Source organism: Pantoea sp. Fr-CA_6, from assembly GCF_024520895.1.
Taxonomy (GTDB): Bacteria; Pseudomonadota; Gammaproteobacteria; order Enterobacterales; family Enterobacteriaceae; genus Pantoea; species Pantoea agglomerans.
Genome location: NZ_JALNPO010000013.1, coordinates 1 through 57,671, shown reverse-complemented (window position 1 = coordinate 57,671; position 57,671 = coordinate 1). Strand labels below are relative to the sequence as shown.

General features: G+C 51.3%; 57 protein-coding genes (1 of these 57 running past the window's edge). 28 read left to right on the top strand and 29 right to left on the bottom strand.

Annotation, left to right across the window (positions count from 1 at the left end; translation table 11 throughout):
* A protein-coding gene (locus NR201_RS19110) for a glycosyltransferase family 2 protein (protein WP_163799710.1) crosses the window boundary here: on the top strand, positions 1-413 show its 3' portion. The gene continues 364 nt to the left of window position 1, outside the view; the window shows 413 of its 777 coding nt (coding positions 365-777); its start codon lies beyond the left edge, outside the window; it ends in the stop codon at positions 411-413.
* Positions 410-889: a pantetheine-phosphate adenylyltransferase gene (gene coaD / locus NR201_RS19105; protein WP_010258279.1), complete on the top strand. Its 480-nt coding sequence runs from the start codon at positions 410-412 to the stop codon at positions 887-889. Before NR201_RS19110 ends, coaD begins: the two co-directional genes overlap by 4 nt.
* Here coaD and mutM read toward each other — a convergent pair.
* The 4 genes from mutM to radC form a co-directional block, all read right to left on the bottom strand.
* On the bottom strand, positions 886-1,695 hold the full coding sequence (gene mutM, locus NR201_RS19100; RefSeq protein ID WP_010672095.1) for a bifunctional DNA-formamidopyrimidine glycosylase/DNA-(apurinic or apyrimidinic site) lyase: 810 nt from the start codon (positions 1,693-1,695) through the stop codon (positions 886-888). The genes coaD and mutM overlap by 4 nt on opposite strands.
* 69 nt (positions 1,696-1,764) lie before the next feature.
* Positions 1,765-1,932, bottom strand: coding sequence for a 50S ribosomal protein L33 (rpmG, locus tag NR201_RS19095; RefSeq protein WP_003024094.1), 168 nt, complete (start codon positions 1,930-1,932; stop codon positions 1,765-1,767).
* A 19-nt stretch (positions 1,933-1,951) separates the two neighbouring features.
* A complete protein-coding gene (gene rpmB, locus NR201_RS19090; protein ID WP_006121249.1) occupies positions 1,952-2,188 on the bottom strand; it encodes a 50S ribosomal protein L28 in 237 nt (78 codons plus the stop codon).
* A 241-nt stretch (positions 2,189-2,429) separates the two neighbouring features.
* A complete protein-coding gene (gene radC, locus NR201_RS19085; RefSeq protein WP_010258361.1) occupies positions 2,430-3,086 on the bottom strand; it encodes a DNA repair protein RadC in 657 nt (218 codons plus the stop codon).
* A gap of 180 nt (positions 3,087-3,266) precedes the next feature.
* On the opposite strand from radC, the gene coaBC reads away from it, so the two are divergent.
* From coaBC to slmA, 3 genes are all read left to right on the top strand, one after another.
* Positions 3,267-4,487 (top strand): bifunctional phosphopantothenoylcysteine decarboxylase/phosphopantothenate--cysteine ligase CoaBC, encoded by a 1,221-nt coding sequence (gene coaBC, locus NR201_RS19080; RefSeq protein ID WP_029519510.1) that lies wholly within the window; start codon positions 3,267-3,269, stop codon positions 4,485-4,487.
* Positions 4,465-4,923, top strand: coding sequence for a dUTP diphosphatase (gene dut / locus NR201_RS19075; protein WP_022624903.1), 459 nt, complete (start codon positions 4,465-4,467; stop codon positions 4,921-4,923). Before coaBC ends, dut begins: the two co-directional genes overlap by 23 nt.
* Before the next feature lie 120 nt (positions 4,924-5,043).
* Positions 5,044-5,640 (top strand): nucleoid occlusion factor SlmA, encoded by a 597-nt coding sequence (gene slmA / locus NR201_RS19070; protein ID WP_010258372.1) that lies wholly within the window; start codon positions 5,044-5,046, stop codon positions 5,638-5,640.
* Between the two features lie 35 nt (positions 5,641-5,675).
* Here the strand turns inward: slmA and pyrE are convergent, their stop codons facing one another.
* Positions 5,676-6,317: an orotate phosphoribosyltransferase gene (gene pyrE, locus NR201_RS19065; protein WP_256850074.1), complete on the bottom strand. Its 642-nt coding sequence runs from the start codon at positions 6,315-6,317 to the stop codon at positions 5,676-5,678.
* 49 nt (positions 6,318-6,366) lie between these two features.
* The gene (gene rph, locus NR201_RS19060) at positions 6,367-7,083 is read right to left on the bottom strand and encodes a ribonuclease PH (RefSeq protein ID WP_010258378.1); all 717 of its coding nucleotides are present in this window, start codon (positions 7,081-7,083) and stop codon (positions 6,367-6,369) included.
* Between the two features lie 150 nt (positions 7,084-7,233).
* On the opposite strand from rph, the gene NR201_RS19055 reads away from it, so the two are divergent.
* A complete protein-coding gene (locus NR201_RS19055) occupies positions 7,234-8,418 on the top strand; it encodes a NupC/NupG family nucleoside CNT transporter (RefSeq protein ID WP_010672098.1) in 1,185 nt (394 codons plus the stop codon).
* A 38-nt stretch (positions 8,419-8,456) separates the two neighbouring features.
* Here the strand turns inward: NR201_RS19055 and NR201_RS19050 are convergent, their stop codons facing one another.
* Positions 8,457-8,882: a DUF3574 domain-containing protein gene (locus NR201_RS19050; RefSeq protein WP_010672099.1), complete on the bottom strand. Its 426-nt coding sequence runs from the start codon at positions 8,880-8,882 to the stop codon at positions 8,457-8,459.
* A gap of 156 nt (positions 8,883-9,038) precedes the next feature.
* Between NR201_RS19050 and NR201_RS19045 the strand changes: the two genes are divergently transcribed.
* Together NR201_RS19045 and NR201_RS19040 are read left to right on the top strand one after the other, a co-directional pair.
* Positions 9,039-9,902 carry a YicC/YloC family endoribonuclease gene (locus tag NR201_RS19045; RefSeq protein ID WP_010258384.1) on the top strand — a complete coding sequence of 288 codons (864 nt, stop codon included), beginning with the start codon at positions 9,039-9,041 and terminating at the stop codon, positions 9,900-9,902.
* Positions 9,903-10,117: 215 nt separating this feature from the next.
* Positions 10,118-11,238 (top strand): IS3 family transposase gene (locus tag NR201_RS19040; protein ID WP_256850073.1). Its coding sequence is split into 2 segments (ribosomal slippage): positions 10,118-10,376 and positions 10,376-11,238, totalling 1,122 coding nucleotides; the frame shifts between segments, so codons are not numbered across the junction.
* Between the two features lie 35 nt (positions 11,239-11,273).
* On the opposite strand, the gene NR201_RS19035 is transcribed toward NR201_RS19040, so the two are convergent.
* Together NR201_RS19035 and NR201_RS19030 are read right to left on the bottom strand one after the other, a co-directional pair.
* Positions 11,274-12,347 carry a hypothetical protein gene (locus NR201_RS19035; RefSeq protein WP_187515577.1) on the bottom strand — a complete coding sequence of 358 codons (1,074 nt, stop codon included), beginning with the start codon at positions 12,345-12,347 and terminating at the stop codon, positions 11,274-11,276.
* Positions 12,348-12,393: 46 nt separating this feature from the next.
* Positions 12,394-12,876, bottom strand: a complete 483-nt coding sequence (locus NR201_RS19030; RefSeq protein WP_061901924.1) for a type VI secretion system tube protein Hcp — start codon at positions 12,874-12,876, stop codon at positions 12,394-12,396.
* An 82-nt stretch (positions 12,877-12,958) separates the two neighbouring features.
* Between NR201_RS19030 and NR201_RS19025 the strand changes: the two genes are divergently transcribed.
* Positions 12,959-13,750, top strand: a complete 792-nt coding sequence (locus NR201_RS19025; RefSeq protein WP_061901923.1) for a DUF4225 domain-containing protein — start codon at positions 12,959-12,961, stop codon at positions 13,748-13,750.
* Here the strand turns inward: NR201_RS19025 and NR201_RS19020 are convergent.
* From NR201_RS19020 to NR201_RS18985, 8 genes are all read right to left on the bottom strand, one after another.
* Entirely contained in the window at positions 13,738-14,055 is a 318-nt protein-coding gene (locus tag NR201_RS19020) for a hypothetical protein (RefSeq protein ID WP_161487092.1), read from the bottom strand. The two genes, NR201_RS19025 and NR201_RS19020, sit on opposite strands and share 13 nt — an antisense overlap.
* Positions 14,056-14,257: 202 nt before the next feature.
* Positions 14,258-14,590 (bottom strand): hypothetical protein, encoded by a 333-nt coding sequence (locus NR201_RS19015; protein ID WP_061901921.1) that lies wholly within the window; start codon positions 14,588-14,590, stop codon positions 14,258-14,260.
* Between the two features lie 28 nt (positions 14,591-14,618).
* A complete protein-coding gene (locus NR201_RS19010) occupies positions 14,619-14,957 on the bottom strand; it encodes a DUF4755 domain-containing protein (RefSeq protein ID WP_187515578.1) in 339 nt (112 codons plus the stop codon).
* An 840-nt stretch (positions 14,958-15,797) separates the two neighbouring features.
* Positions 15,798-16,712 (bottom strand): relaxase/mobilization nuclease domain-containing protein, encoded by a 915-nt coding sequence (locus NR201_RS19005; RefSeq protein ID WP_222939267.1) that lies wholly within the window; start codon positions 16,710-16,712, stop codon positions 15,798-15,800.
* Between the two features lie 20 nt (positions 16,713-16,732).
* Positions 16,733-17,050 (bottom strand): hypothetical protein, encoded by a 318-nt coding sequence (locus tag NR201_RS19000; protein WP_061901917.1) that lies wholly within the window; start codon positions 17,048-17,050, stop codon positions 16,733-16,735.
* A 160-nt stretch (positions 17,051-17,210) separates the two neighbouring features.
* Positions 17,211-18,818, bottom strand: a complete 1,608-nt coding sequence (locus tag NR201_RS18995; RefSeq protein ID WP_061901916.1) for a TIGR04141 family sporadically distributed protein — start codon at positions 18,816-18,818, stop codon at positions 17,211-17,213.
* Positions 18,819-18,952: 134 nt separating this feature from the next.
* Positions 18,953-19,576: a retron Ec48 family effector membrane protein gene (locus NR201_RS18990; protein ID WP_256850080.1), complete on the bottom strand. Its 624-nt coding sequence runs from the start codon at positions 19,574-19,576 to the stop codon at positions 18,953-18,955.
* A 35-nt stretch (positions 19,577-19,611) separates the two neighbouring features.
* Positions 19,612-20,784: a reverse transcriptase family protein gene (locus NR201_RS18985; RefSeq protein WP_222939268.1), complete on the bottom strand. Its 1,173-nt coding sequence runs from the start codon at positions 20,782-20,784 to the stop codon at positions 19,612-19,614.
* 904 nt (positions 20,785-21,688) lie between these two features.
* Between NR201_RS18985 and lpxP the strand changes: the two genes are divergently transcribed.
* From lpxP to NR201_RS18955, 6 genes are all read left to right on the top strand, one after another.
* Positions 21,689-22,612 (top strand): kdo(2)-lipid IV(A) palmitoleoyltransferase, encoded by a 924-nt coding sequence (gene lpxP / locus NR201_RS18980; RefSeq protein ID WP_022624898.1) that lies wholly within the window; start codon positions 21,689-21,691, stop codon positions 22,610-22,612.
* A 234-nt stretch (positions 22,613-22,846) separates the two neighbouring features.
* Positions 22,847-23,989, top strand: a complete 1,143-nt coding sequence (locus NR201_RS18975; protein ID WP_256850079.1) for an alanine racemase — start codon at positions 22,847-22,849, stop codon at positions 23,987-23,989.
* Between the two features lie 136 nt (positions 23,990-24,125).
* On the top strand, positions 24,126-24,521 hold the full coding sequence (locus NR201_RS18970; protein ID WP_187492200.1) for a polyketide cyclase: 396 nt from the start codon (positions 24,126-24,128) through the stop codon (positions 24,519-24,521).
* Positions 24,522-24,955: 434 nt separating this feature from the next.
* Positions 24,956-25,156 carry a hypothetical protein gene (locus NR201_RS18965; protein WP_256850072.1) on the top strand — a complete coding sequence of 67 codons (201 nt, stop codon included), beginning with the start codon at positions 24,956-24,958 and terminating at the stop codon, positions 25,154-25,156.
* 146 nt (positions 25,157-25,302) lie between these two features.
* Positions 25,303-25,947, top strand: a complete 645-nt coding sequence (locus tag NR201_RS18960; protein ID WP_010258395.1) for an oligosaccharide flippase family protein — start codon at positions 25,303-25,305, stop codon at positions 25,945-25,947.
* Positions 25,948-26,380: 433 nt separating this feature from the next.
* Positions 26,381-26,998: a trimeric intracellular cation channel family protein gene (locus NR201_RS18955; protein ID WP_010258398.1), complete on the top strand. Its 618-nt coding sequence runs from the start codon at positions 26,381-26,383 to the stop codon at positions 26,996-26,998.
* Here the strand turns inward: NR201_RS18955 and ligB are convergent.
* Complete coding sequence (gene ligB / locus NR201_RS18950; RefSeq protein WP_256850071.1) at positions 26,936-28,687, bottom strand: NAD-dependent DNA ligase LigB; 1,752 nt, start codon at positions 28,685-28,687, stop codon at positions 26,936-26,938. The genes NR201_RS18955 and ligB overlap by 63 nt on opposite strands.
* Positions 28,688-28,926: 239 nt before the next feature.
* Here ligB and gmk point away from each other — a divergent pair, with 239 nt between their 5' ends.
* The 7 genes from gmk to NR201_RS18915 all read left to right on the top strand — a co-directional run bounded on the left by gmk (position 28,927) and on the right by NR201_RS18915 (position 38,061).
* On the top strand, positions 28,927-29,550 hold the full coding sequence (gene gmk, locus NR201_RS18945) for a guanylate kinase (RefSeq protein WP_010258405.1): 624 nt from the start codon (positions 28,927-28,929) through the stop codon (positions 29,548-29,550).
* 54 nt (positions 29,551-29,604) lie between these two features.
* The gene (gene rpoZ, locus NR201_RS18940; protein WP_003851346.1) at positions 29,605-29,880 is read left to right on the top strand and encodes a DNA-directed RNA polymerase subunit omega; all 276 of its coding nucleotides are present in this window, start codon (positions 29,605-29,607) and stop codon (positions 29,878-29,880) included.
* 20 nt (positions 29,881-29,900) lie between these two features.
* Positions 29,901-32,009, top strand: coding sequence for a bifunctional GTP diphosphokinase/guanosine-3',5'-bis pyrophosphate 3'-pyrophosphohydrolase (spoT, locus tag NR201_RS18935; RefSeq protein ID WP_010258411.1), 2,109 nt, complete (start codon positions 29,901-29,903; stop codon positions 32,007-32,009).
* 2 nt (positions 32,010-32,011) lie between these two features.
* The gene (gene trmH / locus NR201_RS18930) at positions 32,012-32,710 is read left to right on the top strand and encodes a tRNA (guanosine(18)-2'-O)-methyltransferase TrmH (RefSeq protein WP_010258414.1); all 699 of its coding nucleotides are present in this window, start codon (positions 32,012-32,014) and stop codon (positions 32,708-32,710) included.
* Entirely contained in the window at positions 32,707-34,785 is a 2,079-nt protein-coding gene (gene recG, locus NR201_RS18925; RefSeq protein WP_010258417.1) for an ATP-dependent DNA helicase RecG, read from the top strand. Before trmH ends, recG begins: the two co-directional genes overlap by 4 nt.
* Positions 34,786-34,889: 104 nt before the next feature.
* A complete protein-coding gene (locus NR201_RS18920) occupies positions 34,890-36,263 on the top strand; it encodes an NCS2 family protein (RefSeq protein WP_033786501.1) in 1,374 nt (457 codons plus the stop codon).
* Positions 36,264-36,381: 118 nt separating this feature from the next.
* Positions 36,382-38,061: an AsmA family protein gene (locus tag NR201_RS18915; protein ID WP_256850070.1), complete on the top strand. Its 1,680-nt coding sequence runs from the start codon at positions 36,382-36,384 to the stop codon at positions 38,059-38,061.
* A gap of 34 nt (positions 38,062-38,095) precedes the next feature.
* On the opposite strand, the gene fabY is transcribed toward NR201_RS18915, so the two are convergent.
* From fabY to typA, 5 genes are all read right to left on the bottom strand, one after another.
* Positions 38,096-39,043 (bottom strand): fatty acid biosynthesis protein FabY, encoded by a 948-nt coding sequence (gene fabY, locus NR201_RS18910; protein ID WP_010258423.1) that lies wholly within the window; start codon positions 39,041-39,043, stop codon positions 38,096-38,098.
* A gap of 56 nt (positions 39,044-39,099) precedes the next feature.
* Positions 39,100-39,537 (bottom strand): D-aminoacyl-tRNA deacylase, encoded by a 438-nt coding sequence (gene dtd / locus NR201_RS18905; RefSeq protein WP_010258426.1) that lies wholly within the window; start codon positions 39,535-39,537, stop codon positions 39,100-39,102.
* Entirely contained in the window at positions 39,534-40,403 is an 870-nt protein-coding gene (locus tag NR201_RS18900; RefSeq protein ID WP_256850069.1) for a virulence factor BrkB family protein, read from the bottom strand. Before NR201_RS18900 ends, dtd begins: the two co-directional genes overlap by 4 nt.
* A 3-nt stretch (positions 40,404-40,406) precedes the next feature.
* Positions 40,407-41,003, bottom strand: coding sequence for a glucose-1-phosphatase (gene yihX, locus NR201_RS18895; protein WP_010258428.1), 597 nt, complete (start codon positions 41,001-41,003; stop codon positions 40,407-40,409).
* 209 nt (positions 41,004-41,212) lie between these two features.
* Positions 41,213-43,036: a ribosome-dependent GTPase TypA gene (gene typA / locus NR201_RS18890; protein ID WP_010258429.1), complete on the bottom strand. Its 1,824-nt coding sequence runs from the start codon at positions 43,034-43,036 to the stop codon at positions 41,213-41,215.
* Between the two features lie 438 nt (positions 43,037-43,474).
* Here typA and glnA point away from each other — a divergent pair, with 438 nt between their 5' ends.
* From glnA to glnG, 3 genes are all read left to right on the top strand, one after another.
* Positions 43,475-44,884, top strand: a complete 1,410-nt coding sequence (glnA, locus tag NR201_RS18885; protein ID WP_010258434.1) for a glutamate--ammonia ligase — start codon at positions 43,475-43,477, stop codon at positions 44,882-44,884.
* Positions 44,885-45,023: 139 nt separating this feature from the next.
* Positions 45,024-46,073 carry a nitrogen regulation protein NR(II) gene (gene glnL, locus NR201_RS18880; protein ID WP_008926971.1) on the top strand — a complete coding sequence of 350 codons (1,050 nt, stop codon included), beginning with the start codon at positions 45,024-45,026 and terminating at the stop codon, positions 46,071-46,073.
* Between the two features lie 7 nt (positions 46,074-46,080).
* Entirely contained in the window at positions 46,081-47,490 is a 1,410-nt protein-coding gene (gene glnG / locus NR201_RS18875; RefSeq protein ID WP_010258440.1) for a nitrogen regulation protein NR(I), read from the top strand.
* Positions 47,491-47,531: 41 nt separating this feature from the next.
* On the opposite strand, the gene hemN is transcribed toward glnG, so the two are convergent.
* A complete protein-coding gene (gene hemN, locus NR201_RS18870) occupies positions 47,532-48,905 on the bottom strand; it encodes an oxygen-independent coproporphyrinogen III oxidase (protein WP_256850068.1) in 1,374 nt (457 codons plus the stop codon).
* Positions 48,906-49,138: 233 nt separating this feature from the next.
* Entirely contained in the window at positions 49,139-49,663 is a 525-nt protein-coding gene (yihI, locus tag NR201_RS18865; protein ID WP_010258445.1) for a Der GTPase-activating protein YihI, read from the bottom strand.
* 551 nt (positions 49,664-50,214) lie between these two features.
* Between yihI and yihA the strand changes: the two genes are divergently transcribed.
* Positions 50,215-50,850, top strand: coding sequence for a ribosome biogenesis GTP-binding protein YihA/YsxC (gene yihA / locus NR201_RS18860; protein ID WP_010258448.1), 636 nt, complete (start codon positions 50,215-50,217; stop codon positions 50,848-50,850).
* A gap of 417 nt (positions 50,851-51,267) precedes the next feature.
* Here the strand turns inward: yihA and polA are convergent, their stop codons facing one another.
* The 4 genes from polA to NR201_RS18840 all read right to left on the bottom strand — a co-directional run bounded on the left by polA (position 51,268) and on the right by NR201_RS18840 (position 56,396).
* Positions 51,268-54,054 carry a DNA polymerase I gene (gene polA, locus NR201_RS18855; protein WP_033773173.1) on the bottom strand — a complete coding sequence of 929 codons (2,787 nt, stop codon included), beginning with the start codon at positions 54,052-54,054 and terminating at the stop codon, positions 51,268-51,270.
* A 378-nt stretch (positions 54,055-54,432) separates the two neighbouring features.
* On the bottom strand, positions 54,433-55,062 hold the full coding sequence (gene dsbA / locus NR201_RS18850; RefSeq protein WP_010672112.1) for a thiol:disulfide interchange protein DsbA: 630 nt from the start codon (positions 55,060-55,062) through the stop codon (positions 54,433-54,435).
* A gap of 26 nt (positions 55,063-55,088) precedes the next feature.
* The gene (locus NR201_RS18845) at positions 55,089-56,075 is read right to left on the bottom strand and encodes a serine/threonine protein kinase (RefSeq protein WP_182501014.1); all 987 of its coding nucleotides are present in this window, start codon (positions 56,073-56,075) and stop codon (positions 55,089-55,091) included.
* A 45-nt stretch (positions 56,076-56,120) separates the two neighbouring features.
* Positions 56,121-56,396 carry a YihD family protein gene (locus NR201_RS18840; RefSeq protein WP_003850728.1) on the bottom strand — a complete coding sequence of 92 codons (276 nt, stop codon included), beginning with the start codon at positions 56,394-56,396 and terminating at the stop codon, positions 56,121-56,123.
* Positions 56,397-56,440: 44 nt separating this feature from the next.
* Between NR201_RS18840 and mobA the strand changes: the two genes are divergently transcribed.
* Both mobA and mobB read left to right on the top strand, forming a co-directional pair.
* The gene (gene mobA / locus NR201_RS18835; protein ID WP_256850067.1) at positions 56,441-57,007 is read left to right on the top strand and encodes a molybdenum cofactor guanylyltransferase MobA; all 567 of its coding nucleotides are present in this window, start codon (positions 56,441-56,443) and stop codon (positions 57,005-57,007) included.
* A gap of 1 nt (position 57,008) precedes the next feature.
* Entirely contained in the window at positions 57,009-57,515 is a 507-nt protein-coding gene (gene mobB / locus NR201_RS18830) for a molybdopterin-guanine dinucleotide biosynthesis protein MobB (RefSeq protein WP_033759293.1), read from the top strand.
* Positions 57,516-57,671: the final 156 nt, after the last annotated feature.

Below are 57,671 nucleotides of genomic sequence, written 5' to 3'. Positions count from 1 at the left end.
TTATGCGCCATAGCGGCTGGTATCCTGACCGCGTCATGCGACTCTACCCACGCACCTTCCGCTACAATGACAATCTGGTGCATGAATCACTGCAGAGTGACGGCGCGCCAGTGGTGGCATTACCCGGCGATCTGCAGCATCTGACCTGCCGCGATTTAATCGCCTTTCAGCGCAAGCAGCTGGCTTATGCCGAAGCCTGGGCTACGGAACGCCATCGGCGCGGTAAGCGTTGCAGCCTGTTTTCTCTGTTCAGCCATACGCTGGGCGCGTTTATGAAAACCCTGCTGCTGCGTGCCGGTTTTCTCGACGGAAAGCAGGGCTGGATTCTGGCGGTGGTCAATGCGCAATATACCTTCAATAAATATTCAGCCCTCTGGGCGCTGAATCATGCTTCGGCAAAAGGGCGAGTATGATCACGAAAGCCATCTATCCCGGAACGTTCGATCCTGTGACGCTCGGCCATCTCGACATCGTGACGCGAGCAGCGCAGATGTTTGATCAGGTCATTCTGGCCGTTGCCGCCAGCCCCAGCAAAAAACCAATGTTCAGCCTGGATGAGCGCGTGGCGCTGGCTGGTGAAGTGATAGCCCATCTGCCCAACGTTGAGGTGGTCGGATTCAGCGACCTGATGGCGAATTTCGCCCGTGACCAGCAGGCGAATGTGCTGGTTCGTGGCTTGCGTGCGGTGTCAGACTTTGAATATGAAATGCAGCTGGCGCAGATGAATCGTCACCTGCTGCCAACGCTGGAGAGTGTTTTCCTGATGCCGTCTGAAGGCTTCTCGTTTATCTCATCTTCGCTGGTCAAAGAGGTGGCGCGTCACGGCGGCGATGTGACCGCCTTCCTGCCCGCACCGGTGCATCAGGCATTGCTGGCTAAACTGGCTTAATGCTGGCAGTTCGGGCACCAGTAGGTGCTGCGCTGCCCGTGTCTGCCGCTGACAATCGGCGTACCGCATGCCCTGCAGGGTTCGCCTGCCCGCCCATAAACCTGTAACTGCTGTGCAAAATAGCCGGGTTTACCGTCGGTCTGTAAGAAGTCACGCAGTGTGGTTCCGCCCTGCTCAATGGAGCGTAACAGCACCGCTTTGATGGTATTGACCAGCAGTTCCGCTTCGGCCTGCGACAGACTGCCGGCAGCACGATCGGGAATGATCCCGGCGGTAAACAGTGACTCGCTGGCGTAAATGTTGCCCACGCCCACCACCACTTTGTTATCCATCAGCCACTGCTTGATGAGCGTCCGCTTGCCGCGTGACTTCTCAAACAGGTAAGCGCCGTCAAACTCCTCGCTAAGCGGCTCCGGCCCGAGATGTGCCAGCACGCTGCTGCCCGCCAGATCGCTGCTCCAGAGCCAGGCACCAAAGCGGCGCGGGTCGGTGTAGCGCAGCACTTTGCCGTTGCTCATGACCAGATCAACATGGTCATGCTTCGCCGCTGGCAGCTCTTCTGACAGCACGCGCAGGCTACCGGACATGCCAAGGTGGATAATGATCCAGCCATGCGGCAGCTCCAGCAGCAGATATTTCGCCCGGCGCTGCACACTGAGCACCGGCTGATCGCTCAGCGCCAGGATCTCCTGCGAAACAGGCCAGCGCAAACGTGAATTACGCACCACGGCGTGAAGGATGGTTTCACCGACCAAATGCGGTTCGATACCGCGACGGCTGGTTTCAACCTCTGGCAACTCTGGCATACCCTCTCCTCAGCGTTTTACACAAACAAAAAACCCGGCCGGAGCCGGGTTTTTAGCAGAACACTAAAATTACTTAATTTTAGCTTCTTTGTAGAGCACATGCTGACGTACAACCGGATCGAACTTTTTCAGTTCCAGCTTCTCTGGTTTAGTACGTTTGTTCTTCGTGGTGGTATAGAAGTGACCTGTACCAGCAGAGGAAACCAGCTTGATCTTCTCACGAATACCTTTAGCCATGATTCAGTTCCTTAGTACCTTAGTACTTCTCACCACGGGCACGCATATCGGCTAACACCGTATCAATGCCCTTTTTATCAATAATACGCATACCTTTAACAGATACACGCAGAGTAACGAAGCGCTTCTCGCTCTCAACCCAAAAACGGTGTGAGTGCAGGTTCGGAAGGAAACGGCGTTTCGTCGCGTTCATTGCGTGGGAACGGTTGTTACCCGTCACCGGACGCTTTCCAGTTACCTGGCAGACTCGTGACATGTCAATATCTCCAAAAATCAAATCAGCTCGAGCTTTAAAAATTAGGTTTGGGCCGCCTCGTCAGGCTTGCAGCCCGCCAGGCGAATTCCATGGAACCCGCTAAGCTGGCCTAACCGCCAAACCCGAGATTCTCAAAGGTGGCGTAGTATACGCCGCTCAGCCCAAGTGCTCAAGTCCCGAACAGATAAAGATCCCGAATGATCGGGCAAAAAGCCGCCACCTGGCGTGAAATTTCCCCCTGTCAGAGCCATCCCCGCTCGGCAAAGGAGACATATTCGCCATGACCAATCACCAGATGATCGAGCAGACGGATGTCGAGTAGCTGGCAGGCTTCGCTGACTTTATGGGTCACTTCACGGTCTGCACGGCTCGGCTCCGCCATGCCCGACGGGTGATTATGCGCCAGTATCAGAGCGGCAGCATTGAGCTTCAGCGCTTCCCGGACGATCTCGCGGGGGTGAACTTCCACGCTGTTAATGGAACCAGAGAACATATTTTGTGCCCGCAGCACCCGATGCTGATTATCCAGAAACAGTGCCATGAAGATCTCTCGCTCCTGATGGGCTAACAGACTTTGCAGATACTGGCGCGTAATTTGTGGATTTTCCATTGCGCTTTCGCGGGCCAGCTTACTGGCGAAAAAACGCTTCGCCAGTTCGGCAATCGCATGAAGTTGTGCCAGCTTGGCATCGCCGACCCCTTTGATTTCACCGAATGCCGCTTTGTCTGACGTCATGAGCTGATAAAGCGAGCCAAAACCGTCCAGCATCTGTCCGGCCAGCTCCAGGACGTTCTGTCCAGGCGATCCGGTACGGAGAAAAATGGCCAGTAGTTCGGTATCGCTGAGGGCATGCGCACCCAGCTTCCGGAGTTTTTCCCGTGGTCCCTTTATTTTCATGTCCGCTCTCCCTGAGATGAGCCTCAGCATGGCCCATCATGAAGAGTGCAGCTATCAGTGAAGCTGCAATCTACGAGACGGCTCGCAAACGCAGTCAGTGAAAAGGCGCATCCACGCTTTTGTGATAAAGTCCGTGCATTCGCCGCCGCGAGCGGCAGAGAGCTTAGTGAGGCCAACATCATGATGGGATTAGCCGGCAAAAAAATTCTTCTTGGCGTGAGCGGCGGTATTGCTGCTTATAAAGCACCTGAGCTGGTGCGCCGCCTGCGCGATCGCGGTGCTGATGTCCGCGTGATGATGACAGAGGGGGCGAAAGCATTTATTACTCCGCTCAGCCTGCAGGCTGTCTCCGGCTATCCGGTATTTGACGATCTGCTTGATCCGGCAGCGGAGGCAGCGATGGGTCATATTGAACTGGCAAAATGGGCCGACCTTATTGTGCTGGCACCGGCCACTGCTGACCTGATTGCCCGTATTACTGCCGGTATGGCAAACGATCTGGTGACGACCGCCGTGTTAGCGACGGCCTCACCCGTGGCAGTGGTGCCCGCTATGAATCAGCAGATGTATCGTGCGGCGGTGACCCAGCATAACCTGCAGAGCCTGCAGGCGCGTGGCGTGCTGATTTGGGGACCGGACAGCGGCAGCCAGGCCTGCGGCGATGTCGGGCCGGGCCGGATGCTCGACCCGCTGGTGATTGTTGACCATGCGGTGCAGTGGGCTACGCCCGTCAACGATCTGCAACATCTCAACATTATGATTACCGCCGGTCCTACCCGTGAGGCGCTGGACCCGGTGCGCTACATCACTAACCACAGCTCCGGCAAAATGGGCTTTGCTATTGCCGCCGCCGCCGCCAGACGCGGTGCACAGGTCACGCTGGTCAGCGGCCCGGTCAACCTGTCTGCGCCAGCGGGTGTGCGGCGAATTGATGTGACCAGCGCGCTGGAGATGCAGGCCGCCGTCATGAGTGAGATAGATAAACAACATATTTTCATTGCAAGCGCAGCCGTGGCAGACTACCGGGCAGCCGATATTGCGGCCGATAAAATCAAGAAACAGGGCGGCGATGATAACGTCACGCTGAACCTGGTAAAGAATCCCGATATTGTTGCCGGCGTCGCTGCACTTCAGGAAAACCGGCCATTCGTCGTTGGATTTGCTGCTGAAACACAGAATGTGGAAGAATACGCCCGGCAAAAACGGGTGCGCAAGAATCTGGATCTGATCTGCGCTAACGACGTCGCTAAAGCCGGACAGGGGTTTAATAGCGACACCAATGCTCTTCACCTTTTTTGGCAGGATGGAGAAAAACGCTTACCGCTCAGCGATAAGTCTCTCCTTGGCCAACAATTAATAGACGAGATTGTCAGCCGTTATGATGAAAAAAATAGACGTTAAAATCCTGGATCCGCGCGTCGGCAAAGAGTTTCCACTGCCGACCTACGCGACTTCAGGTTCCGCTGGGTTAGATTTACGCGCCTGCATTGATGATGTTCTCGACATCGCACCAGGCACCACAACGCTGGTTCCGACCGGCCTGGCAATTCATATTGCCGACCCCGATCTGGCCGCTGTGATCCTGCCGCGCTCAGGCCTTGGCCATAAACATGGCATCGTGCTGGGCAACCTGGTGGGTCTGATTGACTCCGACTATCAGGGACAGCTGATGGTCTCGGTCTGGAATCGCGGCCAGGAAAGCTTCTCGCTGCAGCCCGGCGATCGCATGGCACAACTGGTCTTTGTACCGGTGGTGCAGGCGGAATTTAACCTGGTCGAAGATTTCGACGCCAGCCTGCGCGGCGAAGGCGGCTTCGGCCACTCCGGTCGCCAGTAACCCGCATTACCGACTTTCACTTACGCCCGTTATTTTTTCCTCATCGCCACAGGACGCGTTCCTGTGGCAGATGCGTAGGTGTTGCCTGTTTTTAGGTGAATTTCAGGGGTCTTTAAGGTCATGGCAGAAAAAAAAGTCGCGAAGCGGAATCGTCGCGAAGAGATTTTGCAGGCGCTGGCGCAGATGCTGGAGTCGGGTGATGGCAGCCAGCGCATTACCACAGCCAAACTGGCAGCCACGGTGGGCGTTTCCGAAGCGGCGCTGTATCGTCACTTCCCGAGTAAGACACGAATGTTCGATAGCCTGATTGAGTTTATCGAAGACAGTCTGATTACCCGCATCAATCTGATCCTCAAGGATGAAAAAGAGACCATGACGCGTCTGCGTCTGATCGTGCAACTGATTCTGGGATTTGGTGAGCGTAATCCGGGACTGACGCGCATTCTGACCGGCCATGCATTGATGTTTGAGCAGGACCGACTGCAGGGACGCATCAATCAGCTGTTTGAGCGGATTGAAGTGCAGCTGCGACAGGTGATGCGGGAACGGAAAATGCGCGAGGGCGAAGCCTTTCAGGCTGATGAGGCGCTGCTGGCAAGTCAGTTGCTGGCTTTCTGTGAGGGTTTACTGTCACGGTATGTTCGTTCTGAATTTCGTTTCAGTCCTACCGCAGACTTTGAGGCTCGCTGGCCGCTGATTGCCGCCCAGCTGGCGTAAAGCGTAAAAGAAGGCGGGCATTGCGCCCGCCTCTGTTAAATCCCGTACGCTTTCTGATAGGCACGTACCTGGGCCAGATGATCGGCCATCTCAGGCTTCTCTTCCAGCCAGGCAATCAGGTCTGCCAGCGTTATAATCGCGGTCACTTTGCAGCCGTAATCATGTTCCACTTCCTGAATCGCCGACATTTCTCCGCGTCCACGCTCCTGACGATCAAGCGAGACCAGCACGCCTGCCAGAGTGGCGTTGTGCGCACCGATAATATCCATCGACTCACGAATCGCGGTGCCTGCGGTGATCACATCGTCCACCAGCATCACTTTGCCCTGCAGCGGACTGCCAACCAGCAGGCCACCTTCGCCGTGATCTTTCGCTTCTTTACGGTTAAAGCAGTAAGGCACATCGCGGTCATGATGATCCGCCAGCGCCACCGCCGTGGTGGTGGCAATCGGAATGCCTTTATAGGCCGGGCCGAACAGCAGATCAAAATCAACAGCGCCATCCACCAGCGCCTGCGCGTAGAAGCGTCCCAGCAGCGCTAAATCCCGTCCGCTGTTAAACAGACCAGCATTAAAGAAATAGGGGCTTTTACGCCCGGACTTCAAAGTGAACTCACCGAACTTCAGCACCTGCTTGTTCAGGGCAAATTCAATAAACTGACGCTGCCAGGCTTTCATTTCTCACTCCTCAAATAAAGAAAAGGCGACTCTGAGGTCGCCTGTTACATCAATTTTCCAGCGCTGCTTTCTGCGCCTGAATTAATTCCTCAATTCCGCCGCGTGCCAGCGCCAGTAGCGTCAGCAACTCTTCATGGCTGAACGGTTCGCCTTCGGCAGTGCCCTGCACCTCGATCATGCGGCCATCTTCCAGCATCACGACGTTCATATCGGTTTCTGCGGCTGAGTCTTCAACATACTCCAGATCGCACAGCGCTTCGCCTTTGACGATGCCCACTGAAATCGCCGCGACCATGCCCTTCATCGGGTTCGCTTTCAGTTTGCCGCTGGCCACCAGCTTGTTCAGCGCATCAGCCAGCGCCACACAGGCTCCGGTGATTGATGCGGTGCGAGTGCCGCCATCGGCCTGGATCACGTCACAGTCGAGCGTAATAGTAAATTCACCCAGCGCTTTAAGATCAACCGCGGCGCGCAGTGAACGGGCGATCAGACGCTGAATCTCCAGCGTACGGCCGCCCTGCTTGCCTTTTGCGGCTTCACGCGCCATACGGCTGTGGGTCGAACGCGGCAGCATGCCATATTCGGCCGTTACCCAACCCTGGCCCTGGCCTTTGAGGAAACGCGGAACCCCTTCGTCTACCGAGGCAGTGCAAAGCACTTTCGTTTCGCCGAATTCCACCAGAACGGAACCCTCTGCGTGTTTGGTGTAATTGCGGGTCAATGTGACTGGACGCACCTGTTGTGCGCTACGGCCTGCTGGACGCATGGGTATTCTCCGGCTTGCTAATGATTGGCTGCGCATTATACGGACTTCCTTGTCCGCTGTCTCTTGCGCTGGTCTGACGCAGGCATCAGATGAAATTCCCCGCCAGCTGTGGCTAAATGCGCGTTCCTTTCTCTCTGATAAAAAAGACATATGGCCGCCATTCTTCATTTCCTGCTGGCGCTGGTGGTGATTTTTGCCCTTGCGCTGCTGGTCAGTCATGACCGTAAACAGATTCGTCTGCGCTTTATTGTTCAACTGATTGTGGTGGAAGCCGCGCTGGGTTGGTTCTTCCTTCACTCTGCCGGGGGTCTGGCGCTGGTCGGTTCGTTCGCCGGTTTCTTTGAAACGCTGCTGGGTTTTGCCGCACAAGGCACGGAGTTCGTGTTTGGCGGAATGAGCAAACAGGGGCTGGCATTTATCTTCCTTGGCGTGCTCTGCCCGATTGTCTTTATTTCGGCACTGATCGGCATATTGCAGCACTGGCGCATCCTGCCGCTGCTGATCCGTATTTTCGGGACGCTGCTGTCGAAGATTAACGGCATGGGCAAGCTGGAGTCGTTCAACGCCGTCAGCACGCTGATTCTTGGGCAGTCGGAAAACTTCATCGCTTATAAAGGGATTCTGGGTGATATCCCGCCGCGCCGGCTCTACACCATGGCGGCGACCGCGATGTCTACCGTTTCGCTGTCGATTGTCGGTGCGTATATGTCGATGATCGAACCGAAATATGTGGTTGCGGCACTGCTGCTTAACATGTTCAGCACCTTTATTATCCTGTCGATCATCAACCCGATGAAAAGCCAGGATGAGCAGCCTATCGCGCTGGATAAACTGCATGAAGAGCAGAGCTTCTTTGAGATGCTGGGTGAGTACATCCTGGCAGGCTTCAAAGTCGCGATGATTATTCTGGCCATGCTGATTGGCTTTATTGCCCTGATTGCTGCCGTCAACGCGCTGTTTGCGGCGGTGTTCGGCTACAGCTTCCAGCAACTGCTCGGCTACCTGTTCTATCCTCTGGCCTGGCTGATTGGCATTCCCAAAGCCGATGCCCTGCAGGCGGCCAGCATCATGGCAACCAAACTGGTGGCGAATGAGTTTGTGGCGATGATTGAACTGCAGAAAGTCGCGGCGGGCATGAGTGCGCGTGGACTGGGTATTCTGTCGGTGTTCCTGGTCTCGTTCGCTAACTTTGCCTCTATCGGCATTGTGGCAGGCGCAATAAAAGGCCTGAATGAGAAACAGGGAAATGTGGTTTCCCGTTTTGGCTGGAAGCTGGTCTATGGCTCCACGCTGGTCAGTCTGCTCTCCGCAGCCTTTGCTGGTCTGTTTATCTGATTATTCAACGGGCGGCAGTTCTGCCGCCCGCTTTCGCCTTAGAATCCGACGCAGACGGGTGCATCCACCCGCATAACCGACTCCTGACCAAACCGTTTTTTATAGAGGCTGCGTAACGCCTCAATATCAACGTTGGTGGCGGGGTCGATCCCGTGGATCAGCATCAACGCCTTACTGTTCTCCCGTGCCAGCTGACCGTTCTCGCCCAGCCATTGCCCTTTGGCATCATAGACCGACAGGCCCGCTTTAAACCGTGGCGTGACCTCATTATCCACGAAGTTCATCCAGTCGAGTGAACTCACCCTGCCGCCATCAGGCTTGCTCAGTCCAAACCACAACGTGGTCTGCATCATCATGTCGCCACCCGCACAGATGGGTTGCGGTTTAGTGGGCGGCGAGTGGCGTGCCTGGCAACCTGCCAGCAGCAGAGCCATCACAACAGGAAGGGCAATAACGCGAGACATAGATCAGTCATCCTCACAAAGGGTCAACGGCCATCATAAGTGGCTGTCGCTGAAAGCGGAAATGGTTCGTTATTTTCCTGTGCGACGCTTATGCCTGTTATGCCGTGGCTCGCCTCGCTATACTTCACCCATCTATCCGCAAATTGAGTACCGCTTATGATCCGCAGTATGACCGCTTATGCCCGCAGCGAAGCCAAAGGCGAATGGGGCAGCGCCGCCTGGGAGCTGCGTTCCGTGAACCAGCGTTATCTGGAAACCTACATCCGCCTGCCGGAACAGTTTCGTGGGCTGGAGCCGGTTATCCGCGAGCGCATTCGCCAGCGTCTGACGCGCGGTAAAATTGAGTGCAACCTTCGTTATGATGCCGATCCCAGCGCGCAGGGCGAACTGATGCTCAACGAAACGCTGGCGAAACAGCTGGTGCAGGCTGCCAACTGGGTAAAAATGCAGAGCGACGAAGGCGCAATTAATCCGCTGGATATTCTGCGCTGGCCAGGTGTGATGTCTGCGCAGGAACAGGATCTGGATGCCATCAACACCCAGTTGTTGCAGGCACTGGATGGTGCGCTTGATGACTTTATTGCGGCACGTGAAAGCGAAGGTACCGCCCTGAAAGCGATGATTGAGCAGCGTCTGGAAGGCGTCTCGCAGGAAGTCAGCAAAGTGCGCGCGCAGATGCCTGAGGTGATCAAATGGCAGCGTGAGCGGCTGGTCGCCAAACTGGAAGATGCTGAAGTCCAGCTGGAAAACAATCGCCTTGAGCAGGAACTAGTGATGATGGCGCAGCGTGTTGACGTTTCTGAAGAGCTGGATCGTCTGGATGCGCACGTTAAAGAGACTTACAACATCCTGAAAAAGAAAGAAGCAGTTGGCCGCCGTCTCGACTTTATGATGCAGGAGTTCAATCGTGAGTCGAACACGCTGGCTTCGAAGTCGATCAACGCCGAAATCACTACGTCAGCCATTGAACTGAAGGTGCTGATTGAGCAGATGCGCGAGCAGATTCAGAATATCGAGTAAAATCCTTAACCGTAAATATATTCTATAACGCCCTGAAAAACGGGCGTTTAACTCCTGAATATCTTACAAGTGTGTCCACTTGAATCCAACAGCGTCCTGCTTCCATTGGGTAGTGAATTGGGTACTAAACCTCTTTACTTCCCTTGACCTGCTCCCCGTTGATTAATACACCGCGATGTTAGTAATGTCTTCATAAGCCACATGAGGACATCCCCATGAAGAAGCGTTTTTCCGACGAACAGATCATCAGTATTCTCCGCGAGGCTGAAGCCGGAGTTTCTGCCCGGGAACTCTGCCGTAAGCACGCCATTTCCGACGCCACGTTTTATACCTGGCGTAAGAAGTATGGCGGCATGGAGGTGCCTGAGGTTAAGCGCCTGAAGTCACTTGAGGAAGAGAACGCCAGACTCAGGAAGCTGCTCGCCGAGGCCATGCTGGATAAGGAGGCGCTTCAGGTGGCTCCTGGGCGAAAGTACTGACGACAGACCAGAAGCGCGAAGTCGTGGTGTTGATGTGTGATGCGACCGGTCTGTCGCAACGTCGTGCCTGCAGACTCACAGGTTTGTCCCTGTCGACCTGCCGCTATGACGCTCAGCGTCCGGCGGCTGATGCCCATTTATCAGGGCGCATTACTGAACTGGCACTGGAGCGCAGGCGTTTTAGCTACCGCCGCATATGGCAGTTACTGCGTCGTGAAGGGCTTCTGGTTAATCACAAGCGCGTGTACCGCCTTTATCATCTGAACGGGCTGGGCGTTAAACGCAGACGTCGTCGTAAAGGGCTTGCAACAGAACGTCTGCCGCTGCTCCGCCCGGCGGCGCCCAACATGACCTGGTCGATGGATTTCTTCATGGATGCGCTGGCTACTGGTCGCAGGATCAAGTGCCTTACCTGCGTCGATGACTTCACAAAGGAATGCCTGACGGTCACTGTTGCCTTCGGGATTTCAGGCGTGCAGGTCACGCGTATTCTGGACAGCATTGCGCTGTTTCGCGGCTATCCGGCTACGATAAGAACCGATCAGGGCCCGGAGTTTACCTGCCGCGCGCTCGATCAGTGGGCCTTTGAGCATGGAGTGGAGCTGCGACTTATCCAGCCCGGCAAGCCGACACAGAACGGATTTATTGAGAGTTTTAACGGACGCTTTCGCGATGAATGCCTGAATGAACACGGGTTCAGCGACGTCAGTCATGCCAGGAAAACCATCAGCGAATGGCGTCAGGATTATAACGAATGTCGCCCGCACTCCACGCTGAATTACCAGACGCCGTCTGAATTTGCAGCGAGCTGGAGAAAGGGTAATTCTGAGAGTGAAGGATCCGACATTACTAACTGAGTTTTGTATTTAATCCTGGGGGCAGGTCATGTTAACTATCTTGGTGGAGAGAAAATAATCTTAATTTCAACTTCGTCCTCTTTAACCAGTTCTTTAGTTTCGTTATTAAAATCAAGAATCGTCATTTCTGGATCATAAATAAGAAAGATTAGCTTTTTTAGATCTTTATTTGCTTGGTAACGTTTTATGTCAATTAGAATTTGCTCAGCTAATAAACCGGGCTTGGAGTTTTTTCTGGATGTCACATGCTTCAATTCTATACCAGTGTGTATATCTTGAATAAAAAAATCTATTCTTGAGTTAGAACCTAATTTTTCAGTAGTAAAATATTCTTTACTTGTGTTGGGGAATATAATGAGTAACAAGGAGAAGAAGATATCTTGTAAATCTAATTCGTCATTAATTATTATGGATGGTCTGTTATTGTGTCTCCTAGTCATTTGAATAATGAATAAATGTAAATTTGTAAGAAGCAATACTAAACATTCTTTCTTTATAGTTGATTCTGAATTGTTCTTACTATCTTCTTCTGAATTTAAAAATCCAAACATGACATCATGATATGATCTTAATATTTCCTCTTCATAATTATATGTGTATTTGTTCTTGCTGAGTCGAATCATATAAATAAGAACACATATCAGAATCATTTCAGTGAACAGGAAAAATATCAATGTGCCCCGATTTAACCTTAAATCAAAGCTTGGTTCATACTTAAATTTTTTTACGCGTTTGTCTGATGTTGTTTTATTGTCAGTTTCATAATCCTCTGATAACTTATAATAAACGCTTAGGGTTACAGCTGGGTTTACTGGCAAGAATGCAAACATATTACCCTTAGGCTCGGTGTCACTTATCCCATTGTTAAAGTTTCTTAAGCTCATGAAGGCAGAGTCAGAATACTTCATTGCCTCTTTGTCAGTGATAGCTGTAGCAATTGTAGGGTTCGTTAAATCGTTAGGTAAGAATATACTTTGAATCAGCAATAGATAACACAGAGCATAAGTTATTATTCCAAAAACAATGCCTGTAATCCCAAAACTTGTCATTCTTCTAGATTTTAAAATAAAATTAGCAGTATCATAAAGTTCTCTACTCGCTATAGCCATTCAATTTGCATCCTAAAAATTATTAATATTAATTGAAGATGAAAAATTAATTTTCCTGATTGCTTTTAATATTCCAACCCGACTGACTTTCAGCGCCTTTACCGCCGCTTGCAGATTGCTCCCAGTACTGAGTTTTAACTTTTGAAGCCTGGAACTGATATGAGACACCGATCAAATCACGATTTGTAGTGCCATTGAAAATCACATTGGTGATAAGAACGTCTTCAAGCGTAATGCGGCAATACTCGATTTGACTCCCTCCGGCCTTACATACCGATAGCTCTACCTTACCAATATGCTTGCCGTTAGAGACATAGCGCATTATTGCTGGAGTTGCTTTGTCTATCAGGGCTTGAACCGAGAGATCGCGGTACTGAACTTTTCCAGCACCACCTCCGCCTCCAACTGACATGTTCCCTGGCTGGTTCGCGCCCCATGTGAAAGATTCAATAGCAATCCAGCCCTTATGGTTACTGTCCGGTGATTCACCTGTAATTCCATCAATTTTTAAGAAGAGATCTGTACTCATAGCTGGTCCTTTTACTTTCCCTGTGATGGGTAATCTGATTAAATAAACTTAACGATACGTATAATGACATAAAGGCACAGTCATGGACTACTGGAAACCAGACCGATTCAAGGATTACTTTCTGACTATGGCTCATGCTGAGGCAAATCAGCTGCTTAGCAATGCTAATCACCTTTCTCACATCTACCTTAAAGACGGATTTAATAGGTTACAGTTCCAGGATAACGTTAAAGCTTTCGTTAACGCTCAGCTTAACGTTATCCGTTCTGGCTCCACTGATGATCAATGCCAGGAATGCATCCAGAATCTCAAAAAGGAAAATGAGTACCTTACGATTCAGGACAGAATGCTAAGAGCAGGAACAGCTGCGGTTCATGCTTCGGTGCAGTTGGTCAAGAATGGAGATTTTTGGGGCTATGTGATCAATGGCGTTGGGGTAGTGCTAAGCGGTATGCAGGTAATAGCCGGTGTATCAGTGATTGGTGCTTCCCTTGCATCAGGGACAATCATAGGTTCTGCCTTTGGCGGAATGTTGGTTCTGCATGGACTCAACGGGTTTCAGGAGTCTGTTGAGAACCTGGTGTATGGCAAAACTGATAGTGTGGGATTACTCAAACAGGGTTATGTAGCAACAGCTGAGTTTTTAGGGTTCGATCAGAGGGTTGGGCAGTTAGCATACAGTTCAATGGACCTGGCACTGTCTCTCTATGGCATCCTGCGTCTGGTACAAAAACCTGAGGCCTGGCGGCTCTACTATTTTCTTAATACCGACTACGTTCGCGGTATTAAGGAAATGAGCAGAAAAGAGCTATTCATAGAAGTCTATAATGACGCTTCAGCCATTAAATCAATCTCTGATACTTACAAAGAGTGACCATGCTTTTTCATGAATCTGTAAGCTTTAAATGCAGGTTTTAAAGGTACGAATATATATAAAATAACGAAACCTGCTACAAGCGTGATCGAATACGAAACAAGGTTTTCTTGTGTACCACTGCGAATGGTATAAATGAGTCCTGAGAGAAGGATTGCTATTAATACCATTGCAACTATAAATCTTTTCTTTAACTGTGAAAGGAGCCAGGGATAAGGATAACCGTCTTTCTCAGCATGCTGACGTATCACAGAGACTTCTTTTGGTGTAAACCCCTCTTTTACAAGCATTTCTTCGATTTTCATTTTGTTCATAATAAGCGTCATTCATTTGTCTTACGATAGTCTGATTGTAACTCATTACCTAAGCCCTATACAAACCGGACACACATTTGAAAGCCTTCTGGTTTTTTATTTTTTTGAATGGTTCCCTGGTGCTAACACTTGCGCATAAAATATGTGCTTTGAAATTTCGTTGAAAAATGAGATTGTTAATTTTTGGATTAAATTAAGGTGATACTTTCCAGTTTCCATCACTCTTCGTAAATTTGAATTCAGCTACGGTTTGCTTTTCGCCCATGAATGGTAGTGTTATATCGGTATTCACTTTGCAGAGGTATGTACCTTTGGCCTCTGATTCCTTACATGAAACCTTCTCAGCTTTGTTCAGGGTAGTAAGCATATCTTTGCCGTTCTCACCGAAACGCTGTCTGGCTTGCTGGTTTGTATGGTCAATGTTGTCCTGCATAGCTTTCTGGATTTCGGAAGAGGAGGGTTCGCTGTCGCAACCAGCGAGCAAAACTGACAAAGACAGAACTGCAACTGTTGAAATTTTATTCATTTCTTAATCCCTTATTTGATATTGATAATTATTGTGTTGCTGTCGTTTTGTTGAGAGTTTGGTCAAAGATTTCACACCACCGCTTCAACTGCATTTCTGTATCCCGGATTCCTCGTTCATGGTGGAACCGGCCTTTACGGGGGTGAAATTTGATCTGCCACTCTGGGATTTCGATGTCTTTGACTTCAATGAAGAACCCAGAGTTCTCGAAGTTTTTAAGGCGGGTAAGATTGTTGTGACCCTTCGCTCCTGCCATTCCAACTAAATCAAAGGCTACGATTTCACCTCCATTAGCAAGGTGATATCGCCAGCCTTTGACGTCAGTGAACTTATAAGCTTTCTTGCGCTTACCAGCTTCAAGCGTCAAGCGTCAAAAGCTCACGATTCGTATCAATGATCATTTTGCTGTCATGGAACTTATGGCTCCACAGACCGTTGTCATTGACGTTCAGCAAATCGACAGTCGAGGCGTTAGCTCTTTTATGTGTGTATGACACATATGCTGTCAGGAGTAAGAAGAAGACAGGTAATGTCCACATGAACAGGAACCCTGCAGTGTCCTTGGGGTTTGAATCAGTCAGTATCCACACAATCACCAGTACAACAATCCATAACCTGATAGAACGAAAGAAAGAAGGTTTACGCACTTTCTGACCATTCAAAGCCGCTGTGTCAATTTTATATACCTTTGACGTTATTTGATTCATAACTAGCTGATTGGTAACTGCTTTTACGAAGCATTTTTTGAACTAGTTCTAAACTTAAGCAAATCACTTGTACCGATCGATGATCCTATTTTGATATGTAATGACTATCGCATTTGACTTATCGATCTGTAAAAACGATTAATTATTTTTTCAAATAAGGACTTAGGCTTGAAAATTGTGTTGAGGCAGGAGGTTATCGAAAGGGCACTGCTGTGCTTTCAGTCAGTATTTCGCTGCTGCCAGGTGGCTCAGATAACTCAGGCTCAGCTGAGCGGACTGTACGAATTATCGAAAATGAGGATTTGTGGTGGAGAAACGTCTTACCTGCCTTTTTGAGCAGGTCTGTGAAAGCGGCCAGGTAAGGAATGCTCAGCAGCCATTTCAATACCCTTGTCATGAAGAAGTCAGCACTTCTGGTTTGCTCGCTCCGCATTCGCGTAATGTTGAGGAGTGTTTGCGCTTCAGTTCCTTTTTCATGTACTTGAGAATGTGTAATTGCCTCAGCCTCTACCTCTAAAGCAGCCGGTGAGGAGATCGCAGGCTCTCTGAGTAACTGATTCACTCTTCTCATTACCTCCTATAGCTGAAGCTTTCAAAGCAAAGAGTAGAGGACTGTCACTATCGGGTTCGTAGCGAAGCTTCGCTTGCAGGTTAGCCCATGAGTATGTCTTCCCCAGTTGGGAAGCTTTAAAAGCAATTCCTCCATATTCGAATGAGAAAGCATTCATGCGACCCGTGGAGGAAATGTTGGGTATGGTCGTTATACCGTTTTCAGCAAGTGCTTCAACGAAGCCCAAGATATCATTGGCACTCGTAAGGATTTCGTCGATAGTGTTCTGTAAGAACGTCTTGGGGCTTGGCTGACCTTCGCGCTTCTCTTTCTGTTCCTCACTTCGTGATAGCCTCTTACGCTTACTGGACGGGGAAGGGCTATGTGAAGGAGAGGGATCTTTTGTTCTGGTCAGGTCATATGCCAGCTCAAGCTCCTGGATTATGCGGGTACTCACAAGGTTTTCATTCCTACCCAGATAAAGCTTTCCACCAATGAGGTCTACTCTGCTGGCAATGATATGAATGTGCTGGCCTGCATCGTCGTCATGTATGACATAGCAGCGCAGGTGCGTTTCACTGAACCCCATGCGATTCATATAGTCGTCGGCAAACATAACCCACTGCTTCACTGTGAGGGATTCACCCGGCGGCAGGCGAAGCGAGTTTTGCCACACCGGTTTCAATATGTCTGTACGAAGTGAAGCGGAAGCGCTGAACTCAGCAATCAACTCAGTTGCAGAAGCGCCCAACATGTTTCCGCCGACAACAACCGGATCGGTTTTATGGTGCGTTCCGGGTTTCAATGCGTATAGGACAGCACCTGCAAAGCTCTTACCTCGTTTGATCTTCTGTATGCCCTTCATTAGAGGGGATACTCCATAGATCAGCGGTAATCACTGATTTGTCGCTTTACGGCGAACAGTTCGGTTTTAGTAAGTGGGTTAAATGACTGGTTCGCGTTCAGGTGACTAACAATATCATTGAGCCTGTGATTTATCTCACCAAACATTTTCCATGCCGCTCTGTTGATCTCAGGAACGACAGGAGGTTGGGTCTTTAAAAGGCACATGCGAAGCCACTCGCCCTTAGCATGTTGCTTACGCTCTTGATCTAAAATATTTAGCTCTGAGTTATTAAGCCTGACGCTGACGCAGTGAATACGTAGATTTTCTGCGAGAGGAGGGTGATATATTTTATTCATAGGAACTGCTTTTCTAAATATAAGCAGAATCCTTATGCCTAATTCATTTATATCCGATAGCTGAATTATGTCAACGGTTTGGGGTTGTTCTACCTTTTGCAACCGAAGAGCAGAAAAAGCAAGGCTACTCAGCTTCGCTGAGTTAGCCCTTGCTTAAAAATTATTTCGCAGAGGCAACAGTAACCTTTAATCCACGTTGTGTAAGATTTGAATACATGTTTATCAAATTAACCTTACTGAAAAAAGGTAATCCTTTTAATAAATCACCTGGCTCACAACCGAGAACTAATAAGACAATTTCAAATTGACTGCTATTGATTTTTTTGGCCGGTATTAAGCGTTTAGCAGCACTTCCATAATGAGATTCAATTACTTCTCTTGCTGCCGCTCTAAACTCTTCATCACCTAAAATTAATTCAGAGGCAACGCTTGCCTGCGCGAAAAGATGGCTCAAACCGGATGACCCACCCTTGCGATGTTTAGCATGGATTAATACTTTGTTTTTAACATCAGCTAAATCACACAACTCAATCGAGGTCGTAGTCCTACTGCTTTTGACTAATTTTTTGTCCATCAATAAATATTTATTAGCCTTAGCTATACGCGCATTATAATCTCCTTCTGATTCTAGACTTACAATGTTCGTTTTTGCATCTGTAGTTCTTATTAAATCAGGGAAACTCTCTGTATGTGTTTTTATATTTCTTAATTCTTTTTCAACGTACTCAGCGAAAGTTTTTTCTATTTCAAACCATTGACCCAAAAACAACATATAGCTATTTTTTCTTATGGTCGCTTCGAAATTAAAACATTTATACATTGAATAGCTATCAATTTCGGCACCCTGGTTATTGAATGCGTACAACCTGTCCCTTTTAATTTTATCGATATCAAGATTTGAATAATCGACAGCGTTAAAGTAAACAGACTTATCTATATTATATGATTTTATCCCTTTAGCCCTTGTATAACTGAAATATTCAATATCCTTATCAGTCATCACTTCTGGCACAACAATGTTAATTTCTTTATATTTTCTATTTTTAACTTTCTTTACCAAAACTTCATCTAATTCATCAATTGTACTTTGCTTCTTTACTTTTTTTAAGTTATCAACCCAAGAGAATTTTTCCAAGTATTCCTTACCATCATAGTAACTTAAACACTCTTCAAGATAAGTTACTAATTCTTCAGGCTCAAGTTCTATCTTTACTTGTAATGAGTTATCACCTCCACAAATCTTTTTAAAAGAAACTTCATTTAACGGGGATCCTGTAACCGATCTTAAAATATCCTTTGATATATCTACTCCAAACATTGAAATTTCGGTATCTAAAGAGGCTTGAGTTTTTTTCTGCACTGGCGAATCGTCGATTGTAAATGTATCAACACTTCTTAGAGAATCAGGCTTTAGCATATTTAAGGCTGACTTAATACCAAAATCCGAAACAAAGTAAGACTGCTCCAGTAGACTTCGCCCATACCCAAAAGCGATGGCAAATATTCTTGATTTATATTTAATAATTAATACTGCCGAACTAGACCTTGTGATTAAGCTATCAATTTTATCTCCAGCAAACTCTTCAAAAAACTCTTTCCATTTTGGAGTATTATTTTGGACATCTTTTATAAAACACTTTCCCTTGACTCCTTTAACCCCATTCAGTGGATACTCTTTACACACTTTTGAAATGAAAAAGTTATAATCTTTGCTTGAGTACTTTTCTTCTGCTAAAAATATATTGAGTGCCATCATCTTTTTGGACATAAAAACCTCAGAAATTTATAAATGAATATTCTAATAACTTATAATCAAGTTAAGGTTACGATTTATGCCCTAATGCAAAAATTAAAAGCCACAATAATATTGATAAGTAATAGTATTTCACACCATATAATAATTTATTTATTACTTATTTTAATGCAGAACCAAATTAAAACTATTTCTTTTACAGCACCACACAACAAATCAACTATCTCATCCATTCTTTCGATATCGATTTCTTCTTCGAGAGTCATCCCAAAAAACGTGGAAATAGTTATAAGATTATTTTTATAAGACTCTTTTTTTTCATCCTTTATCAAACTTAGAAGACCATAACTCCCTCTATTTTGATAAAATGACTCTATTATCTCTTTTGCTTGTAAGTTAAATCTAAGATCATTCATAAACAGAGCACTGAACAGTTTCTTTTTATCCAGCGACTCAAACAATTCCTTTTCCTTAAAAGAATTTTCTTTAATATATGAATAAAAATCCCTTTCTTTATTCATGTAGTTGTTTAATTTTGAGTTAACCAATGAAAGCTTGAAATTATATAAACCTATAAAAAAAACAAATACAGGAATAAATATCAGCGATTGCTTGAGTATAGATAGTGGTGTGCCAAACAAATTTATCGCGTATTTAAAGCAAGATTCAGAAAAACAGAAAGTTAAATGATTACCAATATAAATATTAAAGAATAAAAATAGCGAGCTTAATATCATCGAGATAAATATAAAAACAGTAATAGTCAGTGTCATTATTGATAAAATAAGCGTGACTCTGGATTCATTTATCATTTTTTGGGGCTTATTAATTTAAGTCTTTTTTTAAACTCATTTGTTTCTTTTGGGTATAATTTTTTTAAAATACTCAATCTAAACATAACTTTAAAGTAACGATTTTTGTATCTTTCTGATTCACCTAACGAATTAAAATCTCTCGACAAATTAGAGATGACTCTATTAAGGCGAATGATTTCTTTATGGTCCGGTAAAGGATCACAGTGCCTTTTTAACATTTTTTTAAATATTGGGTAATCAGAACAATCTACTCTTTTTAATTTCGTGATCTTTCCTCTTACAGAAAAATAGAGATCATGAAAGCTTTTTTTCATTCTTTCATTATCTTTACCATACCCTGTTTTCACCACTCGGTGAACATGGTCTTTAATTTTTAATCTTTCAATTCTAGGGAACTTTGGTTTTTCCCCCTCAATACTCAAGCTATGAACTTTAAATTGTTGAGGTGAGGATGAAGATCTTGAAATGGTTTTATCTTTATTAATTGAAAGATGCTTTTGAGTTATAAATTCACCAATAAAAGATTCAACATATTTCCAGCTGCCTTCTTTAGTTGCTCGCGATACAGTGATATCGTCAATTAACCGTGTATAACGGAAACCGTTATTACGCAAATGTTGTACTTTTTTAGGTTCGCTATCAAAAAAGTATAAATTTGCTAAGTATGTGCTTGTTGGTGCACCTTGTGGGACATAACCATCAAAAGTTGTCAACTTGGTTAATATTTGTGCAACTTCTTCAGAGCATTTCAATAATTTATTGAATATTTTGTAGACGTACTCTTCCCTCATAGTAGGAAAAAAATTTTCTATATCTATCTTAATTAAGACCTTAGCCTTGCAATGCTGTTCTGCACATAGTATGTAATCACGTGGGTTTTCTTTGTCAGGAATTGAACCAAAAAGATAATCAGGGTAATTTATTTGAGTAAATATTTTTTGGTTTACTTTACGAAGTAATGATTTAAGCATTTTATTTGGCGCATACACGATTCTCTCCCCTCCATTCTTTTTCTTAATTGGAGGTTTTATATAATAAGAAGTCTCAGCACCGTTTCTGATCAAATCCTCAAACTTTTCGGTATCTTTGACACCAAGAAGATTTATTAGACTTTGAACGCTTTGAATAGGCGTAAATGTTTCTTTGAATGAGAATGAACTAGCCATATTATCCTTATTAGATAAAAGTTAGCGTCCTCACGGCCAGAAAGGGTAGTCGAATCCGAAGGAAGCAACGCAAAAGTATAAAATCCACCCAATCTTCACTAACTTTTTCCAACTGTGTACTGTACTCCGTGGTCTAGCTTTCGCATGGCTCGCCAGAGTGCACCCAGAAAGACCTTACGGTCGTCCCGAACTTAAAGGACATGCTTTTTGCTACACGCTTCCTTGTTCATCAAGTGAGTTGTTCATCCCACGCTATTTTTTTACCAGAAAGCAGATAAATCTTAAAGAAAAATTTTACAATTTACGAAACTTAATGATTTAGGTTAATTGAAAGCTTTCAGAAATCAGTATCGAGTGAAATAAAACTTAGCGGGTAGCTATATGAGTATAGATTTTAAAAATAAGTCATTTCATGAATCTAATATATTGAAATTAATGCATTATTTATATTAATCACCATTCAGATTCAGAGTATCGAGTACTTTCGACTCACCAAAGCGCTAAAGCGGCTCTGTGTTCCCCTCTCAGGCGCAGTCAGTACCTAAATGGTTAGCTCCTTACGCCAGTTGATCGCTTTTTCAGCGCGGCCAGCATCAGAATCAGGTAAAGATAAATAAATAATCATTTCCAGACTGTTCCTGAAACGGCCTCGCTTACAATTAAAGCTGCTTTCAGGCTTAGATTAAGCAGTTGAAAAATAATGATTTTATATGATTAATGTACTTTTATAGCCGGTATTAACTCCTCTCCATGAAACAGGTCAATCCTGTAGATGCCGGAGTTTCCCTTTCTTTGAAGGCACTTTTTGATAAAATGTTGGTCGAAATCAGTACAGCTGTACCGCCTTAAGACTCATGGAAGTGCTCTTTGTGCGATGCATCCCTCTATCCCATGAAGGTTGTTAATGAAAAACACCGGAAAATTTAGCAGTTCGCTGCTGCATCCGCGTTATTGGTTTACCTGGTTTGGCCTTGGCGTACTCTGGCTGCTGGTCCAGCTCCCCTATCCTGTTCTTATGCGTCTCGGTGCCGGTGCCGGCAAAATCTCTCGCCATTTCCTGCAGCGCCGCGAGCGTATTACCCGTCGTAACATCGAACTCTGCTTTCCGGGCATCAGCGAAGAAAAAACAGAACATATGATTGCCGGCAATTTCGCGTCGCTTGGGATGGCGCTGGCTGAAACCGGTATTGCCTGGTTCTGGTCTGACCGTGCGGTAAGACGTCTGTTTAAAGTGTCGGGAATGGAAAACCTGCATGCCGCGCAGAAAGAAAAGCGAGGCGTGATGCTGATTGGTGTACATTTCATGTCACTGGAGCTGGGCGGCCGCATCAGCGGACTCTGTCAGCCAATGATGGCGATGTATCGCCCACACAATAACCAGGCGATGGAGTATGTGCAGACTAAAGGCAGGATGCGCTCAAATAAAGCGATGATCGACCGTCGTGATCTACGCGGTATGGTTAATGCCCTGAAACAGGGTGAATCGGTCTGGTTTGCGCCTGACCAGGATTACGGCCCTAAAGGCAGCACCTTTGCGCCGCTGTTTGCGGTGGAAAAAGCCGCCACGACTAACGGGACTTTTGTTCTGTCGCGTCTGGCGAAGCCAGCGATGGTGCCGATTATGCTGATTCGTAATCCAGGAAATGATGGCTACCATTTGATCATCGAACCGATGCTGGAAAATTATCCTCATACGGACGAGGCTGCTGCTGCAGCTTATATGAACAAAGTGATCGAAAATCAGATCCTTCGCGCACCCGAACAGTACCTTTGGCTGCATCGTCGCTTCAAAACCCGGCCACCGGGTGAAAAGTCGCTCTACGTCTGAGTTAAGTGATAAAGCAGGCCTCGTGCCTGCTTTGTTGTTTTAATCTGCTGAACGACATCTGCTTTACGTCCACTCTCTCATCCTCGTTTGCTGTGCTCTCATACTGCCTCTGCCGTTATAGCTACCTCTACAGTTTCTGCTGTTCAGCACGCCGGTCTGCGTCCGGCAGGCTGGTATCAAAGAGATAATTAAGGAATGATGAATCCTCTTACCTCGTCAATGCCGGACAATCTTATGGATATCAACGATACACAGCAGTGGCAGCGTCCGCTGATTGATGATCGCCTTACGCCCTATATTGAAGTGGATGCAGAGCGCCTGGAGCAGAACCTGCAGCATATGCAGCGCAAAGCCAGTGCGGCAGGCGTCGCGTTGCGACCCCATATCAAAACGCATAAAAGCGTCTGGATTGCGCAGCGTCAGATCGCGTCCGGTGCACAGGGTGTTACCGTCTCTAAGCCCAGCGAAGGCATCAGCTTTATTCAGGGCGGTGTTCGTGATCTGCTATTAGCCTACCCGATTGTGCAACCGCAAAGCGTGGCTGAATTGCTGCGCCACGCCGTGCTTCATCAGGCAAAGCTCACCCTGATTGCGGACAGGCTGCAGGGCGTGGCGGCTATTGCTGATGCCTGCCAGCAGCAACCGGAATGCGACCTGGCGGTAGCGATTAAGGTTGATGTTGGATTACATCGGATAGGTGTCAATCCTGATACAGATGAAGCGGTGCTGATTGCTCAGGCGCTGCAGGACAAAGGGTTACGCTTTGCCGGATTAGTGTCACATGCTGGCCACGCTTATGGTGCCGGTAATGCCGCGGCCATTGCGGATGTCACCCGGCAGGAAACGGCATTGATGCAGCGAGTACAGGCAAAACTGCAGGCGGCTGGTTTTACCGACTGCCCTCTCTCTGTAGGTTCAACGCCTACGGCGCTGGCAGCAGAGATTGCACCCTGCATGAATGAAATCCGGCCAGGAAACTATGCACTACTGGACCTTACCGCCTGCCGTCTCGGATTAAGTCACGTCGATCAGCTGGCAATGAGCGTCATTACCCGTGTCGTGGCGGTGAACGATCATTTCGCGATTGTGGATGCCGGGTCAAAAATGCTGAGTTCGGATAAAGGGCCACACGGCACCAATGCCAGCGGCTTTGGTGTGGCAGCCGACGAAGCGGGTCAGACTTATGAAGTGACAAAATTATCTGAGGAGCACGGTTTTCTGCTTTATCAGGATCGCCGCCCTGAAGTCGGCATGCTGCTGCGTATTTTCCCTAATCACAGTTGTGCCGTGATGGCGCAGTCGGACGGCTTTGTTCTGCGGCACGCTAACGGCCATAGCGAAGATCATGTGGTTTCTGCGCGCGGCAATTTCATCTGAGTCAGTGGCAGACAGCATCATCCGTTGTCTGCCATTTGTACGAAACCCTTTCAACACCACACTTCTGCTGTTACAACGTTTTAACAAGCCTGACCACATGCTTTAATGCCTTTTTAGCTTATTCACCGGAGGTTACATGCTCTCCTCTCGCACTCTGAGCCTGACGATTCCACGTCACTGGTTAGATCTTTATGAAACCATCTGGAAGCCAGAGTTTTTCCCAAAGTGGGCTTCCGGGCTGACGCACAGTGCGTTAGAACCCGATGGCAATCGCTGGCGTGCTAAAGGCCCCCAGGGCAATGTGAAGATCCGGTTCTCGCCACATAATCCGTTTGGGGTAATGGATCACTGGATTGATAGCGGCTCGGGAAAGGAGATCTTCGTACCGATGCGCGTGATAGCAAACGAACAGGGCGCCGAGGTGATGGTAACGGTTTATCGCCAGCCATTTACTTCAGATGAGAAATTTAAGCAGGATATTGAATGGGTTAGCAACGATCTTGAGAAACTCAACCAGCTTCTTACGCAATAAATCAATGACTTAGCGCGCCTTTTTCTCTGCATTTATCACTGGCCGTTAATGAAAAAAAATAGAAAAACTTTCGACGATAAAGCATAAAGCGCTTATCTGATTACTCATCATCCTTACGCATTTATCACCAACCCTGCTTAAGCATCGCTGCCAGGAAAAATCCTGGCAAAATCCTCTGAAAGGCAGGCGACCCCCTCTGATTTCGGGCCTCCTGGTTTGCCGCACAAACAATTTCTGACTGACCCATACATTAATCATTAACAATCGTTTATTAGCAATCTGCTGGGGATTTAATATTTATCATGCATAAAGTGAAACCATTTATTTCTGCGGTCGCGTAATCAGACTTTTCTTATGGTGTTAAATTAAATAAAACAATGTATAAATCATTCCACACACAGCAATACCCATAATGATAAAGCAGGAAAAAAGTCATGGACCGCTCAACGTATCCTTTGTTATCAGAAAAAGAATGCGTTGAGATTGCCGCAAGGATGCTGGCAGGAGAATATAAAACTATAACAGGATTTATTCGTGATCTGGCGGAATTCTTATTCGCTGCAGGGAATTCCGCCATGACACGAAACAGCAATTTTACCAGGGATATCTTTTTTATCCAGGCATCATTTGATTGAACCCATAATAACATGGCAAGCCTGTAAAGCGTTTTCAGGACTTCGGCCGGAAAAATTGCACTAACTAACGGTGTTACAGCAACCTCTCCTTGCCGTTACACAACTATTTAATTCTCACAGAGTCGATGGACTCTAACGAGTATATTATGGCAATACGTGAAAGCAGTCTGAATGGCGCAAAATGGTCTCTGCTCTCTTCAATCAAAATTATTGGCATCGGCGTATTACAACTCTCGTTGCTGGCGCAGATTCTGCAGGCGAATGAGCTCAATCTGCTGGCGATCGCCGTGATAGCTTTACTGGCTATCGATACTCTGGCCGATCGGGGCTTCTCAAATACGCTGATCCGCCGCTCGATTCTCTCTATCAATGACCTCTCCACGATCTACTGGGGTAATATGTTGATGGGGGTCGCGGTGTTTGGTCTGTTATTTACTGGCAGCCACCTGCTGACCAGCCTTTTTGATCAGCCTGAACTGGCATTAATGCTGCAGATGGTCTCAGTGGTGTTTATTATCATCCCACAGGGTCAGCATTACCGTGCGATATTACAGCGCGAAAAACAATATACCCGTATCGCTTTTGCTGAAACCTCCTCGGTATTAGCCGGACTTGCCGTCACCTTATTTACCGTCTGGCTGACCCCTTCAGTATTGTGTGCGATCTGGGGTTACCTGGCGATGGCATCCATTCGTATGCTGATTTACTGCTACTACGGTCGTTCATGGTTCCAGCCGGAATACCGTTTTAGCCTGAATGCATTTTCTAAAATTCGTGCAAGAAACAAATAATAAAATAAGTCTGTATGGTGGGCTCTGAGCATCCGAAACGATGCGTTGGCGTGCTGTTAACCAGCACGCCTTTTCTTTTTATTTAGTCTGTCGCAATATTTACCTGATCGATTCTTTTCCCGCAGCATCCAGCCCTTTTTTATCTCCTGTATAAACTGGTTTTCGACCAGCGGCTATCTGGCGATCGTCGTCAGTTCACCGCCCGCCCTGGGTCGGAAAACCCCGCGCCGGAACGCGCAAACCCTCTGTACGTTGTTTCCTTTCAACTTTTTCAATCACCTGCCGCAGTCCCTTCGCAAAAAAGTCTTTCTATGATGACGCCAGCGCTGGCTGGTATAAACTGCGCTCATCCCGGACGCCGATCGCCAGAAAATCTTCGGCGCCGTCTCTCAAGCAATGCCGTAGTCTTGCCGCCGTCTTACTGGAGTCTGCTATGTTACTGACCGTTCTCTACATTATTGGTATTACTGCTGAAGCCATGACGGGTGCGCTGGCGGCGGGGCGTCGCAAAATGGATCTGTTCGGTGTCATCATTATCGCGTCCGTGACCGCCATTGGTGGCGGTTCGGTGCGCGACATCCTGCTGGGTCACTATCCGCTGGGCTGGGTGAAACATCCCGAATACATCATGATTGTTGCAGCGGCGGCGGTAGTGACCACTTTCCTGGCCCCCCTGATGACGCATCTTCGCAAAGTGTTTCTGGTGCTCGATGCGTTAGGACTGGTGGTCTTTTCTATTATCGGCGCGCAGGTTGCGCTCGATTCAGGACACGCCATGATTATTGCCGCGATAAGTGCGGTCATTACCGGCGTCTTTGGCGGCGTACTGCGTGACATGTTCTGTAATCGCATTCCGCTGGTGTTTCAGAAGGAACTCTACGCCGGTATCGCTTTCGCCTCTGGCTGGATGTATATCCTGCTGCTGAAAACCACACTGGCGCATGAAGCGGTGATTATCATTACCCTGTTGTTCGGATTCTTCGCCCGTTTACTGGCGCTGCGCTTCCGTCTTGGTTTGCCGATTTTCAACTATCCCCATCCCGAGCATTGAGGATGCGGGAATTCCCTGCTGTCTCAGAAAAGCGATCAGCGTCTGCAGGCGGGCATCATGGAACTGCGTAACCAGGCGCTTTGCCAGCGCCGCCCCGACACCCGGTAAAGCTTGCCAGTCCCTGACATCCCGCTGCGTTAAGCTCTCCCACTGCTGATCGGGCAGCGCATTGAGGGCCTTCCGCGGCAGTGAAACACCTAAGGCATCCACCCAGCGACGAAGCGGCTGCTGACGGGTGAGATTAAAACGGTGCCAGAGCTGACCCGCCCGCTCCCGAGAGAGGCCCGTTGCGGCGGCGATCTGTTCCGGTGTTAACGTCAGCCAGCCGAACAGGTGCGTCATACTGCCGGTTTCCAGTAAGTGCAGCCAGGTGCTGCGCTCAACGCCAGGAATATTCAGTACCGTTTTCTGACTGAGCCAGCGTAATTTTGCCAGTAGCTGCTTCTGGCATTCAGCGCTGAAGGTGTAACAACTCAGCGGCGTGTAGCGCGACGCGTCGGGAGGCTGAGGATAGTGCCGCTCTGCCACGCGCCAGATCACCCGCTCCAGCCGGGGAATGCCCTGGCCTGCCAGACTCAGTGTGATGACATCTCCCGCCACGATATCGCTCTCCTGCCAGCGACGCAACGATCCAACATTGACCCGCCTGACCGTCTTATCATCCAGCTGTACCGGCTGCAGATTAAGTACCGCGGCTATCTTCCCGGTTCGGCCGACTGGAAAATCGACGGAGAGCACTTCAGCGCTGACTTCCGGAGGCTGATATTTCCAGGCAACGGCCCATGTTCCCTCTCCAGGCAGCCAGTTTTTGCCCGCAGGTCGCAGGCTCTGATGAACGACGACACCGTCAGTGACAAAGGGCAGCTCAGCATGAAACCAGCGCTCCCGCCACGCTGCAACCTCCTCTTCGTCTTTAACGCTGTGGCTCCATTTTGCGGCAACGCCCAGTCCCCAGCGGCTGAGTTGCTGAAGGCGTTCCGTCATCGTGGCGGGGCCATCTGGCCAGGCCCAGATAAAAATATCGAGCGAATCCAGCAGAGGAACCCGCTGCTTGCTCATCATGGCGCCAGCGACCTGTGAGCGCGCATTCCTGCCGCCATCAACCGCCTGCTGATGACCGGTCATCGACAGAAACAGCTCACCCTGTAGCACAACCTCTTCAAGTCCGGTCTCGATCTGCAGCGGAATCGCAGGGATCCAGGCGGCTTTAGCCAGCCACTCTTCACCGCGTAATCCATCACCACGACTCAACAGTGAAACCAGTCTGCCGTGGCGATAAACCAGGGAAACGGCAATGCCATCCACTTTCGGCTGCACCCAGAGATCGTGCCGCCCCTGCATCCAGTAAGCCAGGGCCAGCTTGTCGCGCATCTTTTTTACGCCCGTGTGGGCGACCGGATGCAGGTGCTCACCCTCACCCGGCAGTTGCGGTACGTAAGCGGGCTGCGGAGGGTTAAAGCAGTGCTGCCAGTGATTCAGTCGCTGCTGCAGACTGTCATAATCTGCATCAGCCACCGGACTCTGCCCCTGACGATAGTAAGCATCATCCCAATGCTGCAGCTGCTGTTGCAGACGACGGATCTCTTCTGTCGCCCGGGTGGGAGTCCAGACCGGACAAAGGGCGCTATGCGCAGGCCATAGGACGATCCACAGAGCAGCCGCAAACAGCGGCCAGCCGTATCCTTTCATGATCTCTCTCCTGACGTTTTGCAGCATTCAATACCGGTGCTTCAGCGTCAGCCAGAGGTGATGTTCAGCTATGGAAGGAATGCCGTCGCAATCAGGGGATAATTACAGTCGTCCGACAGAGATTTGCGCGAAGATGCGCAAAAGTTGGGTGTTGCCGCTGCGCAAACGCTGCGTGGCGGCGGGAAGCTGTGTATACTGTGCAGGAAATCGACTCCGCTTTTAATCAATTCAAGAAAACCATGGCTCAAGGCACGCTCTATATTGTTTCTGCTCCCAGCGGCGCAGGTAAATCCAGCCTGATTCAGGCGCTGTTAAAGACCCAGCCGTTGTATGATACGCAGGTCTCTGTTTCGCACACGACGCGCGGTATGCGTCCGGGTGAAACCCATGGCGAACATTACTTTTTTGTTGAGAAGCATGAATTTGAGCAGATGATCGCGGAAGAGGCTTTCCTCGAACATGCCAAAGTTTTCGACAACTATTACGGTACCTCGCGCCATGCTATTGAGCAGGTGCTGGCAACCGGCGTTGACGTGTTTCTCGACATCGACTGGCAGGGTGCGCAGCAAATTCGCACCAAAATGCCTGGCGCACGCAGCATCTTTGTTTTGCCGCCTTCGAAAGAAGAGCTCGATCGCCGTCTGCGCGGTCGTGGCCAGGACAGCGAAGAGGTGATCACGCGTCGCATGGCTCAGGCGGTAGCGGAAATGAGCCACTACGCCGAGTATGACTATTTAATTGTGAATGATGATTTCGATCTGGCGCTGTCCGATCTGAAAACCATTATTCGCGCAGAACGTCTGCGTATGGCGCGTCAGAAGGCGCGTCACGATGCTTTAATCAGCAAACTGTTGGCAGTCTGAATACAGTTTCAGTATGATGCGCAGTCATTTCTTCATCTGTGGAGTAGCACACCTATGGCACGCGTAACCGTTCAGGACGCAGTAGAAAAAGTTGGTAATCGTTTTGACCTGGTGTTGGTCGCTGCACGTCGTGCACGTCAGATGCAGGTAGGCGGCAAAGATCCACTGGTTCCGGAAGAGAACGATAAACCTACCGTTATCGCCCTGCGCGAAATCGAAGAAGGTTTGGTCACCAATCAGATTTTAGATGTGCGTGATCGTCAGGAACAGCAAGAGCAGGAAGCCGCTGAGTTACAGGCCGTTACCGCTATCGCTGAAGGTCGTCGTTAACAGCCACCTGCAGGTCGCCCTTGTATCTGTTTGAAAGCCTCAATCAACTGATTGAAAAATACTTGCCAGAGGAGCAGATCAAGCGCCTCCAGCAAGCCTACCTTGTCGCACGTGATGCCCACGAGGGACAGACACGCTCCAGCGGTGAGCCTTATATCACCCATCCGGTTGCCGTGGCCTGTATTCTGGCGGAAATGAAGCTCGACCATGAAACTCTCATGGCCGCGCTGCTGCATGACGTGATCGAAGATACGCCTGCCACTTACCAGGACATGGAACAACTGTTCGGTAAAAGCGTGGCGGAACTGGTCGAAGGCGTTTCCAAGCTGGATAAGCTGAAATTCCGCGACAAGAAAGAAGCGCAGGCAGAGAACTTCCGCAAGATGATTATGGCGATGGTGCAGGATATCCGCGTCATTCTCATCAAGCTGGCTGACCGCACCCACAATATGCGCACTCTCGGCGCATTACGCCCGGACAAACGTCGCCGCATCGCGCTGGAAACGTTAGAGATTTACAGTCCGCTGGCGCACCGCCTGGGTATTCATCATCTTAAAACAGAGCTGGAAGAGCTCGGTTTTGAGGCCCTCTATCCGAACCGTTATCGGGTCATTAAAGAGGTGGTGAAAGCCGCGCGCGGTAATCGTAAAGAGATGATCCAGAAGATTCTTTCTGAGATCGACGGCCGTTTGCAGGAAGCGGGCATTCCCTGCCGCGTCAGCGGGCGTGAAAAGCATCTTTACTCGATTTACCGCAAAATGACGCTGAAAGAGCAGCGTTTTCACTCGATCATGGATATCTATGCCTTTCGCGTCATCGTGAAAGATCTGGATACCTGCTATCGCGTTCTGGGCCAGATGCACAGTTTGTATAAACCGCGTCCGGGCCGCGTCAAAGATTACATCGCCATCCCCAAAGCGAACGGCTATCAATCGCTCCATACCTCAATGATTGGTCCGCACGGCGTGCCGGTCGAAGTACAGATTCGCACCGAGGATATGGATCAGATGGCGGAAATGGGGGTCGCTGCGCACTGGGCTTATAAACAGGCGGGCGAAAGTGGCACCACCGCACAGATTCGCGCTCAGCGCTGGCTGCAAAGCCTGCTGGAGCTGCAACAGAGTGCGGGCAGTTCGTTTGAATTTATTGAAAGCGTGAAGTCCGATCTCTTTCCCGATGAGATCTACGTCTTTACACCTGAAGGCCGCATTGTTGAGCTGCCAACCGGTGCGACACCGGTGGATTTCGCTTATGCGGTCCACACCGATATCGGCCATGCCTGTGTTGGCGCACGCGTTGACCGCCAGCCTTATCCGCTGTCGCAAACCCTGACCAGCGGTCAGACGATTGAGATCATCACCGCGCCAGGCGCCCGTCCTAACGCCGCCTGGCTCAACTTTGTCGTCAGCTCCAAAGCCCGCGCAAAAATTCGTCAGCTGCTGAAAAACCTCAAGCGCGAAGACTCCGTCAATCTGGGTCGCCGCCTGCTCAGCCATGCGCTGGGCGGCAGCCGTAAACTGGCTGAGATCCCGCCGGAGAATATCAGGCAGGAGCTGGATCGTATGAAGCTGACCTCGCTTGACGATCTGCTGGCAGAAATCGGTCTGGGCAATGCGATGAGCGTGGTGGTGGCGAAGAACCTGTTGCAGGCTGACAGCAACGCCATCAGCAGCAACAGCAAGCGCGGTAAACTGCCGATCAAAGGTGCAGATGGCGTGTTGATTACCTTCGCCAAATGCTGCCGTCCGATTCCCGGTGACCCGATTGTTGCCCATGTCAGTCCCGGCAAAGGGCTGGTGGTGCATCATGAATCCTGTCGGAATATTCGCGGCTACCAGAAAGAGCCTGAAAAATTCATGCCGGTCGAGTGGGATAAAGTCACCGAGCAGGAGTTCGTGGCGGAAATCAAAGTCGACATGTTTAACCATCAGGGCGCACTGGCTAACCTGACGGCGGCAATCAACACGGCCGGTTCCAATATTCAGAGCCTGAATACCGAAGAGCGTGATGGCCGCGTTTACAGCGCCTTTATCCGCCTGACCGCACGTGATCGCGTCCATCTGGCGAATATCATGCGTAAAATTCGCGTGATGCCGGATGTGATCAAAGTCCATCGTAACCGTAATTAGGCATGAACGATCAACGATTTGCCCGGATTCAGGCGATGCTGGCACTGCGCCAGCACGATCTCACGGTCTGTATGGAGCAGGTGCATAAACCGCACAATGTTTCCGCAGTGATCCGCACGGCGGACGCCGTCGGCATCCACGAAGTGCATGCCGTCTGGCCGAGCCAGCGGATGCGCACTCAGGCTTCCGCATCTGCCGGAAGCAACAGTTGGGTTAAAGTGGTCACCCATCCCACCATCGGCGATGCTGTAAAAAAGCTCAAACAACAGAAGATGCAGGTTTTAGCGACCCATCTCTCTGCCGATGCCGTGGATTTCCGTGAGATCGATTATACCCTTCCGACCTGCATCCTGATGGGCCAGGAAAAAACCGGCATCACCGAAGAAGCGCTGGCGCTGGCCGATCGGCAGATTGTGATTCCGATGGTGGGTATGGTGCAGTCGCTGAATGTCTCGGTCGCCTGCGCGCTGATCCTGTATGAAGCACAGCGGCAGCGGCAGAACGCGGGTCTGTACCTGCGCGACTACAGCCTGCTGGACGAAGATGAACAGCAACGCCTGTTGTTCGAAGGCGGATTCCCGGTACTGGCGCGGGTCGCAAAACAGAAAGGTTTACCCTATCCGCGCATCAATGCGCAGGGCGAAGTCGACGCCGATCCCAGCTGGTGGGCAACCATGCAATCGACCGGTAAAAGAAGATGAAAGGCCGTCTGCTGGATGCCATCCCGCTCAGTACCCTGACCGGCGTCGGTGCCAGCCAGGCGGCAAAGCTGGCCAAAATTGACCTGCATACCATTCAGGATCTCCTGCTTCATCTCCCGCTACGCTACGAAGATCGTACCCAACTTTATGCCATTGATGATCTGCTGCCCGGTATCTGGGCCACAGTAGAAGGCGAAGTGCTGCACACAGATATCACCTTTGGTCGCCGCCGGATGATGGTGTGCCAGATTAGCGATGGCAGCGGCGTACTGACGATGCGCTTCTTTAATTTCAATGCCGGGATGAAGAACAACCTGTCGCCGGGCCGGCGCGTCACCGCGTATGGTGAAATTAAACGCGGTCAGCGTGGCGCTGAGATTATCCATCCCGAATACCGGATCCAGGGCGAACAGAGCAATGTGACGCTGGAAGAGACCTTAACGCCGGTTTATCCCACCACCGAAGGTATTCGGCAGGCCACGCTGCGTAATCTCACCGATCAGGCACTGACGCTGCTGGAGAGCTGCCCGATTGCCGAACTGCTGCCGCAGGAACTGAGCGGCGGTTTAATCAGCCTGCCAGATGCGCTCCGCACGCTGCATCGTCCACCACCCGATCTAAAACTCAGCGAGCTGGAGAGTGGTCGTCATCCGGCACAACGCAGATTGATTCTGGAAGAGCTGCTGGCACACAACCTCAGCATGCTGGCGGTACGCGCCGGTGCTCAGCGCTATTACGCTTTACCTATGCTTCCCCGGCACAACCTTAGCGACCAGCTGCTGGCAGCGCTGCCCTTTTCACCGACCAATGCGCAGAAACGCGTGGTGGCGGAGATAGAGAAAGATCTGGCAAATGACTTTCCGATGATGCGGCTGGTGCAGGGTGACGTCGGCTCGGGTAAGACACTGGTCGCCGCCCTCTCTGCGCTGAACGTTATCGCACATGGTAAGCAGGTTGCCCTGATGGCGCCGACCGAACTGCTGGCTGAACAGCACGCCAGTAACTTCCGCCAGTGGTTTGCGCCGCTGGGCATTGAAGTGGGCTGGCTGGCCGGAAAACAGAAAGGCAAAGCCCGCCAGGCACAGCAGGAAGCGATAGCCAGCGGTCAGGTGGCGATGGTGGTGGGCACACATGCCCTGTTTCAGGAGCAGGTGCAGTTCAACGGTCTGGCACTGGTCATTATTGATGAGCAGCACCGGTTCGGCGTCCACCAGCGACTGGCGCTGTGGGAGAAAGGTGAGGAGCAGGGCTTCCACCCGCATCAGCTGATCATGACCGCCACACCGATTCCGCGCACCCTGGCGATGACCGCTTATGCCGATCTCGATACCTCAACCATCGATGAGCTGCCGCCGGGACGTACACCGGTGACCACCGTGGCTATCCCCGATACCCGACGCGATGAGATTGTGGCGCGGGTTGAGCATGCCTGCCGCGAAGGGCGTCAGGCCTACTGGGTCTGCACCCTGATTGAAGAGTCAGAATTGCTGGAAGCACAGGCGGCAGAAGCCAGCTGGGAATCCCTGAAAACGGCGCTGCCCGACTTAAACATCGGGCTGGTGCATGGCCGCATGAAACCCGCAGAAAAACAGGCGGTGATGCAGGCGTTTAAAGCGAATGAACTGCAGCTGCTGGTGGCGACGACCGTGATTGAGGTTGGTGTGGACGTGCCGAATGCCAGCCTGATGATCATCGAAAACCCGGAGCGGTTAGGGCTGGCACAGCTGCATCAGCTGCGGGGCCGTGTGGGCCGTGGTGCCGTGGCATCACACTGTGTACTGCTCTACAAAGCGCCGCTGAGCAAGACGGCGCAGAAGCGTTTACAGGTGCTACGCGACAGCAATGACGGCTTCGTCATTGCCCAGTTCGATCTGGAGATTCGCGGGCCGGGTGAACTGCTGGGCACGCGTCAGACCGGCAATGCCGAATTTAAAGTGGCCGACCTGCTGCGCGATGCGGCGATGGTGCCTGAAGTTCAGCGTGTGGCGCGCCACATCCACCAGCACTATCCCGAACAGGCCAGCGCATTGATTGAACGCTGGCTGCCAGAGAACACCCGTTATACCAACGTCTGAATGATCCCCATCTGATTCGGCTTTTTTATCCCTGCCGGGCAAACGATTGCTTTTAGCCTGCGGATGATTACAATCGCCACATTATTTTTTGGGAAGAACAGAAGATGTCCACTAATCCGCAGCCAGAACAGCCTTCCGCCACGCAAAGCGAACTGATTTATCGTCTTGAAGATCGTCCTCCCCTGCCACAAACGCTGTTTGCCGCCGGTCAGCATCTGCTGGCGATGTTTGTCGCGGTCATTACCCCCGCGATTCTGATTTGTCAGGCGTTAGGGCTGCCCGCAGAGGATACCCGGCACGTGATCAGCATGTCGCTGTTTGCATCGGGTGTGGCATCACTGCTGCAAATCAAAACATGGGGACCGGTGGGTTCGGGCCTGCTGTCGATTCAGGGCACCAGCTTCAACTTCGTTACGCCCTTGATTATGGGCGGCATGGCGCTAAAAAATGGCGGCGCTGACGTGCCCACCATGATGGCGGCGCTGTTTGGTACGCTGATGATCGCCTCCTGTACCGAAATGGTGCTGTCACGCGTATTGCACCTGGCGCGCCGGATCATTACGCCGCTGGTGTCCGGTATCGTGGTGATGATTATCGGCCTGTCGCTGATTCAGGTGGGGCTGACCTCCATTGGCGGCGGTTTCAGCGCGATTAACGATCATACTTTTGGTGCGCCGAAAAATCTGATGCTGGCAGGGGCTGTGCTGCTGGTGATCGTGCTACTTAACCGGCAGAAGAACCCCTACCTGCGCGTTGCCTCCCTGGTCATTGCCATGGCGGTAGGCTATCTGCTGGCCTGGGCGATGGGCATGCTGCCTGCCGCCGGCATCCCCACCGATCAGCCGCTAATCGTGGTGCCGACCCCGCTTTATTACGGGCTGGGCTTCGACTGGAATCTGCTCATCCCGCTGATGCTGGTGTTTATGGTGACCTCTCTGGAGACCATCGGCGATATCACCGCCACCTCGGATGTGTCAGAGCAGCCGGTCAGCGGACCCCTCTATATGAAACGCCTGAAAGGCGGCGTGCTGGCGAATGGCCTCAACTCCTTTGTCTCCGCGCTGTTTAATACTTTCCCGAACTCCTGCTTCGGTCAGAACAATGGCGTGATCCAGTTGACCGGTGTTGCCAGCCGCTACGTCGGCTTTGTTGTCGCGCTGATGCTGATTGTGCTGGGGCTGTTCCCGGCGGTCAGCGGACTGGTGCAGATGATCCCTGAACCGGTACTCGGCGGCGCCACCATTGTGATGTTCGGCACCATCGCCGCTTCGGGTGTCCGCATTGTGTCACGCGAGCCGCTTAACCGCCGCGCCATCATGATTATTGCGCTGTCGCTGGCGGTGGGCCTGGGCGTTTCCCAGCAGCCGCTGATCCTGCAGTTTGCGCCTGACTGGCTGAAAACCCTGCTCTCTTCCGGTATAGCGGCGGGCGGTATTACCGCTATCGTACTCAACCTGATTTTTCCGCCAGAGAAGTAAGGCCAGAGGCAGGCTTCGGCCTGCCTGCTAATTATTCGGATTTACATCCAGGCTGTTGAGCTGTAACGGTAATTCAGGCATAACAACCTCTCACCGGATTTAACTCGGGAAGGATGCTATGAAATTTATTGGAAAGTTTTTCCTCACCTTACTTTTGCTGCTGCTTTTCACCCTGGTCGTGATCTATGTTCTGTTGCAGACACAGTGGGGTGCAGGCTGGTTTAGCCGTTGGGTGAGTGACAAAACCGAATGGCATCTCTCCCTGAGTAAAATTGAACACAATTTCTCCTCTCCCTCTCATATCATTCTGGATGACTTCAGCTTTGGTCACGATGGACAGCCTGCAGTTCTGGTGGCGAAACGGGTCGATCTCGGTCTGGCACTGATTCAGTTCAGCGATCCGCTGCATTTCAGCAGCCTTGAGCTGCGAGATGGAGAAGTGAATCTGGCCAATCTGGCGCCAGGCAGCGCGCTACCGATTCAGGCCGATCGCCTGCAACTCAACAATATGCGTATCGACAGCCCCAACAGCGCGTTACCGCTGTTTGCTCAGCAGGTTAATGGCGGCATTCTGCCGTGGAAACCCACTGCCCTTGATATGCTGGGCCGCGATGCCCGCTTCCAGATGAGCGCAGGCAGCATGACGCTGAATAATGTGCCGGGTGAAAACGTACTGATCCAGGGCAGTGTCTCCCAGGGTCGGATGCGCTTTGACAATATTGGTGCCGACCTGGCGCGTGGCTCTATGACCGGCAACGGTGAGCGCGATGCCCAGGGCAACTGGAAAATTAATCAGCTGCGACTGAACGACATCCGTCTGCAGACCACCAGCAGCCTGAAAGATTTCCTGCATAGCCTGCAGGTTGTCCCCTCGATCGCTATTACGCGGCTCGACATGACCGATGCCCGCCTGCAGGGGCCTGACTGGGCGGTAACGGATCTGGATCTGACGCTGAGAAACGTTAACTGGCAGGGTGATGACTGGCAGAGTAACGATGGTTCGCTGGCGCTGAATGCCAGCAATTTTATCAACGGTGGATTCGAACTAAATGACCCCATCGTTAACCTGGACTTCTCACCGCAGGGCGTGGCGCTGACGCAGTTCAGTTCACGCTGGGCGAATGGGGTGATTCGGGCTGACGGTGACTGGTCGCGTAGCGATAAGCGCCTGACACTGAAAAACCTGGCGGTGGCGGGACTGGAATACACTCTGCCGCAGGACTGGCGCGATCGCTGGCAGGCGAGACTGCCCGCGTGGCTGGATAGCGTAGAGGTGACGCGCTTCACCTCTAACCGAAACCTGATTATCGACATCAATCCGGCTTTTCCCTTCCAGCTGACCTCACTGGATGGATCCGGTGAAAACCTGCTGCTGGCGCAGCAGCATCAGTGGGGGATCTGGTCGGGTAAACTCAGCCTGAACGCGGCAGAATCAACCTTTAATCGCACCGACCTGCGTCATCCGTCGATTGCGCTGAGCGCTGACCAGCAGCAGATTCAGGTTACGGAGCTGAGTGCGTTCAGTAATAAGGGTCTGCTCGAAGGGACGGCCACCGTAGGCCAGCAGCCAGCCCGTCCGCTGACGCTGCAACTGACAGGTCGTGCTGTACCGGTGAATGTGTTGCAGAACTGGGGATGGCCCGCGTTGCCGTTAACCGGTGACAGTAATATGCAGCTGCAGCTGAACGGTGCATTAACCGCAAATCAGCCGCTGCGCCCGACGGTTAATGGCAGTTTGTCGGTGACAACCGACAGTCAGCAACTGCAGCAGACCATGCAGGCTGGCGAGGTACGTTAATAACAGATCAGGGCCGCTGAAGCGGCCCTGATGATTAGTTGATACGCGCGCCGGAACCCCCCTCTTCCAGCGGCCCGTCAGGATCGGCGGGCAGGACGATATAGACCCCTTCAAACACAGCGCCACACTCATCATTGCCAAACAGCTCAACTTCGAGCTGCACACGCGCTTTACGTCCGCGCGCCAGGCGGTCGAGATCGCCGCTTAATGAGCCCAGATCGGCAATCGCGCCAGGCCGTCCGCTGATGGGGTGGCTGTAGCGAATGTGCGCATCCGCCAGAATAATGGTGCCACCCAGATGACGCTCGCGCAGCAGCAACCAGATCAACCCCCAGCCGGTCAGCGTTGCCAGCGAAAACAGGCTGCCAGCGAACAGCGTCTGGTGTGGATTCTGGTTGCCCGCTTCAGGCATGGTGGTGATAAATTTTTGCCCGGTAAACTGCAGAATACGGACGCCCATCTTTTCGCTGAGCGGGATATGATCATACCAGGCCTGTTGCAGCTGACCGCACCAGTCGGCGCGATGCAGGATATCGTCAAGCGTGACGACCGGTTTGATCATCAGAAAGTGACGTACCGGCGTCGTCTGCGGCGCGGTAATCTCGCCCTGATTGATGTAGCCGAGTTTAGCGAAGAAAGCGACAGCATCTTCGCGGGCGCTGCAGGTTACCCGCTTAGCCCCTTCCTGACGCGCCACGGATTCCAGCGTCATCGCCACCAGAGTACCCAGTCCCTTGCCCTGAACCGAAGGATGAACGGCCATGAAGCGGATAGCGGCCTCGTTGTCGGCATTAATATAGAGACGGCCGATGGCGACCGGATTTCCCTGCTCATCAACCACCATCTGATGATGCGCCAGCGCATCCCAGGCGTCACGTTCCGACCCCTGCGGCTGACGCAGAGGTTTACGCAACATCTCCCAGCGGAACTGATAATAGATATCCAGCTCTTCCGCCGTCTGTGGCACGCGAAGGTGATACATGTAATGTTTCTCCCGCTCGGATGTGTGGCCAGTTCCCTGCCGCTCAGCTGACGCTCTCACACCTGTAACCAGAACGTCACAGGACCATCATTCACCAGCGAGACCTGCATATCCGCAGCAAAACGGCCATTAGCCGTGGTGATGCCCTGCTTGCGACAGCAGTCGCTGAAATATTCATACAGCCGCTCGGCTTCAGCGGGCTCGGCGCCACCCGAAAAGGAGGGACGCATCCCTTTTTGGGTATCTGCGGCCAGCGTAAACTGTGACACCACCAGCAAGCTTCCGCCCGCCTGGCGAACACTCAGGTTCATTTTGCCCTGCTCATCACTAAAGATGCGATAGCCCAATACGCGTTCTGCGAGACGTTCCGCACGCGCGTTGTCATCGTCCTTTTCCACGCCCAGCAAAACCAGTAAACCGGCATCGATTTCACCGACCACTTCCTGATTGACGCTGACGCTGGCGCGCTGTACGCGTTGAATCAATGCAATCATGTTTCCTCGCGTTGCTCCTCTTTGTGTTGCTGCTTTAACTGCCGATAGTCGGCTAACGCAACGGTGATTTCAGCGCCTAACAACACAATACACCAGGTCCAGTAGACCCAGAGAAACAGAATGGGGATCACGGCCAGTACGCCGTAGATCAGCTGATAAGAGGGGAACATAGTAACATAGAGCGCAAAGCCCTTTTTGCCCAGCTCAAACAGCGCACCGGCAACCAGCGCGCCAATCAGCGCATCGCGCGGCGGCACTCGCTGGGTAGGAACGATGCTGTAGAGCAACCAGAAGGCGAGCCACGACAGCAGGAGCGGGAAAATACGCAGCATCTGATCGACCAGGCTGGTGACGCCTGTCGCGTTAATCCAGCGCAGCGACAGCAGATAAGAGCTGATTGCCAGACTGGCTCCGGCCAGTAACGGGCCTAGTGTCAGGATCATCCAGTAGACCGCAAAGGAATAGACCATCGGCCGCTTCTTGTTGCTGCGCCAGATGGTGTTTAACGCGGTATCGACGGAATGCATCAGCAGTAAGGCGGTAACGATCAGGCCGACCGCTCCGACCGCCGTCATCCGGTTTACGTTAGCCACAAACTGCTCAAGATAGCGTTGCAGCGTGTTACCTGCAGCCGGCATCAGATTGGTAAAGACAAAGTGCTTTAACTGCACGCTGATATCTGAAAAGACCGGAAACGCCGCAAACAGGGCAAACACCACCGCAATCAGCGGCACCAGCGCCAGCAATGAGACATAAGCCAGATTACCGGCCTGGGTCGTCATGCCATCCTCATCAATGCGTTTCCACAACAGTTTGAGCCACAACCAGAACGCATGCAGCCCGAGACGAAATTTACGTGACATCATGAATTACTGTTGACCTGCAAACCAGTTGGGTACCGTTTTACTGTCAGTAACCAGTACACTTTCAATACCCAGGGCGCGGGCCGCCTCAATATTCTGTGGATTATCGTCAAAAAATACCGCCTGATCGGCAGCCACACCTTCTGCGTCCAGCACATGCTGATAAATCCGGGCTTCCGGTTTACGCATGCCCAGCTCCTGGGAGAGATAGAGCTTGTCGGCTGCCTGCTGCACGTCCGGATACTGTGTTGGCCAGAATTCGCAATGCAGTTTGTTGGTGTTAGAGAGGATCACCACCCGATGGCCCTCCAGCCGCAGCCGGTTCATCAGCGCCAGGATTTCCGGACGCACGTCAACGAATACCGCCTGCCAGCCAGCGGCAAACTGTTCATAGCTCAGCGCGATTTCCAGCTTTTCACACAGCGCCAGCGCGAAATCTTCATCGCTGATCTCGCCACGTTCGTGTTGTTCAAACGCCTCATCCATCTGGAAATGGCTTTGCAGCGAGGCCAGCGGCACACGACTAAGGTCACTCCAGACACCCAGCACGCGGTTAAAGTCGATATCGATAATCACATTGCCCAAATCAAAGATATACAGCATGGTGTGTCTCCTTCTGTTCCCTGGAGTATTCACTCTAGCGGCAAAAGGGCAGGCTGAACAGGCACTCGCGGAGAGAAAAGCGTAAACGGCAGCGGGCAGGTAAAAAGCGCGACATATCCCACAAATAATCGCTGGCCCGGCTGAAGAGGCAGGAATTTCAGGCAAAAAAAAGCCCCGCAGGCGGGGCTCTTTATCAGTTAAAGGCGCAATTATGCGTCTTTAGGACCACGTGATGCACGTTTACGGTCATTTTCAGTCAGGTGACGTTTACGGATACGCACTGACTGTGGTGTAACTTCTACCAGTTCGTCATCATCGATGAACTCGATCGCCTGCTCAAGGGTCATCTTGATTGGCGGAACCAGCGTCGTGGCTTCATCAGTACCTGAAGCACGCATGTTGGTCAGTTTCTTACCGGTCAGGCAGTTAACTGTCAGGTCGTTAGAACGGCTGTGAATACCGATGATCTGGCCTTCATAGACTTCTGCACCGTGACCCAGGAACAGCTTACCGCGGTCCTGCAGGCTGAACAGTGCAAACGCAACTGCTTTACCCTGACCGTTGGAGATCAGTACGCCGTTCTGACGCTGGCCCACTTCGCCCGCACGAATGTCATCGTAGTGGCTGAAGGTAGAGTAGAGCAGACCGGTACCGGAAGTCATGGTCATGAATTCGTTACGGAAGCCGATCAGGCCACGGCTTGGGATCACGTAGTCGAGACGTACGCGGCCTTTGCCATCCGGATCCATGTTTTTCAGATCGCCCTTACGCTCACCCATGGCTTGCATGACTGAACCCTGGTTGTTCTCTTCGATATCCAGCGTAACGTTCTCGAATGGCTCCTGTTTACGGCCATCGATTTCGCGGAAGATAACTTTCGGACGGGATACCGCCAGTTCGAAACCTTCACGACGCATGTTTTCGATCAGAACTGACAGGTGAAGCTCACCACGACCTGATACGCGGAACGCGTCAGCATCTTCAGTTTCTTCAACGCGCAGTGCCACGTTGTGAACCAGTTCTTTGTTCAGACGCTCAAGGATCTGACGTGACGTCACGTACTTACCTTCTTTACCGCAGAACGGTGAGGTGTTGACGTTAAAGAACATGGTAACTGTTGGCTCATCAACGCTTAGTGCTGGCAGCGCCTGCACGTTCTGTGGATCACAGATGGTGTCAGAGATGTTCAGCTCGCCCAGACCGGTGATAGCAATGATATCGCCCGCTTCTGCCAGGTCGCTGTCGATACGCTCAAGACCCAGGTGAGTCAGGACTTTACCGACTTTACCGTTACGGGTTTTGCCTTCGCTATCGATGATAGTGACTTGCTGGTTAGGCTTAACTTTACCGCGCTTGATACGGCCGATGCCGATCACGCCCAGGTAGTTGTTGTAGTCCAGCTGAGAGATTTGCATCTGCAGTGGGGCGTCAGCCTCAACCTGCGGAGGTGCAACGTGGTCGACGATCGCCTGATACAGCGGGGTCATATCGTCAGCCATGTCGGTGTGCTCAAGACCTGCAATACCATTCAGCGCAGAGGCGAAAATGATAGGGAAGTCGAGCTGCTCATCAGTAGCATCCAGGTTAACGAACAGGTCAAATACCTGATCAACAACCCAATCCGGACGCGCACCAGGGCGGTCTACTTTGTTGATAACCACAATCGGCTTCAGACCATGCGCGAACGCTTTTTTGGTCACGAAGCGGGTTTGCGGCATAGGGCCATCCATCGCATCTACAACCAGCAGCACCGAGTCCACCATGGACATGACGCGCTCAACTTCACCACCGAAGTCGGCGTGTCCCGGGGTATCAACGATGTTGATACGGTAGTCATTCCACTTAATGGCGGTGTTTTTTGCGAGGATGGTAATCCCACGCTCTTTCTCCAAATCATTGGAGTCCATCACGCGCTCTGTTGCTTCGGTACGGGCATCAAAAGTACCGGATTGTTGCAGCAGTTTGTCAACCAGGGTGGTCTTTCCATGGTCAACGTGCGCGATGATGGCGATGTTACGCAAATTTTCGATCACAGCTTTGCCTCAGGCATTAGAAATAGCGCGTTATTGTACACTGATTAAGCGGAAGACTGAACACGATCACACTTTTCACTGAAAGTTTATTGCATGGAGGCCAATTTGCCCTGTTACCGGTGCAGAAAATGCACTAAGTTGGTCTGATGCACCAAAATAGTGCCGCCAGACGACCGTTAAGCACCACACTGGTGCAATAAAACGATCGTGGTGCAGCCGCTTTATGACAAAAAGGTGCACCACAAGGCGATTTAAGCAACATCAAAAAAGTTGGCACAGAATTCGCTTTATCTAAATCAAGCGTAAACGCCAGACAGATGTCGGTTGAAGAGCGTGCCGGAAGAGGTTGGTCAGGGAGTTGTTTTCCCGCAACGTATTCCGGAAACGACGTTTCCTCGCCATGTAGATAATGAAAGACCATTTCCAGGAGAGTTGAGTATGTCCGCTGAACACGTTCTCTCGATGATGAACGAGCATGAAGTTAAGTTTGTTGACCTGCGTTTTACCGATACCAAAGGTAAAGAACAGCACGTTACGATCCCTGCTCACCAGGTTAACGCTGACTTCTTCGAAGAAGGCAAAATGTTCGATGGTTCGTCTATTGGCGGCTGGAAAGGCATTAACGAATCAGACATGGTGCTGATGCCTGACGCCACCACGGCGGTCATGGATCCTTTCTTCGAAGATTCTACGCTGATCATCCGTTGTGACATCCTCGAGCCAGGCACCATGCAGGGCTACGACCGCGATCCACGCTCTATCGCTAAGCGCGCTGAAGATTTCCTGCGCTCTTCCGGCATCGCTGATACCGTACTGTTTGGACCAGAACCAGAATTCTTCCTGTTCGATGACATCCGTTTCGGCTCATCGACGTCCGGTTCACACGTTGCTATCGACGATATCGAAGCGGCATGGAACACCGGTAAAGAGTACGAAGGCGGTAACAAAGGTCACCGTCCAGGTCTGAAAGGCGGCTACTTCCCGGTTCCACCGGTTGACTCATCACAGGACATCCGTTCTGCCATGTGTCTGACTATGGAGCAGATGGGCCTGGTTGTTGAAGCGCATCACCACGAAGTGGCGACCGCGGGTCAGAACGAAGTGGCAACCCGCTTCAATACCATGACCAAAAAAGCGGACGAAATTCAGATCTACAAATATGTGGTTCATAACGTTGCGCACGCTTACGGCAAAACCGCGACCTTTATGCCGAAGCCTATGTTTGGCGACAACGGTTCAGGCATGCACTGCCATATGTCACTCTCCAAAGGTGGCCAGAACCTGTTTGCCGGCGATAAGTACGGCGGCCTGTCTGAAATGGCACTGTTCTACATCGGCGGTATCATCAAGCACGCTAAAGCGATCAACGCCCTGGCGAACCCGACCACCAACTCTTACAAGCGTCTGGTCCCGGGTTACGAAGCACCGGTTATGCTGGCTTACTCTGCCCGTAACCGTTCAGCCTCAATCCGTATCCCGGTTGTTGCCAGCCCGAAAGCGCGTCGTATCGAAGCGCGCTTCCCGGATCCAGCGGCTAACCCATACCTGGCGTTCACCGCACTGCTGATGGCTGGCCTGGATGGCATCATCAACAAAATCCATCCTGGCGATGCGATGGACAAAAACCTGTATGACCTGCCACCGGAAGAAGAAGCTGAGATTCCAAAAGTTGCAGGCTCTCTGGAAGAAGCGCTGAATGCACTGAACGAAGACCGCGAGTTCCTGACCCGCGGCGGAGTATTCACTGACGAATCGATCGATGCTTACATCGAACTGCGTAAAGCAGAGATGGATCGCGTTCGCATGACGCCACACCCGGTTGAGTTCGAGCTCTACTACAGCGTTTAACTGGTCAGACGTTTTTTGTTGCCGTGGAAACTTTTAGCCCATCTTCGGATGGGCTTTTTTCTCCGCGAATTCACCGTTCATTCGCCCTCTTTTCGGCTTAAAGACTAAAATGCACCTCTTTAGTGCAGAGGAACGTTGTATGGCAACTGGCTCTCTGCCCGATGCAGGGCAGATTCTCAACGCGTTAATCAACAGTATTTTGTTGGTGGATAACGATCTGGTTATTCATTACGCCAACCCGGCGGCGCAGCAATTACTGGCGCAAAGCTCACGCAAATTGTTCGGCACGCCGTTACCGGAATTAACCGGCTACTTTTCGCTGAATATCGAGGTGATGCGCGAGAGTCTTGAGGCTGGCCAGGGATTTACTGACAGTGAGGTCACGCTGGTGGTAGATGGTCGCGCACACATTATGTCGCTGACCGCCCAGCGGTTACCCGATGGCTTAATCCTGATGGAAATGGCGCCGATGGATAATCAGCGTCGTCTCAGTCAGGAGCAGTTACAGCACGCCCAGCAGGTGGCCGCTCGCGATCTGGTTCGCGGCCTGGCCCATGAGATTAAAAATCCGCTGGGAGGATTGCGCGGCGCGGCACAGCTTTTATCCCGCGCCCTGCCCGATCCCTCGCTGAATGAATATACCAAAGTGATTATTGAACAGGCCGACCGGTTGCGGAATCTGGTTGATCGTCTGCTGGGGCCGCAGCAGCCGGGCATGCACATCACGCAGAGCATTCATCAGGTGGCCGAACGGGTGGTCAATCTGGTGTCGATGGAGCTGCCGGAGAATGTCTCGCTGGTACGGGATTATGATCCCAGCCTGCCGGAACTGCCGCACGATCCCGATCAGATTGAACAGGTGCTGCTTAACGTGGTGCGCAATGCGCTTCAGGCGCTGGGCGACGATGGCGGCACCATTATTATCCGCACCCGCACGGCTTTCCAGCTGACGCTGCACGGCACGCGTTATCGCCTGGTGGCACGTATTGATATTGAAGATGATGGCCCCGGCATTCCGGCCCAGCTGCAGGATACGCTGTTTTATCCGATGGTCAGCGGACGCGAAGGCGGTACCGGTTTAGGCCTCTCCATCGCCCGTAGCCTGATTGATCAACATTCAGGAAAAATAGAATTTAACAGTTGGCCGGGACACACCGAATTCTCGGTTTACCTGCCTATTCGCCAGTGAGGTTTCTATGCAACGAGGGATAGTCTGGATCGTCGATGACGATAGCTCCATCCGCTGGGTGCTTGAACGCGCGCTCACTGGAGCCGGTTTGAGCTGTGCGACTTTTGACAGCGCAAGCGAGGTGCTTGATGCCCTCTCAACCAAGACCCCGGACGTTTTACTGTCAGACATTCGCATGCCCGGTATGGATGGCCTGGCGCTGCTGAAACAGATTAAGCAGCGTCATCCGATGCTTCCGGTCATCATAATGACGGCGCATTCTGATCTGGACGCTGCCGTCAGCGCCTATCAGCAGGGTGCCTTTGATTACCTGCCTAAGCCGTTCGATATCGATGAAGCGGTTGCCCTGGTCGAGCGTGCTATCAGCCACTATCAGGAGCAGCAGCAGCCACGTAATCAGCCGGTCAGCGGACCCACCACCGATATCATCGGTGAAGCGCCCGCGATGCAGGATGTGTTCCGCATCATCGGACGATTATCGCGCTCGTCGATCAGTGTGCTGATCAACGGCGAGTCCGGTACCGGTAAAGAGCTGGTGGCCCATGCGCTGCATCGCCACAGCCCGCGCACCAAAGCGCCCTTTATCGCGCTCAACATGGCGGCGATCCCCAAAGATTTAATTGAATCAGAACTGTTTGGTCACGAAAAAGGCGCCTTTACCGGGGCGAACCAGATCCGTCAGGGCCGTTTTGAGCAGGCGGATGGCGGCACGCTGTTTCTGGATGAGATCGGTGATATGCCGCTGGATGTGCAGACCCGTCTGCTGCGCGTGCTGGCCGATGGCCAGTTCTATCGCGTTGGTGGCTATGCGCCGGTCAAAGTGGATGTGCGTATTATCGCGGCGACCCACCAGAATCTGGAATTACGCGTACAGGAAGGCAAGTTCCGTGAGGATCTGTTTCACCGCCTGAACGTGATTCGTGTGCATCTGCCACCGCTGCGTGAGCGTCGTGAGGATATCCCGCGTCTGGCGCGTTATTTCCTGCAGGTGGCGGCGCGTGAGCTGGGTGTGGAAGCGAAGATTCTGCATCCGGAAACCGAGACAGCGTTAACCCGACTGCACTGGTCAGGTAACGTGCGTCAGCTGGAGAACACCTGTCGCTGGCTGACCGTGATGGCTGCGGGTCAGGAAGTCCTGATTCAGGACCTGCCCGGAGAACTGTTTGAATCCAGTACGCCGGAGAATCCGGTACAGTCGCTGCCTGACAGCTGGGCAACGCTGCTGGCACAGTGGGCCGATCGCGCTCTGCGTTCCGGTCATCAGAATCTGCTGTCAGAAGCCCAGCCAGAGATGGAGCGCACGCTGCTCACTACTGCGCTGCGTCATACGCAGGGCCACAAACAGGAAGCGGCACGTTTGCTGGGCTGGGGACGAAACACGCTGACGCGCAAGCTCAAAGAGCTGGGCATGGAATAAGCGGTTCAGTTCGGGCTGGTGTAGTCTGCCAGCCCGTTTCTTCAGATAACGCGGGAGAACTGCTGCTGACGCGCTTTCTGACGCAGATAGCGATCAAAGCACATGCAAATATTGCGGATCAGTAACCGGCCAATTCCCGTCACATCCAGCCCCGTAGCGGTTTGTTCCACCAGCCCATCGGCTATCAACGGCTTCAGCAGCGCCAGGTCCTCAGCAAAATAGTCGCTGAAGCGAATTCCCCATTGCGCTTCTGTCGCGGCAAAATTCAGCGAGAAGTTGCAAATCAGCGTTTTTATCACGTCACGACGCAGGCAATCATCGTCGGTTAAGGCGATGCCACGCCACAGGCCATTTCCCTGCTGTTCCACACAATTGTACCAGGTATTAAGGTCTTTCTGGTTCTGCGCATAACTGTCGCCAATCATGCTGATGGCAGAGACGCCAAGCCCCAGCAAATCGCTGTCGCCCTGCGTCGTGTATCCCTGGAAATTGCGATGCAGCTGGCCTTTGCGCTGCGCGATAGCCAGTTCATCCTGCGGCTTCGCAAAGTGATCCATTCCAATGAACTGGTAGCCCTGCTGAGTCAGAGTTGCGATGGTCTGCTGTAAAATATCCAGCTTTTGCTGAGCCGATGGCAGTTCACCCTCTTTGATTTTACGCTGTGCCGCGAACATCGCCGGCAGATGCGCATAGTTAAAGACGCTAAGACGATCCGGGCTCAGCGCCAGTACCCGCTCCAGCGTCCAGGCGAAGCTGGCGGGCGTCTGCAGGGGTAAACCATAGATCAGGTCAATGCTGGTCGAGCTGAACCCCTGTTCACGGGCACGCGCCATCAGCCCGAAAATCACCTCTTCATCCTGTACCCGGTTAACCCGCTCCTGCACCGATTTGTTGAAGTCCTGCACCCCCATGCTCAGCCGGTTGAATCCCAGCGATCGCAGGTGATCAATCACATCCAGCGCAATTTCCCGGGGATCCACTTCAATCGACATTTCGGCATCATCGGCCACGCTGAAATGCTGCTTCAGTAAACCCACCAGCCGGGAAATCTGCGCATTGTCGAGGAAGGTTGGCGTGCCGCCGCCCCAGTGAAGCTGCGTGACCTGACGCTGACGAAACAGCGGCGCACGCTGAATAATCTCCTGCTCAAGCACATCCAGATAGCGATCCGCTTTGTGGCGCTGACGCGTCACTATCTTATTGCAGCCGCAGAAGTAGCAGAGACGATGGCAGAAGGGAATATGGACATAGAGCGACAGCGGACGATCAGGGTAACGCGCCACGGCACGCTGGAAGTCGTTTTCCGCGTACTGCTCGCTGAACTCCAGCGCAGTGGGATAGGAGGTGTAACGCGGGCCGGCATAATTGTATTTTTCAATTAACGCCTGATCCCACTCAATCTGCTGCGATGGCATGCTCACTCCTTCCGGGAACGTCGTCTGAGAGAAGGTCGCGAAGAAGAGGAGACAAAAGGTGAGCGGGATGAGACCCGACGTAAACGTTGCTTCAGACGCGACAGGCGTCGTAGTTTAAACAATAACCACAGCAGATAACATGTCGCCAGCAGCGCGAAAATTGATCCAGGCCAAAACATTGTCGTTTACCTGTTAAGCGCGGCATGCGGATAGCGCATGCCGATCAAATTTGCTTAGTTGCCTTTCAGCAGACGGTACATATCTTCTTCAGCCTGCTCATCTTCGGCATCATCCATCACAATGCCTAACTGCTCCATCAGTTCGTCGATACGATCCAGCGAGGCATCCAGCCAGCCCTGATCTTCAGCCGACAGCGTTTCGCCATTTTCCAGCCGATCCAGCAGCGCGTCCAGACGTTCGTCATTTTCCAGCTTCGCCAGCTCTTCTTCTGGTGTCAGACGCACTTTCTTCTCTGCTGCCGGTTTTTCTGCGCTTTTCTTTGGTTTAACGGCAGCGGTTTTTCCTTCAGCGATCAGGGCCACCGGTTTTTTACTCCCGATGCGCGGATCTTTGACGCTGTCCGCCTGACGTCCGCCATTGTTTTCGGACGCAGCCGGATTAGCACGGCTGCCAGATGCATGTCCGCGATGCTTTTTATCACGTTTGCGATCGCGTGCTTCATGGTTGATATCGTCACGCGATTTGCGTTTGGCTTTGACGGCAGGTTTGCCGTTAGCAGCTCGTGCAGGTTGCTTCATAGTATTCGGTCCCGGCTTTTTTTATTCAGTATAGAATTGCGGCGAAATCTAGCAGAAAGTAGACAAAGAAAAAAGGCGACAGCTCAAGCTGTCGCCTTATTTCATACCTTCATAAGAAGGAATCATGTTTTAAATCCTTTTCGGCTCGTAACATCCCGGTTAATCCCGCGCCTGCTCAACTCCTGAGCTATTCCTTATCCCTGTCTGGCCGCATCCCTGACCCTGTTCCATTCCATCGCTCATAACCCTCCTGGTATCCCTGAGCGCATCATCCTGATGTGTGCTGCCGTGCACTGCACACTAATGTAGACCAACTGGTAAAAGCCTCAAGTCAGTGTCAAAAATAGTTAGTTCAAAAAAAGAACGTTTTAAGATAAGGGTTTGAATTACATATTTTTTTATTTTTAGTAATTAAAGTAAAAAGCGAAATAACCCGCACCGTGAATGGCAAATCTCTTACAAAGTTTGTTACCGAGATGCGATTGAGCACTTTCGCGTCATAACGCGTATAATCGCCCGCATTGCCTTAATGCGTTTTCTGGAGTGTCACCTTGTCTGAATTGAATTACCACGTTACCCACTTTGTCATGAGCGCGCCGGATATCCGCCATCTGCCTGCCGATACCGGAATTGAGGTGGCTTTCGCTGGCCGCTCGAACGCGGGAAAATCGAGTGCGCTGAATACGTTAACCAATCAGAAGGGTCTGGCGCGTACCAGTAAAACGCCGGGACGTACGCAGCTGATTAACCTGTTTGAAGTGAAAGAAGGTAAGCGTCTGGTCGACCTGCCCGGTTACGGTTATGCCGAAGTCCCGGAAGAGATGAAGCTGAAGTGGCAGCGCGCGTTAGGTGAATACCTGCAAAAACGTCAGGCGCTGAAAGGACTGGTTATCCTGATGGATATCCGTCATCCGCTGAAAGATCTCGACCGGCAGATGATTCAGTGGTCAGTGGAAAGTGGCATTCCGGTGCTGTTGCTTCTCACTAAAGCAGACAAACTGGCCTCAGGTGCCCGTAAAGCGCAGCTCAATGTCGTGCGTGAAGCCGCACTCGAATTTGTTGGTGATGTGCAGGTAGAGCTCTTCTCATCGCTGAAGAAAATCGGCGTGGATAAGGTTCGTCAGAAGCTGGACAGCTGGTTTAATACGCTTGAACCTGCGGTTGAAGATCAGGACGCGGAAGAGTGAGTGGCAACCTTATGCCGGTGATGCTGACGGTACAAAAAGCCCAATAAAAAACGCCCCAGTCACAGAATGACTGGGGCGGCTAAATTCAGCCAAATCCGATTACGTGAAGTAAAAGGTCTGAAAGATAGAACATCTTACCTCTGTACCCTACGCGACGAACTTTACCTGATTTTCTGTGCGTGACAAAGGCTTTTTTGTTGCTTACTTACATGAAACAGGACTTTTTTTACCATGCACGTCACAAAAATAGCGTTGCGATGTAGTTTAATGACGAAAAAAGTGTTTAGACCATAAGCAGTTAGAAAAGCGTTTTCTCTCAGTGCCAGCGTTAACCACGCTAAACCGGTCAACTAAACGATTTTCTTATACCTGATTCAGGGCCGGTTCTGTTCTTCAGAACCGACCACACGCATCGAATCAGTGGGCTTCATCCCAGTTGTCACCCACACCGACTTCAACCAGTAAAGGTACGTCGAGCTGCACGCTACCTTCCATCAGCGCACGGATTTTCTGGCTCGCCTCTTCAACCGCCCCGGCTTTGACTTCGAACACCAGTTCATCGTGAACCTGCATGATCATTCTGACGGCATTGTCGTTTTGCTGTTCCAGCCAGTTATCCACGGCAATCATTGCCCGCTTGATGATATCCGCTGCCGTTCCCTGCATCGGCGCATTGATCGCGGCACGTTCAGCGGCTTTCCGGCGAATGGCGTTACCGGATTTAATATCGGGCAGCCACAGCCGACGGCCTTCCAGCGTTTCGACATAGCCTTTACTCGCCGCCAGCTGGCGTGTGTTCTCCATATAGCGCAGGACGCCCGGATAGCGTTCAAAGTAGAGATCCATATACTTTTTCGCTTCACCCGCGCCGATATTCAGCTGACGCGACAGGCCAAAGGCGCTCATGCCATAAATCAGACCAAAGTTGATCGCTTTGGCGCTGCGACGCTGTTCGCCGCTGACCTTATCCAGCGCCACGCCAAACACTTCGGATGCCGTCGCGCGGTGGATATCTTCGCCCTGGGCAAAAGCGTCCAGCAATCCTTTGTCCTGAGAGAGATGCGCCATGATACGCAGTTCGATTTGTGAATAGTCTGCCGCCACAATGCGATGGCCTTTGGCCGCTACAAATGCCTGACGGATTCGGCGTCCTTCATCATTACGCACCGGAATGTTTTGCAGATTCGGATCGGCAGAGGATAAGCGTCCGGTTGCGGTGACGGCCTGATGATAAGAGGTATGTACCCTGCCACTGATCGGATTGATCATCAGCGGTAATTTATCCGTATAAGTAGACTTAAGTTTGGATAAGCCGCGATGCTCCAGAATCACTTTGGGTAACGGATAATCAAGTGCCAGCTCGGCTAACACCTCTTCGCTGGTTGACGGCGCGCCGCCTGGTGTTTTCTTTGTGGGCTTGATGCCCTGTTTTTCAAACAGGATCACCTGAAGCTGCTTGGTGGATGAGAGGTTGAAGGGTTCCCCCGCCAGCTCATGCGCTTTCAACTCAAGCTCAGCCAGTCGGGCCGTCAGCTCTTTCGAATGCTGCGCCAGAATAGACTGATCGATCAACACACCGTTGCGCTCTATGCGCGAAATCACCGTCAGTAACGGCATCTCAATCTGTTCGAAGACTTTTTTCGGGCCCGCTTCTTTCTCCAGCTCTGGCCACATCTTCAGATGCAGCTGCAGGGTCACATCTGCATCTTCGGCAGCGTAATGGGATGCCTGCTCTAACGCGATTTGATTGAACGTCAGCTGATTTTTGCCTTTACCGGCGATCTCCTGGAAGGTCACGGTTTTATGGTTAAGCCAGCGAGCGGCCAGGCTATCCATGTCATGTTTGCCCACCACGCTGTTGAGGATATAGGACTCAAGCATGGTGTCGAATTTGATACCGGCCAGTTCAATGTCGTAGTTTTTCAGTACGCCGCGATCGTATTTCAGGTTCTGGCCAACTTTCCAGGCGCTCTCATCTTCCAGCAGGGGCTTGAGCTGTGCCAGAACGGTAGCGCGATCCAGTTGATCAGGCGCATCAAGATAGTCATGGGCAACCGGCAGATAGGCGGCTTCACCGGGCGCCACCGCGAAGCTGATGCCGACGATGTTAGCGCTCAGGGTATCCAGCGCGTCGGTCTCCAGATCAAACGCAAAGACTTCGCTGTTTTTCAGCTTCTCCAGCCAGCTATCAAAGAGATCCTGATCCAGAATGGTGACATAACCCTCGGTCGGTAACACGCTGCTGGTTTCCGCCACCGGGGCCGGTTCATCGGCCTGCGCTTTTTGCGCCTGCGTAGTGCTCTTTTTACCCTGCAGCCATTTACCGTCCTGCAGGTCACTCAGCCAGCGTTTGAACTCGTAACGACTGAACAGGGCCTGCAATGCCTCTGTATCGGGCTCAGTGACTGTGAGCTCTTCACAGGGCAGCGCCAGCTCAACGTCTGTCTTAATGGTCGCCAGCTGATAAGAGAGAAACGCCACATCACGATTCTGCTCAAGTTTGGTCGCCATGGTTTTGGCACCACGAAAGCCGAGATCGGCCACTTTGTCCAGATTGTCATAGATCGTCTGCATGCTGCCCAGCCCCTGCAGCAACGCCTGTGCCGTTTTCTCACCGACGCCTGGCACGCCAGGAATGTTATCGGAGCTATCACCCATCATGGCAAGGAAATCGATGATCAATGCGGGTGGAACACCATATTTCTGCTCAACCTCTTCTGGTCCCAGAATGGTGTTGCTCATGGTGTTAATCAGCGTGATTGCGGGCGTGACCAGCTGCGCCATATCTTTGTCGCCGGTGCTGATCAGTACTGAGAGACCCTTTTTCTCCGCTTCCAGCGCCAGCGTACCGATGACATCATCAGCCTCGACGCCGCTCACAGCCAGCAACGGCAGCCCCATCGCCCGCACCATCTCATGCAGCGGCTCAATTTGTGCACGGAGCTCGTCAGGCATCGGGGGACGGTGAGATTTGTAATGCTCAAACAGCTCGTCCCTGAAGGTTTTGCCTTTGGCATCGAATACCACAGCAACGTGACTCGGATTGTATTGCGCCAGCAGGCTTTTCAGCATGTTGAGCACGCCGTACATGGCGCCAGTGGGTTCACCTGCACTGTTGGTCAGCGGCGGAAACGCGTGATACGCGCGATAAAGATAGGATGAGCCATCGACCAGAATCAGGGGATTTTCTGCTATTTGCGCCATAAGTCTGTGTAGTCTTCGTTGCTATGAGTTGGGCTATAAGGATGCCACAACCAGGCAGAAATGGTGAACTAAGGCGTGCCACGTCTGGAGTTTTTCACGCTTTTGGGGACAGGATCGCAACGATCGTTCTGTGGATAACTTTGTGCGTAAAAATTATAACGCGCTGTTTTTCAGGAAAATAAATAATCGGCACTTGAATAAAAACCATAAATTTCATTGGCTTATTTAATTTCCGTGACCCGATCGCTATTTTTAATAGCGCGATCCCTTGTGTGGATATTAAATTTATGCCCTGGAGATGGACAAAAATTGGCCCGTTGTTCAAAGGCATAAAAAAAACGCCAGCAGAGCTGGCGTTTAACGGGGGTGTGAGGCTGATTACTTCTGGCTTACCAGGAATTTAACCACGTTCGCATAGTCTGCGACGAAATTATCCATAGAGCTGGTATCAAGACCGCCGTTGTTAACCATGTATTTGCCATTCACGAAAATAGCAGGCACACCACGCAGATCAACATCAGCAGCGGCTTTTTGCTGCTGCGCAACCAGCGCTTTTACGGCGAAGCTGTTCCAGGCAGCATCATAGTCCGCCGCAGAGATACCGGCCGCTTTGACAAAGGTCTCTTTCAGACTGGCAGGATCGGTGATGGTCTGCGTTTTCTGAATGCCATCGAAGATCGGTGCTGTCACTTTATCTTCAACGCCCAGCGCCATCGCGACAGCCCAGGCCTGGGTCACGACCGGCCCCAGCTCTCCACCGAGAAAATCGACGTGGTATTTCACCATTTTAGTGTCAGCAGGCAGATTCTTTTTCACCGCGTCATTGACGTGATAAATACGTTCAAACTGATAGCAGTGCGGGCAGAAGAAGGAGAAGAACTCCATCACCTGAGGTTCGCCGGCCACAGGTTTAGGCAGACTCACATATTGTTTACCTTCAGTGAACTGGGCAGCAGATGCGCTGAATGCCAGCACTAAACCCATCAGTGCAAACCAAATTTTTTTCATCGTGAAAAATTCTCCTGACTACGTCATTAATATTGCGGTGTCAGCTGCAGAGGAGGTTCCTGCAACAGCTTCTCCTGCTCGGTAAAGAGTGAAATTTGCCTGCGCCAGAAATCTTCATCTGTCATCCAGGGGAAAGCGCGCGGAAAAGCGGGATCCTGCCAGCGTCGGACAACCCAGGCCAGATAATAAACCATGCGCATGGCGCGTAAAGGTTCAATCAGTGACAATTCATTAATATCAAAATCACTGAACTCACTGTACGCCTCCAGCAGTATATCCCATTGAATACGCTGTTCCTGACGATCGCCGCTGATCAGCATCCAGAGATCCTGCACGGCCGGGCCATTACGGGCATCATCCAGATCGACAAACAGCGGTCCGTCACGCCACAGGATATTACCCGGATGGCAGTCGCCATGTAATCGTAGCGGCTGCCACGTGGTGTGCCACTGTTGTTGCAGCGTGTTTCCCAGCTTATCGATAGCCTGTAGCAGTGCGACTTTAAGCGATGCAGGCACTAACAGAGAGTGCTCCAGCACCTGCCGGGGTTCATGCAGATATTCATCCAGACCGATGGCAGGCCGATGCCTGAACAGCGCTTTACGCCCGGTCTGATGAATGCGGCCCAGGAAGCGGCCTACCCACTCCATCTGATCTTCGTTGTCTGTCTCATATTGCCGTCCGCCCAGGCTGGGGAATACGGCAAAGAAGAAGCCAGCGTGACTGTGCAGTGTCTCACCCTTTAACCGCAGTGGCGCCGCGATGGGCACTTCGTCAGCCAGCAGATCAAGTGCGTACTGATGTTCTTCAGCAATCTGTTCGGCACGCCAGCGCTGTGGGCGATAAAACTTCGCAACATAGCGGCGTTTTTCGTCGTCGCTGAATTGATAAACCCTGTTCTCGTAGCTGTTCAGGGCTGTCAGACCCGATTCGACGCGAATTCCTGTTTCCCAGAGCGCATCAACCAACACGTCGGGATTCAATGTCTGGAAGTTAAAAGCAGCGTCGCTCATCATGTTACCTGTAGTTGCCCTTGCAAATAGCAGCCAAGGATAACACTACTCGTCCTGTTTAATGACACCCCGTGCGCGGAGCAGTGCTGTTTTGAAATCAACTTCATAATCTTTTTTCAGGCCTGGGATCTCATCATCGCTGGCTGAGTCACGCATCTTGAGATGGTAAATTAATACATCATCGGTTAATTCACTTAACGGGCCACGGAAACCAGATTCCTGAGCCAGTTTCTGCAAAAATGTGACCAGATTAAGATCAGGCTCTTTTTGCCAGGCGGGTTGCAGCAACGCGATTAACTCGTTTAAACGATGGCATTTCATTCAGATTTCTCCTTTCACAGTGCGTCATCAGCGAGGGCACAGTCATGACAATATTAACCGGCATCATTCTGGCCGGTGGTCAGGGCCGCCGTATGGGTGGTCAGGACAAAGGGTTAGTACAGCTGGATGGCAGGCCGCTTTATCAGCATGTCCTTGAACGGCTCAGGCCACAAGTCGACATTGTCATGATTAATGCGAATCGTAATATTGATCGCTATCAGTTAAGCGGATGTCGGGTTATTCAGGATGTTTTTGATGATTATCCCGGTCCGCTGGCCGGTATCTACAGTGGGTTGCTCGCCATCGACGGTGAATGGGCCGCTTTTTGCTCCTGCGATACGCCTGCAATACCTCTCAACTTCGTCGAAAAACTGCTCCATCAACGCGAAGAGGCGCCGGCAGTCTGGGTACGTTCACAGTCGCGCGATCATCCTACGCTGGCGCTGATTCATCGGGAAATGGCTGCACCTCTTTATGACTATCTTCAGGCTGGAGAACGACGTCTTATGCATTTTCTGCGCGACCACGGTGGCCATGCTGTCCGGATGGATGAGGATGAGGCTGCCTTCCGCAATATCAATACGCCTGATGACCTGAACAACAGAGGCTGACATGTCATTACCTATACTTGCCATTGTGGGCTGGAGTGGAACCGGGAAAACGACGCTATTGCAGCAGGTGATACCGATTCTCGGCGATAAAGGTATCCGCGCAGGATTGATTAAACATACCCATCATCAGATGGATGTGGATACGCCAGGCAAAGATAGCTATCTGCTCAGAAAAGCGGGTGCCAGTCAGGTAATATTGGCCAGTTCAGAGCGATGGGCATTGATGTGTGAGACGCCGGAAAAGCAGTCGATTAATCTGCCTTATCTGCTCAGCCGCATGGATCACGCTACGCTTGAGGTCGTGCTGGTCGAAGGCTTCAAAGATGAACCCGTACCTAAAATTGTTTTATGGCGGGCCGGGATCAAGGGTGGGATCGAGGAACTGCTTGATGAGCAGGTAATCGCTGTCGCCAGCGACCAGAAATTAACGCTGAACGTGCCAGTTCTGGATATAAATCGTCCGGACAGCGTTGCAGACTTCATTGCCGACTGGCTTGAGAAACGCTGAAATGGATGTTGTGATGCAGTTTTTCACGATCTGCAGACGTAAAAAAGCCCCGCACTTCCGTGCGGGGCTTCTTCACTTATTTAATGCCTGGCAGTTCCCTACTCTCGCATGGGGAGACCCCACACTACCATCGGCGCTACGGCGTTTCACTTCTGA

Coding starts and splice junctions, on each gene's coding strand:
- coaD (WP_010258279.1), top strand. CDS start 410: ATGATCACGAAAGCCATCTATCCCGGAACGTTCGATCCTGTGACGCTC.
- mutM (WP_010672095.1), bottom strand. CDS start 1,695: ATGCCAGAGTTGCCAGAGGTTGAAACCAGCCGTCGCGGTATCGAACCG.
- rpmG (WP_003024094.1), bottom strand. CDS start 1,932: ATGGCTAAAGGTATTCGTGAGAAGATCAAGCTGGTTTCCTCTGCTGGT.
- rpmB (WP_006121249.1), bottom strand. CDS start 2,188: ATGTCACGAGTCTGCCAGGTAACTGGAAAGCGTCCGGTGACGGGTAAC.
- radC (WP_010258361.1), bottom strand. CDS start 3,086: ATGAAAATAAAGGGACCACGGGAAAAACTCCGGAAGCTGGGTGCGCAT.
- coaBC (WP_029519510.1), top strand. CDS start 3,267: ATGATGGGATTAGCCGGCAAAAAAATTCTTCTTGGCGTGAGCGGCGGT.
- dut (WP_022624903.1), top strand. CDS start 4,465: ATGATGAAAAAAATAGACGTTAAAATCCTGGATCCGCGCGTCGGCAAA.
- slmA (WP_010258372.1), top strand. CDS start 5,044: ATGGCAGAAAAAAAAGTCGCGAAGCGGAATCGTCGCGAAGAGATTTTG.
- pyrE (WP_256850074.1), bottom strand. CDS start 6,317: ATGAAAGCCTGGCAGCGTCAGTTTATTGAATTTGCCCTGAACAAGCAG.
- rph (WP_010258378.1), bottom strand. CDS start 7,083: ATGCGTCCAGCAGGCCGTAGCGCACAACAGGTGCGTCCAGTCACATTG.
- NR201_RS19055 (WP_010672098.1), top strand. CDS start 7,234: ATGGCCGCCATTCTTCATTTCCTGCTGGCGCTGGTGGTGATTTTTGCC.
- NR201_RS19050 (WP_010672099.1), bottom strand. CDS start 8,882: ATGTCTCGCGTTATTGCCCTTCCTGTTGTGATGGCTCTGCTGCTGGCA.
- NR201_RS19045 (WP_010258384.1), top strand. CDS start 9,039: ATGATCCGCAGTATGACCGCTTATGCCCGCAGCGAAGCCAAAGGCGAA.
- NR201_RS19035 (WP_187515577.1), bottom strand. CDS start 12,347: ATGGCTATAGCGAGTAGAGAACTTTATGATACTGCTAATTTTATTTTA.
- NR201_RS19030 (WP_061901924.1), bottom strand. CDS start 12,876: ATGAGTACAGATCTCTTCTTAAAAATTGATGGAATTACAGGTGAATCA.
- NR201_RS19025 (WP_061901923.1), top strand. CDS start 12,959: ATGGACTACTGGAAACCAGACCGATTCAAGGATTACTTTCTGACTATG.
- NR201_RS19020 (WP_161487092.1), bottom strand. CDS start 14,055: ATGAAAATCGAAGAAATGCTTGTAAAAGAGGGGTTTACACCAAAAGAA.
- NR201_RS19015 (WP_061901921.1), bottom strand. CDS start 14,590: ATGAATAAAATTTCAACAGTTGCAGTTCTGTCTTTGTCAGTTTTGCTC.
- NR201_RS19005 (WP_222939267.1), bottom strand. CDS start 16,712: ATGAAGGGCATACAGAAGATCAAACGAGGTAAGAGCTTTGCAGGTGCT.
- NR201_RS19000 (WP_061901917.1), bottom strand. CDS start 17,050: ATGAATAAAATATATCACCCTCCTCTCGCAGAAAATCTACGTATTCAC.
- NR201_RS18995 (WP_061901916.1), bottom strand. CDS start 18,818: ATGTCCAAAAAGATGATGGCACTCAATATATTTTTAGCAGAAGAAAAG.
- NR201_RS18990 (WP_256850080.1), bottom strand. CDS start 19,576: ATGACACTGACTATTACTGTTTTTATATTTATCTCGATGATATTAAGC.
- NR201_RS18985 (WP_222939268.1), bottom strand. CDS start 20,784: ATGGCTAGTTCATTCTCATTCAAAGAAACATTTACGCCTATTCAAAGC.
- lpxP (WP_022624898.1), top strand. CDS start 21,689: ATGAAAAACACCGGAAAATTTAGCAGTTCGCTGCTGCATCCGCGTTAT.
- NR201_RS18975 (WP_256850079.1), top strand. CDS start 22,847: ATGGATATCAACGATACACAGCAGTGGCAGCGTCCGCTGATTGATGAT.
- NR201_RS18970 (WP_187492200.1), top strand. CDS start 24,126: ATGCTCTCCTCTCGCACTCTGAGCCTGACGATTCCACGTCACTGGTTA.
- NR201_RS18965 (WP_256850072.1), top strand. CDS start 24,956: ATGGACCGCTCAACGTATCCTTTGTTATCAGAAAAAGAATGCGTTGAG.
- NR201_RS18960 (WP_010258395.1), top strand. CDS start 25,303: ATGGCAATACGTGAAAGCAGTCTGAATGGCGCAAAATGGTCTCTGCTC.
- NR201_RS18955 (WP_010258398.1), top strand. CDS start 26,381: ATGTTACTGACCGTTCTCTACATTATTGGTATTACTGCTGAAGCCATG.
- ligB (WP_256850071.1), bottom strand. CDS start 28,687: ATGAAAGGATACGGCTGGCCGCTGTTTGCGGCTGCTCTGTGGATCGTC.
- gmk (WP_010258405.1), top strand. CDS start 28,927: ATGGCTCAAGGCACGCTCTATATTGTTTCTGCTCCCAGCGGCGCAGGT.
- rpoZ (WP_003851346.1), top strand. CDS start 29,605: ATGGCACGCGTAACCGTTCAGGACGCAGTAGAAAAAGTTGGTAATCGT.
- trmH (WP_010258414.1), top strand. CDS start 32,012: ATGAACGATCAACGATTTGCCCGGATTCAGGCGATGCTGGCACTGCGC.
- recG (WP_010258417.1), top strand. CDS start 32,707: ATGAAAGGCCGTCTGCTGGATGCCATCCCGCTCAGTACCCTGACCGGC.
- NR201_RS18920 (WP_033786501.1), top strand. CDS start 34,890: ATGTCCACTAATCCGCAGCCAGAACAGCCTTCCGCCACGCAAAGCGAA.
- NR201_RS18915 (WP_256850070.1), top strand. CDS start 36,382: ATGAAATTTATTGGAAAGTTTTTCCTCACCTTACTTTTGCTGCTGCTT.
- fabY (WP_010258423.1), bottom strand. CDS start 39,043: ATGTATCACCTTCGCGTGCCACAGACGGCGGAAGAGCTGGATATCTAT.
- dtd (WP_010258426.1), bottom strand. CDS start 39,537: ATGATTGCATTGATTCAACGCGTACAGCGCGCCAGCGTCAGCGTCAAT.
- NR201_RS18900 (WP_256850069.1), bottom strand. CDS start 40,403: ATGATGTCACGTAAATTTCGTCTCGGGCTGCATGCGTTCTGGTTGTGG.
- yihX (WP_010258428.1), bottom strand. CDS start 41,003: ATGCTGTATATCTTTGATTTGGGCAATGTGATTATCGATATCGACTTT.
- glnA (WP_010258434.1), top strand. CDS start 43,475: ATGTCCGCTGAACACGTTCTCTCGATGATGAACGAGCATGAAGTTAAG.
- glnL (WP_008926971.1), top strand. CDS start 45,024: ATGGCAACTGGCTCTCTGCCCGATGCAGGGCAGATTCTCAACGCGTTA.
- glnG (WP_010258440.1), top strand. CDS start 46,081: ATGCAACGAGGGATAGTCTGGATCGTCGATGACGATAGCTCCATCCGC.
- hemN (WP_256850068.1), bottom strand. CDS start 48,905: ATGCCATCGCAGCAGATTGAGTGGGATCAGGCGTTAATTGAAAAATAC.
- yihI (WP_010258445.1), bottom strand. CDS start 49,663: ATGAAGCAACCTGCACGAGCTGCTAACGGCAAACCTGCCGTCAAAGCC.
- polA (WP_033773173.1), bottom strand. CDS start 54,054: ATGGCGCAAATAGCAGAAAATCCCCTGATTCTGGTCGATGGCTCATCC.
- dsbA (WP_010672112.1), bottom strand. CDS start 55,062: ATGAAAAAAATTTGGTTTGCACTGATGGGTTTAGTGCTGGCATTCAGC.
- NR201_RS18845 (WP_182501014.1), bottom strand. CDS start 56,075: ATGAGCGACGCTGCTTTTAACTTCCAGACATTGAATCCCGACGTGTTG.
- NR201_RS18840 (WP_003850728.1), bottom strand. CDS start 56,396: ATGAAATGCCATCGTTTAAACGAGTTAATCGCGTTGCTGCAACCCGCC.
- mobA (WP_256850067.1), top strand. CDS start 56,441: ATGACAATATTAACCGGCATCATTCTGGCCGGTGGTCAGGGCCGCCGT.
- mobB (WP_033759293.1), top strand. CDS start 57,009: ATGTCATTACCTATACTTGCCATTGTGGGCTGGAGTGGAACCGGGAAA.